Source organism: Pseudomonas kermanshahensis, assembly GCF_014269205.2.
Taxonomy (GTDB): Bacteria; Pseudomonadota; Gammaproteobacteria; order Pseudomonadales; family Pseudomonadaceae; genus Aquipseudomonas; species Aquipseudomonas kermanshahensis.
This window is the reverse complement of record NZ_JABWRY020000001.1, coordinates 1,549,090-1,606,760: the sequence shown is the minus strand read 5'-3', so window position 1 is coordinate 1,606,760 and position 57,671 is coordinate 1,549,090. Positions and strand designations below refer to the sequence as shown.

The window sequence follows — 57,671 nt, the reverse complement described above, 5'->3', positions numbered from 1 at the left end:
AGCGACTTCACCCTCGACCACGCGGTGCCGCTGGTGCCGTATTTCGCCCAGTTAGGCATCAGCCACCTGTATGCCTCGCCGATCCTCAAAGCCCGCGCCGGCTCACGCCACGGCTACGACGTGGTCGACCCGACCCAGGTCAACCCGGAGCTCGGCGGCGAGGCGGCGCTGCAGCGCCTGGTCGCTGCCCTGCGCCAGCACGGCATGGGGCTGATCCTCGACACCGTGTCCAACCACATGGCCGTGGGCGGTGCCGACAACCCCTGGTGGCAAAGCCTGCTGGCCTGGGGCCGGCGCAGCCCGTATGCGGAGTTTTTCGACATTCAGTGGCACTCCAGCGACCCCCTGCTGGCCGGCCAGTTATTGCTGCCCTTCCTCGGCAGCGACTACGGCGCAGCCTTGAAGCAAGGCGAGATCCCGCTGACCTTCGACAAGCAGCACGGCGTGCTGGAAGTTGCCCATTACGACCATCGCTTCCCGATCTGCCCAATCGACTATGGCTGGATCCTCGCGCAAAGCCCTGAGCCCGCCTTGCAGGCGTTGGCCGCGCACTTCACCGCGCTGAGCGACAGTGCCAAACCGCTGAACGATGCCCTGCCCTTGCAGGCTGAGCTGGCGCGCCTGGTAAACGACGGCGCCGACCTCGAATCGGCCCTCATCGCGTTCGATAGCCGCAGCGAGGCCGGCCTCAAACGCCTGCACCTGCTGCTTGAACGCCAGACCTATCGCCTGGCCAGCTGGCGCACCGCCGCCGACGACATCAACTGGCGGCGCTTCTTCGACATCAACGAGCTGGGCGGCCTGCGGGTCGAGCGTGCAGCGGTGTTCGAGGCCACCCACGCCAAGCTGTTCGAGCTGATCGAGCGCGGCCTGGTGGATGGCCTGCGCATCGACCATATCGACGGCCTGGCCGACCCCCGCGGCTATTGCCGCAAGCTGCGCCGCCGGGTCGACAGCCTGTTGGCGCGGCGGCCACTGAACGCGGCGCTGGAACACTTCCCTCTCTACGTGGAAAAAATCCTCGGCGCCGACGAGCACCTGCACCAAGACTGGCTTACCGACGGCACCACCGGCTACGAGTTCATGAACCAGGTCTCGCTGTTGCAACACGACCCGGCCGGCGAGGCGCCGTTAACCGAATTGTGGGCCAACGTCAGCGAGCGCCCAGACTTCCCCGAGGAAGTACGCTTGGCTCGCCACCTGGTGCTCAATGCCAGCCTGGCCGGTGACTGCGAATCGGTGGCCCAGGCCTTGCTGCAGGTGGCCCGCGACGACCTGATGACCCGCGACCTGACCCTAGGCGCAATCCGCCGGGCGTTGCAGGCGCTGGTCGCGCACTACCCGGTGTACCGCACCTACTTCAACGCCTGCGGGCGCCCTGCAGAAGATGAAGCCTTCTTCCAGCAAGCCCTGGCCAATGCCCGCCAAGACCTCAGCGAAGCGGACTGGCCGCTGCTCGACCAGCTCGAACAATGGCTCGGTGGCCAGCCCTGGCTCCGCCTGCCACCGGGCCGGCCACGCAAGCACTTGCGCCATGCCTGTGTGCGCTTCCAGCAACTGACCGCGCCCAGCGCCGCCAAGGCCGTGGAAGACACGGCGTTCTACCGCAGCGCCCGGTTGCTGTCGCGCAACGATGTGGGCTTCGAGGCCGAGCGTTTCAGCGCAGGCAGCGAAGTGTTCCATAACGAAGCCCAGCGGCGCCTGCGCGACTTCCCCGACAGCCTGCTGGCCACCGCCACCCATGACCACAAGCGCGGCGAAGACACCCGCGCCCGCCTGGCCGTGCTCAGCGAACGCGGCCCGTGGCTGGCCAGCCGGGTGGAGCATTGGCGCGAGTTGGCGGCGCCGCTGCGGGCGCAACTGGATGACGGCCTGGCCCCCAGCCCTGGCGATGAGCTGATGCTGCTGCAGACGTTGCTGGGCAGTTGGCCGCTAAACCTGGACCCGCACGATGACGGCGCCCTGCGCCAGTACGCCGAGCGCCTGCGGCAATGGCAACAGAAGGCCCTGCGTGAAGCCAAGTTGCGCAGCAGCTGGAATGCCCCGAACGAGGCCTACGAGGCCGCCTGCGCCAGCTACATCGACGGCCTGCTGCTGGATGACGAGAACCAGCAGCTGCGCAAGTCCGTGGCCGATGCCGCCCAGCTCATCGCCTGCCCTGGCGCACTCAATGGGTTGGTCCAGACGCTGTTGCGCATGACCATGCCCGGCGTGCCCGACCTGTACCAGGGTAACGAATACTGGGACTTCAGCCTGGTCGACCCGGACAACCGCCGCCCCGTCGATTACGCGCTCAGGCGCCGCACCCTGGACGACGCCACTACCCCCGCCGAGTTGCTGGCGCACTGGCGCGACGGCCGCATCAAGCAGGCCTTGATCGCGCGGGTGCTGGACTGCCGCCAGGCGCATGCCGAGCTGTTCCGGCGTGGTGCCTACCTGCCGCTGAACGTGCAGGGTCGGCATGCCGACAAGGTGCTGGCCTTTGCCCGCCTGGGTGACGACGAACGCGCCATTGTCATTGCGCCACGCCTGGCCAGCAGCCTGCTCGGCGGCGCCCCTACACCGTTGATCCCGGCCCATAACTGGGACGATACCCGGCTGATACTGCCGTTTGCCTTGTCGCCTGCCAACTCGACGGGACTTTTCTCCAGTGCTGCGGTCAGCCCTACAAAGGAGCTGCTGTTGAGCGCCGTACTGTCGGAATTTCCGGTCAATGTGTTGATACAACAATCTTGAGCATCAGGAGCGTCATGATGAGTGTCGATGAGAAACGTATCCGTGAATTTGCCTACCAGATCTGGGAATCGGAAGGTAAGCCTGTGGGTGAGGAGGAACGCCACTGGGAGATGGCGCGCAAGCTTGCCGAAGCTGAAGCACTTGCCCCCAAGGCAGCACCGCGCAAAAAGGCGGCGGCCAAGCCTAAGGCAGCGGCAGAACCGGTTGCAAAACCTGCAGCTGTGAAGAAGCCCCGGGCGGTGAAAAAGCCCGCCGCCGGTTAAACCTGACCGGGCCCCTTCGCGGGGCAAGCCCGCTCCCACAGGGCCCCACTGCCTCAAGCGTGGTGATGATCCTGTGGGAGCGGGCTTGCCCCGCGAAGGGGCCCGGTCAGGCCTACATATCCCCCTTCCACCACGGTCACTCGAGGACTGCCATGAGCCCCCGTACCCCGAAGAAAACCCGCTCGGTCGCCCCCTCGCGCATTCGCGAAGGCATGCCCTTCCCCCTTGGCGCCACCTGGGACGGGCTTGGGGTCAACTTCGCCCTGTTCTCGGCCAACGCCACCAAGGTCGAGCTGTGCCTGTTCGACTCCACCGGCGAGCAGGAAATCGAACGCATCGAGCTGCCGGAATACACCGACGAGATCTACCACGGCTACCTGCCCGACGCGCACCCGGGGCTGGTCTACGGCTACCGCGTCTACGGCCCTTACGAGCCCGAGAACGGCCACCGTTTCAACCCCAACAAGCTGCTGATCGACCCGTACGCCAAACAACTGGTCGGCAGCCTGAAATGGTCCGAGGCGCTGTTCGGCTACACCATCGGCCACCCCGACGGCGACCTGTCGTTCGATGAACGCGACAGCGCGCCCTTCGTGCCCAAATGCAAAGTCATCGACCCGGCCTTCACCTGGGGCCGCGATCAGCGCGTGCAGGTGCCGTGGGAGCGCACCATCCTCTACGAAGCCCACACCCGCGGCATCAGCATGCGCCACCCGGCGGTGCCGGAAGAACTGCGCGGCACCTTCGCTGGCCTGGCCAACGACGAGCTGCTCAAGCACATCAAAGAGCTGGGCGTTTCCAGTATCGAGCTGCTGCCGATCCATGCCTTCGTCAACGACCAGCACCTGCTGGACAAAGGCCTGAACAATTACTGGGGCTACAACAGCATCGCCTTCTTCGCACCACACCCCCGTTACCTCGCCAGCGGCAAGATCGCCGAGTTCAAGGAGATGGTCGCGCACCTGCATGACGCCGGGTTGGAGGTGATCCTGGATGTGGTCTACAACCACACCGCCGAGGGCAACGAGCGTGGCCCGACGCTGTCCATGCGCGGCATCGACAATGCCTCCTACTACCGGCTGATGCCCGACGACAAGCGTTACTACATCAACGACTCCGGCACCGGCAATACCCTCGACCTGAGCCACCCGTGCGTGCTGCAACTGGTCACCGACTCGCTGCGCTACTGGGCCGGCGAGATGCATGTGGATGGCTTCCGCTTCGACCTGGCCACCATCCTCGGCCGCTACCACGACGGCTACAGCGAACGCCACGGCTTCCTCGTGGCGTGCCGCCAGGACCCGATGCTGAGCCAGGTCAAACTGATTGCCGAACCTTGGGACTGCGGCCCTGGCGGCTATCAGGTGGGTAACTTCGCGCCGGGCTGGGCAGAGTGGAACGACCGCTTCCGCGACACCGTGCGGGCATTCTGGAAAGGTGACGAAGGCCAGTTGGCCGACTTCGCCTCGCGCATGACCGCGTCAGGGGACATGTTCAACAACCGTGGTCGGCGCCCCTATGCCTCGGTCAATTTCGTCACCGCCCACGATGGCTTCACCTTGCGCGACCTGGTGTCGTACAACGGCAAGCACAACGAGGACAACGACGAGAATAACCAGGACGGCACCGACAACAACCTGTCCTGGAACTGCGGCGCTGAAGGGCCTACCGAAGACCCTGAAATCAATGCCCTGCGCATGCGCCAGATGCGCAACTTCTTCGCCACCCTGCTGTTCGCCCAGGGCACGCCGATGATTGTCGCTGGCGACGAGTTCAGCCGCACCCAGCATGGCAACAACAACGCCTATTGCCAGGACAGCGAGATCGGCTGGGTCAACTGGGACCTGGACGAAGACGGCACCGCGCTGCTGGCCTTCGTCAAGCGCCTGACCCGGCTGCGCCTGGCCTACCCGGTGCTGCGCCGCTCACGCTTTTTGGTCGGCGACTACAACGAGGCAATCGGGGTCAAGGATGTCACCTGGCTGGCGCCGGATGGCAGCGAGATGAGCGTCGAGCAGTGGGAAGACCCTCATGGCCGCTGCCTGGGCATGCTGATCGACGGGCGCGCGCAGGTCAGCGGCATCGCCCGGCCCGGCGCCGAGGCGACGGTGCTGCTGATCGTCAATGCCCACCACGACACCGTGCCGTTCCAGCTGCCGGCGGTGCCCGACGGGGACTACTGGAGCTGCCTGGTCGACACGGATCGGCCAGAGCTGCGCAAGGGCCAGCACTTGCAGTTCGAGAGTACCTTCGAGGTGAAGGGGCGCTCGATGTTGTTGATGGTGTTGCAGCACGAGGACGAGTGAACCCACCTACCCCAGGCGGGTCCTAGCATTAAACCGCCCCGATGATGACCTTGTGGGAGCCCCTGTGAAGCTCGAAGCCAGCAGCCCCGGTTTCGCCACTGTTGACCAGGCCCCAGCCGTGCACCGGCTGCGGGTGCTGACGGTCAACACCCACAAGGGCTTCACCGCCTTCAACCGGCGCTTCATCCTGCCGGAACTGCGCGAAGCGGTGCGCAGTACCCAGGCCGATATCGTGTTCTTGCAGGAGGTGCTCGGCAGCCACGATCGCCACGCCGCGCGCTACCCCGGCTGGCCGCAGACGTCCCAGTACGAATTTCTCGCTGACAGCATGTGGAGCGACTTCGCCTACGGCCGCAATGCCGTATACCCCGACGGCCACCACGGCAACGCCCTGCTGTCGAAATACCCGATCATCGAACACCGCAACCTCGACGTGTCGATCACCGGCCCCGAGCGCCGCGGCTTGCTGCATTGCGTGCTCGATGTACCTGGCCCGCATCAGGTGCATGCCATCTGCGTGCACTTGTCGCTGCTGGAGAGCCATCGCCAACAGCAACTGCAGTTGCTGCGCAGGCTCCTCGAGTCTCTGCCCGAAGGTGCACCCGTTATCATCGCTGGCGACTTCAACGACTGGAAGCTGCGCGGCAATCGCACCCTGGGCCTGCGCAACGACCTGCACGAAGCGTTCGAACGGCACCACGGCCACCTCGCACGTACCTACCCGGCGCGTATGCCGCTGCTGCGCCTGGACCGCATCTACCTGCGCAATGCGCAAAGCCATGCGCCGCAGATTCTGGGGCATAAACCTTGGACGCACCTCTCCGACCATCTGCCGCTGTCGGTCGAGGTCAAGCTGTAGCAATCATTCTTCATAGCCAGGCATCCACAAATAGCGAACCTTGCTATACCCGACCATTTAACTCAACAAATCAGCCACTTGAACCAAATCATGTGCAATGAACACAACCTTCACGCTTTCTTGACGCAAGCCGCTCCCTCTCCTTAGCTGAACATTATCTAGTCGTAAAGATCTCGCGCCGGGCCTCTAGCTCGCGCCTTCGTGCGCGTTTGCAAAAGCAGGCGTGCTGGTTTGGGTCGCCCACTGTTTTTGCCGTACAGCTCGTGACAACAGGCCAGGTCCTTGGGCTGTACCACAAAAATAAACGGAGATCCGCCATGAAAAGAACCTCGAATCCCTTGTGCTTCGACAGCATTTTCTACGCGGTTTCCACGTCGCTGCTTCTGGCAACCCCAGTGGAAACTTTCGCGTTCGAACTGCAGGACGACCCGACCTCTCCCAGCTTCCTACAACAACCGGCGATGCCGCAGCTATCGCTCGACCCGGTCAGCGCCAGCGGCGTGAGCCTCGGCACATTGAACGCGTTTTCGGAGAAAATGACCGAACGCCACGGGCAGGCGGCACCGGACCTGGTCGCCAGCCAGTGGTCGCAGTTTTTCCCGGGTGCCACGCGCACCGGTGCACAACCGCCTGACCAGCTCGAAGCCCCCAGCCAGCAACTGCTGGTTGGCCCAGACCTGTTCCTGCGCGAGACCGGCGCAGGCAATGTGCACCGCGCGGGGATTTTTGTCGGCCACAACAACCTGCAAAGCAGCTTCAACGGTATTCGCCCCCTGCTGGGCGACAAGCAACGCAATGCGGTGAACCTGAGTGGCGAGAGCCTGGGGGTGTACTGGAGCATGACCCATGAACGGGGTTGGCACCTGGATGCCGTGGCCATGGGTTCGCGCATCGACATCAATGGCCGTGGCGAAAGTGGCCAGCGCCTGGACGACAGCGGCCATGCCATGACCTTCTCCCTGGAAGGCGGCTTCCCGATTGGCTTGGGCGGCGGTTGGGTGATCGAGCCACAGGCGCAGTTGATCAACCAACAGTTTTTCCCCGGCAGCCGCGTCCAGGAAGAGACGCTGCAGGCGTTCGACAGCCAGCCCAGCTGGAGCGGCCGGGTCGGTGCCAAATTGTCCGGGCGCTACGAAGTGCGCGGCATGCCCATCGAACCCTATGTACGCACCAACGTCTGGTATGACTTCAGCAATGCTGAAGAGGTGAAGCTGGACCAGGTCGACAAGATCTCCAGCTCGCGGTACTCGACCACTGTGGAATTAGGGTTGGGCCTGGTGGCCCGGGTGACGCCGAATGTGGCGCTGTTCGTGAGTGCGGATTACAGCAGCGATGTGGATGACAATGACCTCAATGGGCTGATCGGCAGCCTTGGGGTGCGGATGCGGTGGTAGCCGGCCTATAGCCCTTGTGCTGCGCATGCGATGGTATGCCTGCCTGTAGGAGCAGCCTTGTGCTGCGAAGAGGCCGGTGAAAGCAGCCTAGAGTCACTGTGCTTTCACCGGCCTCTTCGCAGCACAAGGCTGCTCCTACACGGGCAATGTTTGCCCCGCTCAGGCAGGCTTGAGGATCAACACGCCCAGCGGCGGCAGGTTGAGCGCCAGCGACAACGGCTGCCCGTGGCTGGTGACGGCTTCGCTTACCACCGCCCCCAGGTTACCCACGTTGGAGCCGGCATACAGTTCGGCATCGCTGTTGAGCAGCTCTTCCCAACGCTCGCCAAATGGCACGCCAATGCGGTAGCCCTCGCGCGGCACCGGGGTGAAGTTGGCCACCACCAATAACGGCTCGCCATTGCTGCTCCAGCGCAGCCAGGCATACACGCTGTTTTGCGCGTCATCACCGATCAGCCACTGGAAGCCCTGGGGCTGGCAGTCCTGCTCATGCAGCGCAGGCACCTCGCGGTACAGGCGGTTGAGGTCGCCGACCAGGCGCTGCACGCCCTTGTGCTCGGGGTACTGCAGCAGGTACCAGTCCAGCTCGCTGTCGTGGTTCCACTCGCGCCACTGGCCAAATTCACAGCCCATGAACAACAGCTTCTTGCCCGGGTGCGCCCACATGAACGTGAGGTAGGCACGCAGGTTGGCGAACTTCTGCCAGCGGTCGCCTGGCATCTTGTCGATCAGCGAGTGCTTGCCGTGCACCACCTCATCGTGGGAAATCGGCAGGATGAAGTGCTCGGAATAGGCATAGATCAGCCCGAAACTCATCTCGTTGTGATGATAAGTGCGGTGAATCGGGTCGTTCTGGATGTAGTGCAAGGTGTCGTGCATCCAGCCCATGTTCCACTTGTAGGCAAAACCCAGGCCGCCCTGCTGGATCGGCTGGCTGACGCCGGGCCAGGCGGTGGATTCTTCGGCGATGATCAACGCGCCAGGGGCTTCGTGTGCCGCCACGCCATTGAGGTGGCGGATGAAATCGATGGCCTCCAGGTTCTCGCGCCCACCATGGCGGTTGGGCACCCATTCGCCGGCCTTGCGTGAGTAGTCGCGGTACAGCATCGACGCCACGGCATCGACACGCAGGCCGTCGATGTGGAACTGCTTGAGCCAGAGCAATGCCGAGGCCAGCATGAAGCCACGCACCTCGTTGCGCCCAAGGTTGTAGATCAGCGTGTTCCAGTCCTGGTGGTAGCCCTCCAGGGGGTTTTCGTATTCGTACAGGGCCGTGCCGTCGAAGCGTGCCAGGCCGTGCTCGTCGGTAGGGAAATGCGCCGGCACCCAATCGAGGATCACACCGATGCCGCCTTGGTGGCAGGCATCGATGAAGGCGGCGAAGTCTTCGGCACTGCCGTAGCGTGAGGTGGGCGCGAACATCGACAGGGGCTGATAGCCCCAGGAGCCGCCGAACGGGTGCTCCATGATCGGCATCAGTTCGATGTGGGTGAAGCCCAGCGCCTGCACATAGGGCACCAGGCGTTCGGCCAGCTCGCGCCAGTTGTAGTAACGCGCCACCTCGCCCAGGTCATCCAGCTCGCACTGCCACGAGCCGACATGCAATTCGTAGATCGACAGGGGCGCGTTGTAGGCGTGACGTTGCGCACGCTGCGCCATCCAGTCGTGGTCTTGCCAAGGGTGGCTGAGCGCACCGGCGACCTTTGACGCGGTGCTCGGCGGCAGCTCGGTGGCGCGGGCCAGCGGGTCGGCTTTCAGCGGCAGCACGCCCTCTTTGCCCAACACTTCGAACTTGTAGGTTTCACCCACGCCAAGCCGCGGCACGAACAGCTCCCACACCCCAGCGCTGTGGCGCAGGCGCATCGGGTGGCGGCGGCCGTCCCAATTGTTGAAGTCACCCACCACCGACACCCGCCGCGCATTCGGCGCCCACACCGAGAAGCACACGCCGTCGATGCCATCGGCCTGCATCGGCTGGGCACCAAAGCGCCCGGACAGGTCACGGTGGTTGCCTTCGGCGAACAGGTAAAGGTCCATGTCACCCAACTGCGGGCCAAAGCTGTACGGGTCTTCGGTCACCTGCTCACCACCGGCCCAGCCGATTTGCAACAGGTAGGGCTGTGCGTCATCAAGGTGCGCGGTAAACAGCCCAGGCAAGCTGGCCTGCACCATTTCGGCGAGCACGCGGCCGTCGTGGCGCGACAGTACGCGCGCATTCAGGGCATTGGGCAGGAAGGCGCGGACCCACTGCCCGCCGGCGCCGTCGCCATGGGGGCCAAGTACCGCAAATGGATCGGCGTGCTCGGCGCGGGCCAGGGCGTCGAGGTCCCGTTGCCGAAGACCGCCGGTATCACGCGTGGTTGCATTCATCTATGACTCTCCCCAGGTACTGATCAGTCCATGCAAGCCATGCAAAGGCACGGCCAGCCAATTCGGTCGATTTTCAGCTTCGTATGTAATTTCGTACGCGGCCTTTTCCAGGCAGAACAATTCCAGCGCGGCGCGCTCGCCTTCGGCCTGTTGCCAGGCGTGGGGCATGGCAGCGGTAGCCAAGCCATAGGCCTCGACAAACGCATGACGGGATTGGTGCAGGTAGTGCCTGGCAACCCGTTGCCGAGCCTTGCGCGCCGGGTCGGAAAGGTCCACCGCAGAGGCGTTGCGCAGAATCATCGCAGCAGCATAGTCGAAGGATCGCAGCACGCCGCTGACATCTTTGTAGGGGCTGTGACGCGCCCGGCGTTCTTCCAGTGGGCGCGCCGGTTCGCCCTCGAAATCGATCAGGTAAGCATCACCCTGCACCACCAGTACCTGGCCCAGGTGCAGGTCGCCATGCACGCGCATCAACAGGCCGCCTTGGGCTTGCCGGGCGAGGTTGTCGATGTGCTGGGTCAGGCCGTCGCGCTGTTGCTGCAGGTCGTCGACCAACGCCTGGCTGTCGCTGTCCAGGCTGTCGCGGTGCTGGGCCAGCAGGTCGAGGGCGTGGGTCAGCTCGGCAGTGATCTGGGTGCCCCAGCGCTCGCTGTCCTGGGCATCGCTTATGCGCGGCTGAAAGGCCGCATCTTCGGTTGGCGCTGCCAACAACACGTGCATCTCGCCCAGACGCTGGCCCAACAAGGCAGCAAAGCCATCGAGTTCGGCCAAAGCATCGGTGTGGGCTTCGCTGGCAGAACTGGTCGGTTCCATCTCGTCGCGGATGGCCCGCTCCAGGGTGTTCTGGGTCCAGGCCCAGGCATCGCCCTGATTGCTCAGGTAGCCCTGGGCGATCATCAACAGGTGCGGGGTGGCGTGCTCGTCCACGCGGCTGACCCACCCCAGCAACGGTGAAATATTGGTAAAGCCCGCCGCAGTCAGGTAGGCGCTCATCTCAAGTTCTGGATGAATGCCTGGGTTGACCCGGCGGATCAGCTTGAGCACCACCCGATCGGCAACTACCACCGAGCTGTTGGACTGCTCGGCGCTGAGGTAGCGCACAGGGCTCTCTTCGGTGAGCCCCAGCTTGGCAAGCTGTTCGGTGCACTCGAAACGCAGCTCGCCCAGGCCATTGCCACAGGGCAGCCGGTGGCGTTCCTGGCAGGCCCGTAGTACAGCGCGGATGAATGGCTCAAGGACGAAGGCGTCGGTGATCAAACCAACCTGTCGGCCACGGCGCACGCGCGACAATGCCAACTGCTGGGGCAAGGCACTGTTGATCTGCTCTTCGGGCAACAGGCCGAACGGCAGTTGGTAGTGGTTGGCGACGCCATCGCTGAGCACTTCCAGTTCGCCGAGCAATACCGGCGTGGTGGCCGTGCCAAAACGCACGCCATAACGCAGGCGAACCTGGTCGATCGGCCCTTCCTTGCCGGCGAACCAGCGCCGTTTCGGCAGGTATTGCGGCAGGATCGAGCCTTCTAACATCTCGCTGGAAGGCGCCTCGAGCAGCTCTTCCAGGCGCTTGCGCAGCACCAGTGTGGTCAATTCGGGTAACCCCTCGGTGGCCTGGATATGCCAGCTGGGCATGCGGTCGTGCGACGCCAGCAGGAACCAGTAAAAAGCATAGGGCGGCAATGTCAGCAAAAACGGCAGCTGGCCGATCGGGGGAAAGGCGCTGCCGCCTAGCATCTCCACCGGTACTTTATCGGCGTATTGCGACAGCTCGAGTTCCGCGGCCTGGGCGGCGCGGGACACGTTGGCCACGCAAAGAATCACTTCGCTATTGCCCTCTTGGTCGGTGTACTCGCGGATGTACGCGAGGATGCGCCGGTTGCTCGGCGTGAGCATGCGGATGCTGCCACGGCCAAACGCCTTCTGCTGGTTGCGCACAGCCAGCAGGCGGCGGTTCCAGTTGAGCAACGAATGCGGGTCGTGGGACTGGGCCTCGACGTTGACCGTCTGGTAGCCGTACAGCGGGTCCATGATCGGTGGCAGCACCAGGCGCTGCGGGTCGGCGCGAGAGAACCCGCCATTGCGGTCCGGCGACCATTGCATGGGGGTGCGCACGCCGTCGCGGTCGCCCAGGTAGATGTTATCGCCCATGCCCAGTTCATCACCGTAGTACAAGGTCGGTGTGCCCGGCATCGACAGCAGCAGGCTGGTCAGCAGTTCGATGCGCCGTCGGTCACGTTGCAACAGCGGCGCCAGGCGGCGGCGGATGCCAAGGTTGATGCGGGCGCGGCGGTCTTCGGCGTAGTAGTTCCACAGGTAGTCGCGTTCGCGGTCGGTGACCATCTCCAGGGTCAGCTCATCGTGGTTGCGCAGGAAAATCGCCCACTGGCTGTTGGCGGGGATTTCCGGGGTTTGGCGCAGGATGTCGGTGATCGGGAAGCGGTCCTCCATGGCCAGGGCCACGTACATGCGCGGCATCAGCGGGAAGTGAAAGGCCATGTGGCATTCGTCGCCATCGCCCTCGCCAAAGTACGGGCGGGTGTCTTCGGGCCATTGATTGGCTTCGGCCAGCAGCATGCGGTCGGGGTAGTTGGCGTCGATCTCGGCACGGATCGCCTTGAGCACCCGGTGGGTCTCGGCGAGGTTTTCGTTGTTGGTGCCGTCGCGCTCGATCAGGTAGGGGATGGCGTCCAGGCGCAGGCCGTCGACGCCCAGGTCGAGCCAGAAGCGCATCACCCCGATCACCGCCTTGAGCACTTGCGGGTTATCAAAATTCAGGTCTGGCTGGTGCGAATAGAAGCGGTGCCAGAAATACTGGCCGGCGACTGGGTCCCAGGTCCAGTTGGACTTCTCGGTGTCGAGGAAGATGATGCGCGTGCCGTCGTATTTCTGGTCGTCATCCGACCACACGTAGAAGTCGCGTGCCTTGCTGCCCCGCTTGGCCAGGCGGGCGCGCTGGAACCACGGGTGCTGGTCGGAGGTGTGGTTGATGACCAGTTCGGTAATCACCCACAGGCCGCGCTTGTGCGCCTCGGCGATGAAGCGCCGGGCATCGGCCATGCTGCCGTAGTCGGGGTGCACAGCTTTGTACTCGGCGATGTCGTAGCCGTCATCGCGCCGTGGCGAGGGGTAGAACGGCAGCAGCCAGAGGGTGTTGACGCCCAGTTCGGCGATGTAGTCGAGCTTGCTGATCAACCCGGCGAAATCGCCGATGCCGTCGTTGTTGGCATCGAAGAACGACTTGATGTGCAGCTGATAAATCACCGCGTCCTTGTACCACAGCGGGTCATCGATAAAGGCTGCTGGTCGGGAACGCTTGGCCATGGGTGACTCCTTTCAATTCTGCGGATGCGCGCTACCTGGTTTTAGGGCTGCTGCGCAGCCCATCGCCGGCAAGCCAGCTCCCACAGGTTTTGTGCTGGTTTCACAGGCAGCACCGGGCCTGTCATTTGACTGCAAAGCTCGCAGCCGACGCCGGCCCCTGTGGGAGTCGGCTTGCCGGCGATGGGCCGCACAGCGGCCCCCGGCTTGAAGGCCTAACGGGCCTTTTCAATTCGCCAGATACCAAACGGCTGATGCCAGGGCTCGATGCGCATCCATTGGGTCTTGCCATGCCAGGTCCAGCGGTGGCCGTTCATCAGGTCTTCGCCAACAGTGTCGGCGTTATCGTCCAGGCCCAACTCCCACAGCGGCAGCTCGAAGCTGGCTTCCTGGGCGTTGTGCGGGTCGAGGCTGATCGCCACCAAAATGAAGTTGTCGCGCTCGGGCGTGCGCTTGGCGAAGTACAGGATGTTGTCGTTCCAGCAATTGAAAAACGCCACCCCAAGGTGAGTCTGCAAAGCGCGGTTCTGCCGGCGGATGCGGTTGAGCTGGGCGATTTCGGCAATGATGTTGCCGGGTTGGGTGAAATCACGCGGGCGGATTTCGTACTTCTCCGAGTCCAGGTATTCCTCTTTGCCGGGCAGCGGCGTGGCTTCGCACAGTTCGAAGCCCGAATACATACCCCACAACCCCGACCCCATGGTCGCCAAAGCCGCGCGAATAAGAAAACCCGCCCGCCCCGAGGTGTGCAGGAAAAACGGGTTGATGTCCGGCGTGTTGACGAAGAAGTTGGGCCGGTAGCACAGGCTCCACGGCGGCTGGTTGAGCTCTTCGTAAAACTCGCTCAGCTCCTGCTTGCTGTTGCGCCAAGTGAAATAGGTGTAGCTCTGGGTGTAGCCGACCTTACCCAAGCGCGCCATCATCGCCGGCTTGGTGAAGGCCTCGGCCAGAAAAATCACATCCGGGTGCTGGCTGCGCACATTGGCGATCAGCCATTGCCAGAACGGCAACGGTTTGGTGTGAGGGTTATCGACGCGGAAGGTCTTCACGCCCTCCTCGACCCAACCAACCACCACGTCACGCAGGGCCAACCACAGCGAAGGCACGGCCTCTGGGGCATAGAAGTCGACGTTGACAATGTCCTGGTACTTTTTCGGCGGGTTTTCCGCATAGCGGATGGTGCCGTCGGGGCGCCAACTGAACCAGCCGGGGTGCTCCTTGAGCCAAGGGTGGTCTTGCGAGCACTGTATGGCGAAGTCCAGGGCGATTTCCAGGCCATGCTCTGCAGCCGCGGCCACCAGGCGACGGAAGTCTTCACGGGTGCCCAGTTCCGGGTGAATGGCGTCGTGGCCGCCTTCGGGGCTGCCGATGGCGTAAGGGCTGCCTGGGTCATTGGGCGCTGCCTGCAAGGCATTGTTGCGGCCCTTGCGGTGTTTTTTGCCAATCGGGTGAATGGGCGGGAAGTACAGCACGTCAAAGCCCATGTCGCGGATCATCGGCAGGCGTTCGTGCACGTCGTTGAAGGTACCATGGCGCTCGGGGCTGTCGGTGATCGACCGCGGGAACAATTCATACCAGCTGGCGAACTGCGCCGCCGGGCGGTCGACGTCGACGGGGAATTCGCTGCTGCGCGTAAGGTAGCTGCGGTGCTCGGCTTCGGTCATCAGCCGTGTGGCTTCAGGGCCCAGCAACAGCGCCACCTGGTCATCCTCAGGCAGTGTCGGCAGCCGCGCCTGCAAGGCTACGATCTGTTCACGCAAGAAGCCCTCGCTGCGCTCTGCGCCTTTGCCCAGCAGAAGACGGCCTTCCTCAAGCTCCAGCTTGACCTCGACGCCAGCGTGGTACTTCTTCTCCAGGTCGTGGCAATAAGTGGCGAACGGGTCGATCCAGGCCTCGATACTAAACAGGTGCGGGCCCAGCTCCGTTGGGGTGAACTCGCCCAGCCACAGGTCATTGCCGGGCGAATGCATAGGCACGCAGTGCCAGCGCCGGCTGTGGGCCTGGCGCCAGTTGAGCATCACAGCGAGGCGGTCATGGCCGTCGCTGTACACCTTGCTGCTGACCGCGACCGCCTGGCCGCTGATGGCCTTGGTGGCGAACGTGCCGCCGTCGAGCGCAGGTTGCGTGCTTTCGATCACGATGCGCGGCGCCAGCAGCGCCTGGGCCAGGCTGATGGCCTGGTCCGGGTGATCGTTCGCCATGGGCACGCTTTCGAAGGGCTCGTTTCGTGACATCGGACCTTGCTCCCTTAGGCTGGTGGCGGTAAGGGTTCAGAGCCGGGCGCGGGCGTAGGGGTTCAAATAAATTGAGCGAACGGCAGCCCCTGACAGTCAGAGCCTGCAGCACCTCTTCATTCACCCACGCGAGGTCAGGCCATGAACATTCCCATTCCACCGGAAACCCCCGATCCAAACATCGACGACCCCAGCTTGCCGCCACCCGTGCCGGAAGAGGATCCGGACGAGCTGCCGATCAAGCCGACCGTGCCGCCAACGGTGGGCGACCCGCCGAGCCAGGAGCCACCGGTGAAGGCTTAAGGGTAGACCACCGCTACTGATATTTTTGCCAGTAGCGGTGTCTGCCGGTTGTGCTGAAGATGAGTTCTCCTTATTGCGGGCAGGAGAACTCATCATCGTGGACATCACACGGCATGTAATCGACTGCTTCCAGAATGCTGGTGTGGTCGATCCCGACACGGGCACTCGCCTTGCGCACCTGGACAAGGACAAGTGTGAGTTCGCGTTAATGTGGCTGGAGATATGCCACGGTATCCCTCTGGATCGCGATTACCGCACGCTAGGCGAACTGGCCGAGGCGCTTGGCGAGGCGATAAGGTTTCGCTGACACCGCCGGATTATCAATGATTCCCCCCTCTTACGACCCACCCTACACCTGTCATTTTTGCTAGGTGTGCACGTTCCACTCTCCCTATACGCTTCGATCACTGGCCCTAGCCTGGGCCGCCGACCGCAGCGCAAGGGAGCTGGGCATGAACGACCTCATCACCGCGAACAGTAACGACACGCCCGCGGAGCGCTCGGACGCTGCCACCTACATGAAGCTGTTCCCCGATACCCGGGAACGTTGCGCACCAGCCTCGCCATGGGCGGACAATGAGCGGCCAGCCTACTTGGTCCATCTCAAGGGCCTGATAGAAGAACTGCAGATACAGGCAAAGGTCGCCGAGCCGGTAACCCTGCAGACTCGCCGCCCGGACCTGCTGCAACTCAAGCTGAACAACAGGAACATCCGTAAAAGCCTGGCGAAGATCGACATCGTGCTCGAGGTGCTCGAGCGGCATGCGGGGGTGGCGCGTAAGGACTTGCCAAGGGCTGTGGCCGAGGGCGTGTACAAGGGTAATGTTCCCTTCCACAACGCCTGGGAAGCGATCAAGGCCACGCTGGCCATGAAGCAGCTGCCCCTGTGGGACTTGCTGTACAGCGTGAACATGGGCATGCCCGCCTTCAGCTTCGATGCTGCAACGCTTAACGCCCAGCACAACGCCGCGCTGCTGAGCAGCGGTATCTCGCCGCAATTGCGGACCCTGCTGCTGCACCCCGCCAGCGCGGCGAAAGACTTCTACAAGACGCAGTTCCACATCCTCGCCACGGGCCCGAAAGGCAACCTCGATACCACCTACCAACTGACCCGGGCACTGGGCCTGACACGCAGGGAGCTGCGCCGTCTGCTGGCCGTGAGCGCCCTCGGCAAACATAACACCTCTGTGACCCGCAGCCCTTACGTCACCAGCCAAACGGTGGCTGAGGCTTCGAGCAAAGCCTACGGCGCAGCGTTCATCAACGCTGGAGGCGCCCCTCTGTATCTGTTGGACGCCGCCGAGACCGAGAAGGCCGATGCGCCATCGAGCGGTGCAAATAAAACCGCCAAGAAGACCATCACGATCGCTGGGATCAGCACCCAGCATATCGATCGCCTGCAACGCATCCTGCGCCTGCAGCGTGCACTTGGCCTGGCCTCCGACGAGGCCGATGCCCTGGTCATGGCGGCCTTGCACGCCGAAGGCCAACGCCCCGCCCAGTACCAGCTGACTACCAGCACCCTGCGCGCCCTGGGCCTGTTCCGCCATCTGCAACAGAAGTACCAGGTACAGCCGCTGCAGTTTGCAGCACTGCTGCACGAAATCCCCTGCCATGGCACCGAGCGTCAGCTGTCGTTCTACGACAGCGTGTTCGCGCCCCGGCACGATAGCGAAGGGCAAAAACTGACGGATGTGCTGGTGCTCGATGACCAGCCGTTCGACCCCAATGCCACCACGGGTGAGGATGCCTTGACCGTCAAGCGCCTGGGGTTGGCGCTGCGAGTCGACCCCCTCGTGCTGCGCGCCATCCTCGACACCGTCACGACCGAACAAGCGCTGGCCAAACCACAGCGCTCGCTTGCGGTGGTGTCGGCCTGCTACCGCCTGGCCACGCTCACGCAACTGTTCGGCACCTCGCAGCTGGAAGGCTGGATCGTCCTGAAGCTGTTGATGAAGCAGTCCCCGCTTTACCAGCAGCAACTGGCCGGCCGCCCGAGCCTAGGGGCACAGCCGCAACCCTTGCAGGACGACAAGGCGAGCATCGCCGACGCCGCCGTTGCCACGCAACCGCAAGCAGACATTGTCGATACCATCGCCGGGGTGATGGCAACGATGGAGTGGGTTGCCCAACAGCGCGTCAACGCCCTGGACATGGCAGTGCTCCTCCACGACGGGCCACTGGAAGAGCCTGGGTTAAAAACCCTGTTCGAACTGTACGCGTCCAAGAAGAAAGCAGCCTCTGGCAAACTCGACCTGCGCCAGGAACTGAGCACCGCGCTGGGCCTGCCAAGCAAGGACCACCTGCTGCCACTGCTGCAATGGGTCGCAGTCGATGAAGACGTATTGGTAAACCGCATCGATGCCATTCACCAAGAAGTGCAGAAGTCAAAAGGCAAACGCCAACCGCTCGAGTGTTTTACCGCAGACGACCGGGCGCAGTGGTTGACGTTGCAGCGCTACAGCCGCGCGGTCAGCCTGTTCGGCATCGGGCATGCCGCCCTTGACCAGATCATGCCGCACCACTTCAACCTCGGCGCCATCCCTCGCCCGCTCGACCTCACCACCCTGCACCAGCTTGGTCGCTACACAACACTGCTGGGCGGGCTGGCCACCGACAAGCACGAGCCGGACTTGTTGCGTTACCTCGAGCAGGTGCGAACCCCGCTCGACGCCCCAGGCGAGGCCAAGGCCTGGGCCGACCTGGAAGCACTGCTAGGGCACGACCAGGGTGGCCTGGCCAAGCTCGGCATCCCTCTGCCCACCACGCTGCACGCCTTGGCCCGGGTACTGCAACTGACACAGCTGGCGAGCCGGCAAGGCCTGTCGGTGGATGGCTTGCTGGTCATCGGCGCACTCACCGAGTCGACAGATGACAACGCCTTCGAACAGGCGGCCATCGCGCTGCGCCAGAGCTGCTCCAGCCAGCAATGCCAGGCGTTGGATGCCCAGCTCAAGCTGGCCTGGCGCGATGCATTGATGCAATGGATGCTGGTGCACTGGGCCGCCCCGCACAAGGACCTCAAACGGATCAAAAGCCCTGAAGCCCTGGCCGATTACCTGCTGATCGACCTGCAGGTCTCTCACGAACCGCTTACCACCCGGGTGCTCTCGGCGATCGCCAGCCTGCAGCGCTACCTGCAGCAGATCCACTCACGCCTGGAGGACGGCTATGGCGACAAGGCAATCCCCCAAGCCATGCGCGACGAGTGGGATAATTTTTCTTGCAGCTTCGAGCGCTGGAAACTGCGCAAGGACGCCCAAAACGAACCGCAGAATTTCATCGACCCCTCGCGCCGCACGCGCACGAGCAGCGCCTTCGCCGAGCTTGAAACCCAGCTGGCCCAAGGCAAGTGCACACCGGACGAAATCCAGACCGCCCTGCTCGGCTACCTGAGTACCTTCGAGCACGTCAGCAATATCCAGCCGCTTTCGGCGTACGCCAGCGGTATTGATCCTCTGAGCGATACCTACCACTTCATCGGCAAGAGCAATGTCGAGCCACCCCAGTACTACTGGCGCACGCTGGACATGAAACAACGCGACGCCGACAACGCACCGAGCATGCTGGCCTGGGGGGAGTGGGAGGAGATCACGCTGGCAATGAATGGCGAGATGGTCAAGGGGCCATTGCCGGTGGTCGAGGGTGTCAAGAAAGAAATTACGACTAAGAAGAACGACCCAGCAACTAAAGACAAAACCGCTGAGACCCTTGCACAGGAACTCTTGGAGAAGCAAAAAAACGAAGATGACCAACGTACGGAAGTAGACCTGATCCGACCGGTCATCATCGCCGGGCGCCGGTATGTGGTGTGGGTCGAGCGGGACACCGCGGCAATTCCCATGGGACCGGACAAAAAACCGAGCGAGTACCATGCGCTGCGGGTGAGCTTCGCCTTCCAGCAGATCGACGGGAACTGGAGCCCGGCCAATGTGTTGATGCTGCTGGATGGGCATGATGCGGCAGGACATTTTGATGAAAGTAAAGATAGCAAAGGCACTCTGAACAAATTCTTGAAGACCAAGAAGTTCCAGGCGGGTTTGATGGTGATGGTGAATCAACTGGGGGGACGCGAAAATGACCCGTGGTTGATGGTGATGTTGTTCGATGTGGAGAAGGTCAAGGACTCGAAGGGCGACGTCAATACCAGCACCTGGAAGCGTGACAACGAGTACTTCCTGATTGCCAAGGATCTCCTACTGCTCGACACCAAGACATTGGATGAGGCCAGTTCGAAAGACAATACCATTGAGAAAAGACTGGTAAAAAACTGGATAGCCCTTTTCCGTGATCCGCGCACGGTGCAGCATCCCTATATTGGGCCTCGTCAGATTGTAGAAGACCAAAAAGACGAGCCAACATGGGTATCGCTTTACGCTCTCAATTCATTACCCCCTCCCATTGATTACAACGTGGTTAAACCTAACAAAGATAACCTTATAGACAAAAAAGAGCACACAATTAGAACACCAATAACCTCTAAACCTTGTAGAGCCCATCAATTCCCAGAGACCACCCTATTCAATGGTAGCCTCGAGAGTATTGGCACACTGAAAGCTCCAGAACTTGTACTAGCAGCTGTTTTCCCCAGCACGAATGTCGATTACCACCTGATGCACAAAACCGAAATACTCATAACGAACACGCACGTCAAGAGAATTTCGATCACCGAAATTTACCCGGGACCATATCTTATCCGTCCCAACCAAATTGCCATCACTCTATTCGACAGCGCCTCTAACCCCTACAATAAGCCCGTAGCGAAAATCCACACTAACGCCTTTCTCAGAATCCACGACGAAGAAAACTTCAAACTAACATTCTTCGTAGAATACGAATCCAAAACACCTGAATACCTCCAAGTCGAATTTCAATCAAAGAACCTAACCCCAGCAGTTCCAACGCTTACAGCCACAGTATCACCAACAACTAAAACCCTAGCCACCCTCCAACAACCTTTATCTATCTCAGACTCAAACACTCTCAAAGAATACAGTCTAACAGACCTAGAATCTGCCTTAACCAGCCCCACTCACTTGCACAATCTAGGCAAAATAAAGCGCTCCATTTTGAGCGTCCGCTACACTTCAAACCCGGATTCAGAGGACCCGCCCAAAGATATTACGAAGCGCTCTACTGGCAGGACTTCGGTCCATGCGGCCATCACTCGCGCGCAGCACGCAGGCCAGCTCGATGCCGTTAGCACGTACATCGCAATGGAAAAGTCCGCCATCCTGGCTGAAGTAAACGCGCCCCTTGACCAGGCCCTGGTGCAGCTTCTGGACTCGCTCATTCGCCTTCGGCACTTTGAACCTGAGGCCTGTGTTCGCATCCTGCTCCGTTTCGGCCCCGAGCATCCACCCGTCTTCACCGATGAAGTCCCCCTCGATGGCCAGAGCACGATTGCTTTTCAGCTCCCCATCAGCCGTGATCGGGCCATCAAAAGCTATTCATTTGACTTTGAGCTCTACTATCTTGCTAGCCGTTGGAAAACGACCCTGATCTACAATCTGGTGGACGACGCCGACGATGCCGTGGACAGCGTACACATCAGGCGCAATGCCGAGCAGGCCCTCTACCTGGATTTGTCCGAAGTCAATCAAGCGGACCCCACAAACGCCCTATCGGTCAATTACCTGCGCCTGAACACCCTGTTCGGCAAGCGCCTGGTCGCTGAGGCCACGCAGTCGGTCATGCAGGTGTTGTCCTGGCCGACCCAGCACCTGCCCGAACCGCGCCTGGAACCTGGCGGCACCAGCAGTACCGTCGACTTCCGCGGTGCCAACGGCATGTATTTCTGGGAATTGTTCTTCCATGCCCCGCTGCTGATTGCCTGGCTGCTGCGGCAAAACCGCGACTACCGGGGTGCCTGGCAGTGGTGCACCGGCCACTTGTTCGACCCCTACCGTACCTGGAGAACAGACCAGGACACCCCGCAGTACTGGTTGAGCAAGCCGATCCGAGATGACCATGGCGCCTATCGAAAAATAGCGGAAACCGACGATCCCGACCTGATCGCCTATGCCGAGCCCGAGCGCTACCGCAAAGCGCTTCACCTGTTCGTGGTGGAAAACTGGCAACGCGAGGGTGACGAACTGTACCGCCAGCTCACCCTGGCCACGCTGGAGGCCGCCGCGCAATGCTACGACAAGGCCCTGCGACTGATCGGCCTGTTGCCCGAGCACCTGTCGAGCGCCCCGGCCGATGCGCCGACGCTGGCACAAGCCACCCCGGACCAGTTCACCCCGCCGCTGAACAACAAACTGGTCGAGCTGCGCAACCTGCTGCGCAACCGCCTGTTCAACCTGCGCCACGGCCTGAGCCTGGACGGCAAGCCCGTGCCGATCATGCTCGACCCCGACTTCCTGGAGCGCCTCGCCCAGGGGCACACCAGCGCCAGCGAGAGTCCGGTAGCCAGGCTCACGCCCCCGCAGGTGCCACCTTGCCGTTATGACGAGGCGCGCACATTCGCCCGGGAGGCCGTGGAACAGCTGATCGGCATGGGGCATACGCTGCTGGGCTATTACCAGGCCGAAGCCAACCAGCAGCTTGAATTGCTCAGCAAGTGCAACCTGATCAAACTGCTGGACTTCCCTTACCAGCTTCAGCAACAGGCGCTGGAGTTGGCCAAGCGCGAGCGTGAGACGTTACTCACCAGCAAAGCGATGGTGCAGCAACGTCTGGATTACTACCAGGAACTGAACGACGTCGGGGTTAAAAGCCTGGAGGAGTCTGCGCTCTCGTATTGGACCGCTTCATATGGCACCCGCATAGCCGCATCTCCGTTCTATGCCCTTACTTCCGCTATGTCTTTTCTACCCACTATCGGTGGAGCTGCAATAGGTGGTTGGTCACCTGAAGAGGCACCCGAGGCGGTCGCCAACCTCATCGAATCAGTCTCAGAACTACTGGAAACACAGGGTAACGTCTTCGACAAGAGTGCTGAATTCCAACTCCGTGCCAAACAATGGCAGTACGAAGCCAAGCAAGCCACCCTCGAACTCGCCGTCCTCGACAAACAACTGCGCGAAAGGGACGTGCAGCTCAAGGCCGCCAACATCGCCCTGCAAGAAGCCCACGCCACCCGCGCAGCCCACCAGGCCGAGTATGAGGTGATGACCTCGGTGTTCCCCAGCCGCACCACCTACCTGTGGCTGATCGGCCGGCTCTCGCAAATCTACGCCGCCGCCTATGATGCCACGCTGTCACTGTGCCTGATGGCCGAGTCTTGCCTGCAGTATGAGCTGGGTAATTTCAAGAGCACTTGGATCAAACCCGGCGCCTGGCTGGATAACTGGCGCGGTATGCTAGCCGGCGAAGCCCTGGCACGGGACCTGATGCTGATGGACTTGGCCGCCATTAGTGAGAACCATCGGCCACTGGATATTCACGCTGAGCTCTCCCTGGTGACGGACCTCGGCTTCAGCGGAAAGACACTTGAAGAAGCGCTGAAAAAAGATGAAATTCTTTTCGATCTGGCCCCCCGCCATTTCGACAAGCACTTCCCCGGCCATTATCTGCGCAGGATCGAGCGCATCTTTCTCACGTTCACATACAGGGGTAGCACTAAACCCTCTTCGCCCTCGGGCATGCTCTACCAGACCGCCAACAGGGTGTTGCTAAAGGATGATTCCGACGGCGCGACGTTCCTTTACGGTGTCGACGGTGGCGACCCCAATAACATAATGCTAAATCTGAACCCCGGCCAAAAGATTGCCATCTGGTCACCTAAACAAGAATTCACCAACTACGACCTGCAACCCTCAATTCCCGATAAGTCTCGCTACCAGCCATTCGAAGGGACCGGATTGCTTTCCAGCTGGAGGCTCGAATTTCCGCGTGGCGCAAAAAATAATTCCAGTTTGTTTGAGGGTGACACTTGTAAGCTCGATGATATTAAAGTGCATGTCATCTACTCAGCGCTGGACGGCTCGGCCGACTTTCGTAAGCATGTAAAAAAATTACTGCAGATAACCGGTGTTAACGTCGTCGACCCCCCCGCCCCGACTAAGAATCCATCTGGAGCGACTGGCAAGGCCGACAAGGCAGTTGCCCGCGCCAAGAAGGCCGAACAGGCGGCTATCGCAGCCCAGCTCGCCGCCGAAGCCGCTGCCGCTACCCCGGCGTTGAATGCCTCAGTGGCAGCGGGCGAGAAGCTCAAAGCGACGCAGGCAGTCACTGATGCGAAGAACGCTGCTAACGCAGCCACAATAGCCAGAGAAAGAACCGAGGAAGCGGCTGCCTCTGGCAAGGTGAACGAAGCCAATACCGAAGCCACCAAAGCAGAAACGGCGAGAGACGACGCACTCAAAGCAGCCGCTGACGCAGTCGCTGCAAGCCTGGCTGCGCAGGGTCTTGAAATCCAGCGCCGAGCTAGCGCCTTGGCCAAGGCCAGGATGGCCGATCAGGAGGCTGCTGCGTCGAGTCAGGCCGCGCAGGACGACGCCAACGCCGATGCACTCAAAGCCACCGAAGCTGCAGATCAACTGGCGACGGCCAATACAGCGGCAACCGAAGCCAAAACTGCAGCCAGCAAAGCCAAGGCTGCCAGAGAAAAAGCCGACAACGCAACAACAGCGGATGACGCAGAAAAAGCGGCGGAGGAAGCCAAAAGCGCGGCCGACGAGGCGAAAGCCGCAGCGAAAAAAGCCGCCGACGCCCGCAAGGAAGCCGAAGACGCTTACAGGCTTAAAAAAGATCAAGAGGCTGAACTGATCACTAAGAAAATTGCGTACCTGGAAAAAAACATGAACAAGGAAATCAAAATCACCCGATGGACAGGGAACGGCAACGAATATTACGACCGTGGCATTCTGATCAGTATCGACAAAAAAAATAATACGTTCACATTAAAAAGCGAGGTCTATCAAACAAGCTACACATTCCCCATAACAGACGCGCCCCTTGACTGAGAACCTGTAATGCTTACAGCCCCCGGACCGTAAACAGGTTATGCATTTCAACCCACACAAGGACACCACAATGAGCACAACAGAAAACACAACGCCTGAGACATTCCAAGCGTTCTTGGAAGAGTATCTAGACTATAAATACGCCATCGACGAGACAACATCGCTCTTTGACATTAATGGAGATGGAAGTAAATGGGCCAAGGCCCTGGCGAGAGGGTTCAACGGGCTCAACATTTCCCATAGCGAACTGTCCGAACTTGAGACCGTTGGTAAATTGCTGAATAAGATAAACGGGACTGAATAGCCCCCGTGCACCAGGCTGCGTACACACTGAGTGGTTTCTCAGTGTGTACGCAGCCTGGTGCACGGAGGGTCAACGTCGACTCATGCTCGCATTAGCTGTTATGAACAAGAACGGTGCTTTGAATCAACAGGTCCTGTTGATTTCCGAAACGCTGATCTCTCGCATCCTGAACTTCTGCACCTTCCCGGTAACGGTCATCGGAAACTCGTCAACAAAGCGGATATGCCGCGGCACCTTGTAGTGCGCGATGCGTGCCTTGCACCAGCCCTGCAGCTCATCGACCGTGACGCTGTGCCCGGGGTGCAGTTTGATCCAGGCCACGATTTCTTCGCCATAACGGTTGCACGGGATGCCGATCACCTGGGCATCCGCGATTGCCGGGTGGGTATAGAAAAACTCCTCCAGCTCGCGCGGATAGATGTTCTCGCCGCCGCGGATGATCATGTCCTTGTTGCGCCCGACAATGCGCACATACCCCTGTTCGTCCATGACCGCCAAGTCGCCCGAATGCATCCAGCCGGCTGGGTCGATGGCATCCGTCGTGGCCTGTGGGTTGTCCCAATACCCGAGCATCACGCTGTAGCCCCGCGTGCACAGTTCGCCGATTTCGCCCCTGGCAACCATGCAGCCGTCGGCGTCCACCAGCTTGTTTTCCAGCTGCGGCTGGGTGCGCCCGACCGTGGTCACGCGCAGCTCAAGCTCGTCGTCCGGGCCGGTTTGCAAGGACACCGGGCTGGTTTCGGTCATGCCATAGGCAATTTGCACTTCGGCCATGTGCATCTGATCGATAACCCGGCGCATCACTTCGATCGGGCAGGTAGCGCCGGCCATGATGCCGCTGCGCAGGCTCGAGAGGTCCATGGCCTGGCGGACCGGATGGTCGAGCATGGCGATGAACATGGTGGGCACGCCATACAGGATGCTGGCGCGTTCTTCGGCCACGGCGCGCAGGGTGAGCTCGGCGTCGAAGGCGTCGTTGGGGTAGATCATAGTGCTGCCGTGGGTGATGCAGCCGAGGTTGGCCATGACCATGCCGAAGCAGTGGTACAGCGGCACCGGGATCACCATGCGGTCGGCCGAGGTCAGGCCCAGGCTTTCGCCGACCATCAAGCCATTGTTGAGGATGTTGTAGTGGCTGAGCGTGGCGCCCTTGGGCGCGCCGGTGGTGCCGGAGGTGTACTGGATGTTCACCGGTTGGTCGAACTGCAGGCTTTGCTGGCGGGCCGTGAAGGCCTCGATCGTGGTCTGCCCTGCCCGCTCGGCCAGCGCCTGCCACGGCAAGAAGCCCTGCGGCGGCTGGGCAGCCAGGCTGATCACCCCGCGCAGCTCGGGCAGGCCTTCACTGGCCAATTCACCGGGGGCAACGCTGGCCAGCTCCGGCACCAGGCCCTGGACCATGGCGTGGTAATCCGACGTCTTGAAGGCATCGGCGCACACCAGCCAGCGGCAGCCGGACTGGCGCAGCACGTATTCCAGCTCGCCGACGCGATACGCCGGGTTGATGTTGACCAGGATCGCGCCAACCTTGGCGCTGGCCAGTTGCAGGATGCACCACTGGGCGCAGTTGGGCGACCAGATGCCCACGCGGTCGCCGGTGTTCACGCCCAGGGCCATCAAGGCGCGGGCGTGCACATCGACCTGTTCGGCCAACTGCCGCCAGCTGTAGCGCAGGCCCTGGTGGCGCGCCACCAACGCTTCGCCATCGGCGCAGCGGGCCACGGTGGCATCGAAGGCCTGGCCGATGGTCTGGGTCAACAAGGGCCGGTCCTGGCGACCGCGGGTATAGCTCGGTTGACTCATGGGTGTCCCTTCTTGTGGTTGTTCTGGGCACGACTGAAGCAAGCGGGAGATACTCTGGCGCAGATTTACGTTTACGTAAAGGTGATGAGGCGATTGACAGTAATGGCATGCAGGTTTACGTTAACGTAAAGGTTATAGCGACATCGCATCTATCGACCTAAGCCCGCTCCCACAGGGGACGATGAAAAGTCCATGAGCTACGGTGTTACCCAAATTCAAGAACAAGAAGGTGCCCCCGCATGCATTACCCCTCCCTGAACTTCGCCCTGGGCGAAACCATCGACATGCTCCGCGACCAGGTCAGCACCTTCGTCGCCGCCGAACTGGCGCCGCGCGCCGCGCAGATCGACCACGACAACCTGTTCCCCGCCGATATGTGGCGCAAGTTCGGTGACATGGGCCTGCTGGGCATCACCGTATCGGAAGAGTACGGCGGCGCCGGCCTGGGCTACCTGGCCCACGTGGTGTCGATGGAAGAAATCAGCCGCGCCTCGGCCTCGGTCGCCCTGTCCTACGGCGCCCACTCCAACCTATGCGTCAACCAGATCAACCGCAACGGCACCCATGAGCAAAAGCTCAAGTACCTGCCCAAGCTGATCAGCGGCGAGCACATCGGCGCCCTGGCCATGAGCGAACCTAACGCCGGCTCCGACGTGGTGTCGATGAAGCTGCGCGCCGAAAAACGCGGCGACCGCTACGTGCTCAACGGCAGCAAGACCTGGATCACCAACGGCCCCGACGCCAACACCTATGTAATCTATGCCAAGACCGACCTGGACAAGGGCGCGCACGGCATCACCGCGTTCATCGTTGAACGCGACTGGAAAGGCTTCAGCCGCAGCAACAAGTTCGACAAGCTGGGCATGCGTGGCTCCAACACCTGCGAGCTGTTCTTCGATGACGTCGAAGTACCGGAAGAAAACATCCTCGGCCAACTCAACGGCGGCGTGCGCGTGCTGATGAGCGGCCTGGACTACGAACGCGTGGTGCTGTCCGGCGGCCCGACCGGCATCATGCAAAGCTGCATGGACCTGGTGGTGCCCTACATCCATGACCGCAAGCAGTTTGGCCAAAGCATCGGCGAGTTCCAGCTGATCCAAGGCAAGATCGCCGACATGTACACCCAGCTCAACGCCAGCCGCGCCTACCTGTACGCCGTGGCCCAGGCCTGCGACCGCGGCGAGACCACCCGCAAGGACGCCGCCGGGGTCATCCTGTACACCGCCGAACGCGCCACGCAAATGGCCCTGGAAGCGATCCAGATTCTGGGCGGCAACGGCTACATCAACGAGTTCCCGGCGGGCCGCCTGCTGCGCGACGCCAAACTGTACGAAATCGGCGCTGGCACCAGCGAAATCCGCCGGATGTTGATCGGCCGCGAATTGTTCAACGAAACCCGCTGAGCACAAGGGACGGGCGCACATGGCTACCTTGCATACCCAGATCAACCCGCGATCGGCGGAATTCGCCGGCAACAGCGCGGCCATGCTCGAACAGGTTCAGGCCCTGCGTGGCTTGCTCGCGCACATCGCGCAGGGCGGCGGCCCCAAGGCCCAGGATAGGCACACCTCACGCGGCAAACTGCTGCCACGTGAACGCATCGACCGCCTGCTGGACGCAGGCTCCCCCTTCCTCGAAATCGGCCAGCTGGCGGCCCACGAGGTGTATGGCGAAGACGTGCCGGCCGCCGGCGTGATTGCTGGCATTGGCCGGGTAGAAGGCGTGGAGTGCATGATCGTGGCCAACGACGCCACGGTCAAAGGCGGCTCGTACTACCCGCTGACCGTCAAAAAGCACCTGCGCGCGCAGACCATCGCCTTGCAGAACCGCCTGCCGTGCATCTACCTGGTGGACTCCGGCGGCGCCAACCTTCCCCGCCAGGATGAAGTGTTCCCCGACCGCGAGCACTTCGGGCGCATTTTCTTCAACCAGGCCAACATGAGCGCGCTGGGTATCCCGCAGCTCGCCGTGGTCATGGGCTCGTGCACCGCCGGTGGCGCCTATGTGCCCGCCATGGCCGACGAAGCGATCATGGTGCGCCAGCAGGCCACCATCTTCCTGGCTGGCCCGCCGCTGGTGAAGGCCGCGACCGGTGAAGTGGTGAGTGCCGAAGATCTCGGCGGCGCTGACGTGCACTGCCGCATCAGCGGCGTGGCCGACCACTACGCCGACAATGACGAACACGCCCTGGCCCTGGCCCGGCGCAGCGTGGCCAACCTCAACTGGCACAAACTGGGCAAACTGCAGTGCCAGGCGCCCATCGCCCCGCTGTACGCCGCCGATGAGCTGTACGGCGTGGTGCCGGCCGACGCCAAGCAACCGTTCGATGTGCGCGAGGTCATCGCCCGCCTGGTCGATGGCTCGGTGTTCGACGAGTTCAAGGCACTGTTCGGCACCACCTTGGTGTGCGGCTTCGCCCACCTGCACGGCTACCCGATCGCGATCCTGGCCAACAACGGCATCCTGTTTGCCGAAGCCGCGCAAAAAGGCGCGCACTTCATCGAACTGGCCTGCCAGCGCGGCATCCCGCTGCTGTTCCTGCAGAACATCACCGGCTTCATGGTCGGCAAAAAGTACGAAGAAGGCGGCATCGCCAAGCACGGCGCCAAATTGGTAACCGCAGTGGCCTGTGCCCAGGTGCCAAAGTTCACCGTGATCATCGGCGGCAGCTTCGGTGCCGGCAACTATGGCATGTGCGGCCGCGCTTACGACCCCCGCTTCCTGTGGATGTGGCCCAACGCACGCATTGGCGTGATGGGTGCCGAACAAGCCGCTGGCGTGCTGGCCCAGGTCAAGCGCGAACAAAGCGAGCGCAGCGGCCAGCCGTTCAGCGCCGAAGACGAAGCCAAGCTCAAGCAGCCGATCCTCGACCAGTACGAACACCAGGGCCACCCTTACTACTCCAGCGCCCGGCTGTGGGACGACGGCGTTATTGACCCGGCGCAAACCCGCGACGTGCTCGGCCTGGCGTTGTCTGCCGCGCTGAACGCCCCGATCGAACAGAGCCGCTTCGGCATTTTCCGGATGTGACCCATGAGCGATTTCAGCACCCTAGAAGTGGTCAAGGACCCTCGCGGCTTCGCCACCCTGTGGCTCAGCCGCGAAGACAAGAACAACGCTTTCAACGCACAGATGATCCGCGAACTGATCGTCGCCCTCGGCCAGATCGCCGAAGACAGCAGCCTGCGTTTTCTGCTGCTGCGTGGCCGTGGCCGGCACTTCAGCGCCGGCGCCGACCTGGCCTGGATGCAGCAGTCTGCGCAATTGGACTTCAACACCAACCTCGATGACGCCCACGAGCTCGGCGAGCTGATGTACGCCCTGCACCGGCTCAAGGCGCCGACCCTGGCCGTGGTGCAAGGCGCGGCCTTTGGCGGCGCCCTGGGCCTGATCAGTTGCTGCGACATGGCCATCGGCGCCGAAGACGCCCAACTGTGCCTGTCGGAAGTGCGCATCGGCCTGGCCCCGGCCGTGATCAGCCCATTCGTGGTCAAGGCCATCGGTGAACGCGCTACCCGCCGCTACGCCCTCACCGCCGAGCGCTTCAGCGGCGTGCGTGCCCGTGAACTGGGCCTGCTGGCCGAGGTGTACCCCGCCCACGAGCTGGATGCCCACGTCGAGGCCTGGGTCGCCAACCTGCTGCTAAACAGCCCGCAAGCCCTGCGCGCCAGCAAAGACCTGCTGCGCGAGGTCGACGATGGCGAGCTGAGCCCTGCCCTGCGCCGCTACTGCGAAAACACCATCGCCCGCATCCGCGTCAGCGCCGAAGGCCAGGAGGGCCTGCGCGCCTTCCTCGAAAAGCGCCGCCCTGCCTGGCAAACCGACGACAACAAGGAGCCGCGCCCATGAGCCGCACCCCGTTGACCACCCTGCTGGTCGCCAACCGCGGTGAAATCGCCTGCCGGGTGATGCGCACCGCCAAGGCCATGGGCCTGACCACCGTCGCCGTGCACAGCGCCACCGACCGTGACGCCCGGCACAGCCGCGAAGCCGATATCCGCGTCGACCTCGGCGGCACCAAGGCCGCCGAAAGCTACCTGCAGGTCGACAAACTGCTGGCCGCCGCCAAAGCCAGCGGCGCGCAGGCCATCCACCCGGGCTATGGCTTTCTTTCAGAAAACGCAGGCTTTGCCCGCGCCATCGAACACGCCGGGCTGATCTTCCTCGGCCCACCGGCCAGCGCCATCGACGCGATGGGCAGTAAGTCAGCGGCCAAAGCACTGATGGAAGCTGCCGGCGTGCCCCTGGTACCGGGCTACCATGGCGAAGCTCAAGACCTGGAAACCTTCCGCGCCGCCGCCGAGCGCATCGGCTACCCGGTACTGCTGAAGGCCAGCGCCGGGGGCGGTGGCAAGGGCATGAAAGTGGTCGAGGACGAAAGCCAACTGGCCGACGCCCTGGCCTCGGCGCAGCGCGAGGCGCAATCGTCGTTCGGCGATGCCCGCATGCTGGTTGAAAAGTACGTACTCAAGCCCCGTCACGTAGAAATCCAGGTGTTCGCCGACCAGCACGGCAACTGCCTGTACCTCAACGAACGTGACTGCTCGATCCAGCGCCGCCACCAGAAGGTGGTTGAAGAAGCCCCCGCACCCGGCCTGTCGCCCGAGCTACGCCGGGCCATGGGCGAGGCCGCGGTGCGCGCCGCCCAGGCCATCGGCTATGTGGGTGCAGGTACGGTGGAATTCCTGCTCGATGCCCGTGGCGAGTTCTTCTTCATGGAGATGAACACCCGCCTGCAGGTCGAGCACCCGGTCACCGAAGCCATCACCGGCCTCGACCTGGTGGCCTGGCAGATCCGCGTCGCCTGTGGCGAGGCGTTGCCAATCACGCAGGACCAGGTACCGCTGATTGGCCACGCCATCGAGGTGCGCCTGTATGCCGAGGACCCGGCCAACGAATTTCTGCCGGCCACTGGCACGCTGACGCTGTACCGCGAGTCGGCGCCGGGCGAAGGGCGCCGGGTCGACAGCGGAGTAAGCGAGGGGGACGTGGTGTCGCCGTTCTACGACCCCATGCTGGGCAAGCTGATTGCCTGGGGTGAAGACCGTGAGCAGGCACGCCTGCGCCTGCTGGCGATGCTCGATGAGTTTGCCATCGGCGGGCTGAAGACCAACATCGCCTTCCTGCGGCGCATCCTCGCGCACCCAGCGTTTGCCGACGCCGAGCTCGACACCGGGTTTATCCCACGTCACCAGGACGTTCTGCTGCCCGCCCCCCAAGCGCTGCCAGCGCCCTTCTGGGAAGCCGCCGCAGAAGCCTGGCTGCAAGGCCAGGCCGGCCAGCAACGGGACGACGACAACCGCTCGCCGTGGGCTGAACGCAATGGCCTGCGCCTGGGCTTGCCCGCGCGCAGCAGCCTGCACCTGACCAGCGCCGGGCAAGACCAGGCGGTGGCACTGGAACGTAGCGCGGCATCCACCTGGCAACTCAACGGCGAGCAACTGGTGCACGACCAGGCGGGCGTGCGCCGCCAGCACCTGGCGATACGCCGCGGAGGCACGTTGTACCTGCGCTGGGACGGTGAAATGCATGCCATCGAAGCCTTCGACCCCATTGCCGAGGCCGAGGCCAGCCACAGCCACCAAGGCGGCCTGGGCGCGCCCATGAACGGCAGCATCGTGCGGGTATTGGTCGAGCCAGGCCAAGTGGTAGAAGCCGGCACAGCGCTGGTGGTACTGGAGGCCATGAAGATGGAGCACAGCATTCGTGCGCCGCATGCCGGCACGGTGAAGGCGCTGTTCTGCCAGGAAGGGGATATGGTGAGCGAAGGGACCGTGCTGGTCGAACTGGTGGAGTAAGTTAACCGGAGCCGGCAAGCCGGCCCCCACAGGGATGACGCGGGCTTTCAGAGCAACGCCAAACTTGTGGGAGCTGGCTTGCCGGCGATTGGCACGCGCAGGCTGGGTTCTCTCTAGAAAGTGCCATGCACCCGCACAACCACCCCCAAAAACTCACAGCCGTCTTCGCACAACAGCGTTGGATAATTGCTGTTCAATGCCTTCAGATACCGCTGCCCACCCTCCTCAGCCAGCTCACGGAAAATCGCCGGTTTGCCCGGCTGTCGAGCGATAACCAAACGCCCCGGCTCCACCTCCACCCCAGGGTCCACCAGCATCCGCATCCCCTGCGGCACACTGCGGCCACTGGCGGCGCTCATCGCTTCATTCTCAACGGTCAGCCAGAACGCCTTGCCCTTGGCCAGGTAGTCCGTCTGCTCGAATACGCTCGCCTCTGCCCCCTCTAGCTCATCCCAGCCCAGCACCGGGTAGCGGAAGCACACGATGTATTGCATGAGGTCCAGGTCATCGTCGGTGTCATCCATGTCATAGCTGCCGCGGTCCTCGCCTACCTGGCCCACAATGCGCAGTTGCAAGCTGACGTTGTAGTGGGGCATGCCAATCTCGACGAACGTGCGGTTCATCGACTCGATCTTCGGCTGGCGCCGTTTGTTCACCCAATGCCCCACGCTGCCTTGAGACACGCCAACGCGTTCGGCTAGCTGTTCTTGGGTGAGCCCAAGCTCCTCCATCCGGTCACGGACGAGGGCAATCCATTTATCCATATTCATCGCTGGCACGATACGGACTGCCTTCAAGCGCTCAATAAACATCCTGTATTATTTATCAGAAAGCATGAAAATACTTAAGGTATTAGTATCGACCTGAACCTTTTCCCTATTGGCATTTGCAGGTATCAGGATGAAACCACCGAAAAACGAAGAAACAGATCTCGACAGCGAAGCGGCCCGCCGCGCCCTCGACTACTACCTCAACCCCAACCCGCCACGCCCCACCATCGAGAACAAAATCTGGACCCTGCACGAAGGCGTAACCGGTGACCAAGCCCAGGAGCACGCCATTGCCCTGCTCCGCTGCGCCGCCGCCACCGCACAAGAAACCGCCGTGCACCAGCACGGCACGCAGCGCGAACTGACCTTCGCCTTGATGCACATGATGGACATGGCACGCGCACTGCTGGAGCACAAACGCACCGTGCAGACGGGTCTGTAGGTAAAAAGGAAGGGAGAGACGTGATGGCCGTGTAACGGCAATGGCCCCGATTGCCGGGACAAGGAAGCGCATCGGTAAAACTTTTTTACCGAATTAGCGAAATATCATTTGACTGGCAAATGATAACGATTATTATTGCACTCAGCTGATCGCGAGATCTGCTGGATAACCTGGAGCTTAGGTCGCTCTCAGATTATCTCCTCATCAGGCTAATCACGGTTTTTGACCCGGCTTTTTGCCGGGTCTTTTTTTTGGCTCTTCAGGCTAATGAAGATCGTGAATGGCCGGCATGATAGCAAAAGTGTGTCAGACCGTGAACGCTCATTACAAAACTTTGCGGAATCAGCACTTGAGAATCAATCTCGTTTCCACTACGCTGATTACGCATCAAGGAAGATGCCCCCATCCCTCCCCCTTTGAGCAAGGAGCTGTCCATGACCCGTCTGCTGCTGCCCCTTGAGCACGAATCCCCTACTACAGAGCACGATGCCGACAATGAACTGTTGCACGGCTTGAAACGGCTGCCTCGGCGTGTTCAGCAAGTGTTCCTGCTCAACCGCCTCGACCAACTGGACTTTGCCAGCATTGCTGCCCGGCTCGATTTGCCCTTGGCGAGCATCGAGCGGCATATGGACCAGGCATTGCAAGCAGGCCGCTCCCGCCGCGATGTGTTGGCGAGTGTTGCCGGGCAATGGTATGTGCGGTTGCAGAGCCCCCAGGTGACCGCCTGCGAGCGAATCGACTTTCGCCGTTGGCTGGATGCGGACCAGGCTAACTTGCAGGCGTTTCACGATACAGAGCTGCGCTGGCGCAGCCTGCTGGCCCCAGCACGGCAGCTGGGCCATGACGGTTGGTACCGACAAGGCCGGGCGGCGCTGTCGCTGGGTGGGTGTTCGATTGCGGTTGGGCTGGGTGTGGCGGCGTTGGTGCTGTTTGGCTTTTGGGCCTGATGACGCTAAGACATTCGCATACATTGGCTCGTGCTAACTCAGGCTACGAAGCAGCACGACACTGAGTAAAATCAGGCCCAGCAATTGCCCGAGGAATACCGAGCGCTGGACACCAAATAGCCTTGCGTTCAGGCCGACCAGAAAGTCTGTAGCGCCCCAGCACAGGGCCGCTACTACACCCATCAATATATCCAAGATCAATTCCTTTTTAGTTCTTATTGTCGAATTGCCTCTCGCTCCGTAAAGCGTGGGCTAGCACTACAGGACCGGAGGTACTTCGGCCACTCCCCCCCTTGACGCTGACTGCTCAAGCAAACCTCGCGGTAACGTGAAACCTTTGAAGGGCTGCTGGGTAATGGGGTTGAATGCTTTTTCGGCGTTCAGGCGATAACGCATAACGCCGTCTCCCGTTCTAAAGCTCAAGTCCACACTGGTGGCTGTACGGCCATTTAGCGAACCTCGGCTGAGCAGGCGGAACATCGACCAAGGGCCGCGATACTCCAAACTACTGCTATTGCCGTTCTGCCGGAGCAAGGTGAGGTTGCTGCGCACTTGCTGCCCCAATGTATTGGGCCAGACGACGCCAACAATCTGGGTGGGCCCATGCGTGTAGGAAATCAGCTGGCCATCCAGATCCAGCAAGCTGGTGCGCTGGTTCGCACTCAGTCCCAAGGGTTCGATACTGAACTGCACGCTCAGGTTGCCGCGCTGATCGAAGAAGGTTTCGCGAATGCGATCCGCCAGTTCCAACTGCTCGATCACATCGCTGCGGATTAAGGACTGGCCCTGCCGACTGGCCTGCAAGGCTTCGAGATTGTCCTTGAGGAAGACTTTGAGGTATTGGTCATGAAACTGCTGCAGGCGCCCTTTCGGCCCGAAGAACGCCTCAAAGTCATCCAAAGAAGCATCGGGCGCTCGCACCACGAAGGGGTAACGCCCTGCCAAGCGCTGCTGGAAGAAGCTGTATACCTCGGCATCCCAACGTCGTTCCAGCTCACGGAGCGCTTCGACGTTCAGCACTCGCGCTGTCTGGTCCGCAACTTTCTTGACCTGTAGATTGATCGGTTCCGGCAAACCGGTAGCGACCCGCTGCAGCGTGCCAATCGGGTCGTGCCCGGTCATGGAGAAACGTTGAAGCACGGCGTGCAACGCGGCCTTGCCGCGCTCAGGGCTGTCCTGCACGGCCTTGGCGTAATCATGAACAGCGGCAATGGCAGCGACCGTTTCATCGTAGTAGCTCGGCTTTTCTCCCGTTGCCTGCAGCATGGCATTCAGGCCAGCGAACGCACGCTGGATGGCCACGGCTTGTAGCTGCTCGGGCTTGCTGTTGGTAGGCCGCAGGCCAGTTGTCTCGTCGGGCACCTCGATAGCCACCGAAGAAGACAGCGAAGTATTGTCTTTCACTGTTTCCAGCAATCTGTGCAGCGGCGCCGCAGGACCGGTCAGTTGCTCCAGAATGTCGACACCATGGTCTAGATCACTGAAGTCAGCGACTGAAAAGGCATTCAAGGCACGTCGCCAGCTGTCGATGTAATCCGCGCTGTAGAGGTTACGTACGCGCTCGCTCAATGCCTTGCGGTCGGCGTCTGAATAGTCGAGTTGAGCGCGCTCACCCAATGCCCACTGATCGATCATCGCCATCTCGGCGAAGCGCTGGCTACGGGGCTCAAAATAGTCCCTATACCCTTTGGCCGTCAGCATGGGAGCAAGCCGGACGCCATCATCTCCCAGCTTCGACCCGGAAGAAGATGTGTAAACGATATCGAAGGCTGGCCCTACCTGGTGACGCAAGTCCAAGCCGGCGTGCAACTGTTCTTGGGCCTGCTGCTTGAGGCTTGCGTACACGCGCTGTGGCATAGGCACTTTACGTAATATCTGCTGCACTTCGCTGACGCGCTGCTTGTATTGCGGCAGGTCGGTATCGGCATAGGCCAAGGCGTACTTCAGATGCTGCATGAGGTCGCGCTGCAATTGTCCCTGCCCTGGGAAGGCCTGTTGCCACTGCTGGGCCATCCAGTCTTCCACCCACTCGGGTCGGCGACTCTGGCGGTCCTCGATCATGCGGTAAACCCTAAGCGAAGCCATCTGCTGTTCACTGCCGGGCGGTGCCGCATTCATGGCTTCAATCACGCCGCTGGCCAACGCCGGCAAGAAACGCCTGGAGAGCAGGCTCAAGTAAGCTTCGTCGACCCGAGGCCCGATGGCGCGCCCTTGATACAGGCCGAAATCAGCCACACCCGGCCAGGCGGCGCGATAGTCACCGAATACCGATACTGCATCACGGATTTGATCCAGTGGTTGCAGCAGGTTACGCCCTGTCGGGTCCAGGCGCTGGTCCACTTCGTGGTTGCTGAATTCTCGACTTTTTGCAAGCACGCTGGCTGCTTTGGCACCATTGACATCGAAGTAGCGCTGCCAACTGGCAATGGCAATACACAAAGCAAGCACACCTACACCAGAGCCCACCCAGAGCAATCGCCGCTTGCTACGCGCCACTCTGACGTTATCCCCAGCAAGCCCGGCTTCCTGGTAGATGACACGACCGAAAGCCTGTTGGATGAAGTAGACCAACGCTTTGCCGTGCGGCTTGCCTTCGCGCAGTGGGGGCTTGGTTTTGAATGGCTGCGCCGCCTCACGCACGAATGCATTGAGCATGTCGCCTTGCTGCTCGACCGACGACCAATACACCCCACGCACCAGGGTAGGCGTGGTGAAACGATCACTTGCCAAGGTCTCACGCAAGAAGCCCAGTAAAATCGGGCGCAATCCCACCAACTGGGCATGCAGCGAAAACAAGCGCGATCGATGCGGTGCGCTGCCCAGCCCATCAATCTGGTCCACGACCTGCTCGAACAACAGCCTGATCAAGCGATCATAGAAGTGGCTGTACTCCTCCAACCAAGCGTCGTAAGAGTCGACTGCATCCAGCTTGAACGTAAAGCCCAGCAGGTTCTCTCGCTTAGCCGCTGAGAGCTTGCTGTAAAGCGCGTCAAAGCCATCGAGCAGATCGAACTTGGATAACACCACATACAAGGGCAGGCGCGAACCCAGCTGACTGCTGACTTCATACAGCCGTGTACGCAATACATGAGCCAGTGCGACACGTTGCTCGGGCGTACCCTGCAACAGCGCAGGCAGATCAATAACCAGCAACAGGCCATTGAGTGCCCGCTGGCTGCGATTGCGCAGCAACCAACTCAGCAGGTGGTGCCACAACCTGGCCGGGGTTCCGGGAGGTATGGAAGGTTCAGACTCATTGGCGTTCCCGGGCACCGTGCCAGCCGAAGACGCTTGGCTGATGAAAGCACCGGGCGGGTCGATGATTACCGCGTCATTACTAACCCACCAGCCGACCGGGTATGCGAGAGGTTGCGCTTGTCGGCCACGTGCCTGGGCCTTGTCGATGCGGGTCAAGGAAAAACTTTGGTCAGTGCGATCAATGAAGCTGGTTTTGCCAGCCTGTTCGTCACCCAGCACCAGATACCATGGCAATCGGTACAACGCCCTTCGCCCACCCGCGTTGTCGAGGTAACGCGAAAGCGCCTGGTTCAACGCCTTCTCTTGTGTGCGAACCAACGGCAACACACGATCCAGTTCGGCGGCCACTGCATCCTTGTGCTCCGCTTGCAGGCGCTGAAAGCGCGTGCGCAACACAATAAGCCAGCACAGCAATGGCATCAGTACGAGCACCAGACTGGCCACACTGCGGTGCGCCACGCTGGCGAGGGGTTGGTGCTCTCGCCACGTCCATTGCGGGCCGAGCCACCAAATGGCGATCAGCATCAGTACAGCACCGAGCCCAAGCAACAGCGGCATCGCCAAGCCGATGCGCGAAATCAACGGTATGCCCCATCGTTTGAGTTGTTTCCATAGTGGGTTCATGAGGGCTCCTAAACCTTGTTCTGATCAGCTAACGCTGGAGAGGTGGCGTACTGCAGGAGCCGCTGGAATACCTCAGGCTCCCAGGCATCGGCGGTCGTTCGCTGCATCGTCTGGGCAACACCGGCGCATAGGTCCTGGGCTAACCAGGACACGCCGCGTGCGGCCAACAAGTCGGCGGCAATTATTGTGGTGTGGCAGCGCTCACGCGGCGTACGGAGCTCCGCTTGCAGGCTTTGCAAGCGGAGGAGGACTGGCTCTACACCTGCCGTGTCCAGCTGACTCACCAGTTCTTCGCGCAGGCTGCTGAACTCAGCGGTGCATGCTCCATGGTCGCCCTGCCCTTGCGCCCCCTTGAGCCAGGCCAGGCAGGCGTCATCGACGAACACTGTGCCGTCGCTGAAGCACAACTGCTGCAGTGCTGGCATGCGCTGCACAAAACGCGCAGTCGCGCAGCGAATAGCCTCCGCGACCTCGCCCATCGCCAGCCGCGTGGCGACGGTTGCGGCTAAAAAACTGCCTCGAATCCAGTAAGGGCAGGCTGCGACACTTTTTTCGATACGCTGGAGTAACGCGGGGTCAATTGCCGTTCCGGCGATGGCATCGTCATAGCTTCCGGAAATATCCACCGGCACCGCCATCAACTCCGTGCGGTTACCTTGCCTCGCTTGAGGCGCCGCTTGAATGTGCGCCCACAAGCCAAAGCGACGTAGTTGGTAGCCGGTAGGGTCATAGGGATCCTGTTGGTTGATGAACTCGGCCATGCTCAACACGGCTCGCCGTGTCTCGCGCTCATTGCCAATGGATACACGGGGGATGGGTGCGGCCATGACATCGGCCAAAGGCACAGGCTTGATGTTTGCGGCAGGCGCCTGGGGCGCTGCGACTTCGCTGACACCCGCGCCAAGTTCTGCATGCTTGCGCAGAAGGCGCTCAAGTTCATGGATGACGGCCGTGTCCAGTTGCGCAACGGCCTGCTGCTGTTGCAAGCGTGTTAAAGCATGCTGTGCTGCAGTTGCATGAGTCGGGGTATAGGTGAAGCGGTCAAGGCGCGGCAACGCATCAGTCAAGCGATTGAGGACCAGGCCAACCAGCTTACGCTTGCCAAGGAAACCCTTGGGCCCTGGCTTGGGATGTGAAGATTCCCAATAGGATTCGACCATGCCGGCTAACAACGCCAGGGTGAACCCCCAACGCTCCCAGCAGCCGCTGCGCAGCCACGCGACACTCAAGTGCGCGACGATCCGCAGGTGCTTGCACTGCTGGCCCAAATACTGCCGGGATGCCTCTTCGATGTAGGTCCAGTCGATTGAAGACGCCTGCAAACCACCCAGTTTGACCATCTCCTGGTCAATGGCCTGGTAGGTTTCATCCTCGATGTCGAACAGCCCGGCCGGAACCGCTGGCTCAATCGGCATGAGCAGCCGAGTGACTTCATCCCCTGATACCCGCACTACCACCGGCATGTGCTCCGCGCCTGACGGATCAGCGGGTCTAGACCTTGGGCATCGAAGGTCAGCCCATCGACCTCGCTGTGGTTGCTCGTCACTTCTATTCGATGGGCCCCAATCAACTTTTTGATCTGCTCGATGGCAGGGAGGCCTCGTCCCGCATCGAGCACTTGCCCGTTTTCCATCACCTTCCAGGGGGTCTCATTCGTAGAACCGCCGTCCCCTCTCAGACGCACCGTGACCCAGCCCGTATTGATGTGTTTATGGGTGATCAACTGGAGCCGGGAGATGTTCTGGATGCAGCTGATGACCAGGTAAGAACGTTGGTCACCTGATGCAATAGCGGGTGCGGAAATGACCAGTTCAGTAACGTCACTGCCCTCGCTTCGTTCCCCGCTGCGAAACGTCAGGTCATCCGCCCTGCGTGCGGCCTCGTTGGCCATCACGCGCAACACACTGGGCGCCTCGTGCTCAGGGGCGGACCATGGCTTTTGGGTTGTATGCGCGGGTGTTCCAGCCGCCTGATCGAAACACGCCAGACGCTCGATGTTAGACACGATCCCAGGACAGTTCTGGGCATGACTGGCCAACGCTGGCTGCAAACAAAACAGTAGCCAAACACCAGCGCCATATGCGCTGCGAATAATCATTAAATACTCACTCTTTGCCAAACAACACGAACACCCATATGCGTCAATGAGTAAATTTTCCTACAACACTACTCCATTAACTCCTCGCCACCCCACATCACCAAGAAGTGCTCCGCCACGAGCCTAGTACACACAATCAATTGCACACAAATAAATATTTACTTACATTTTTCAACTCGACCAAAAGTCCTTGTCACATGCATGGTTTTTATAGCGAAGGGAAACTAACCACCTCAATCAGCGACATGTAGGAAATTTCCCAAAACTCATAAAGAAGAATAACCACCACGTTTAAAATTCAATAAAAAACCTACCACGCAACACCAAAATCCACACCATGGAGTTATGGATTGATGTCTAAGAACATTGGCTCCGTTGCGCCAAAAGAGCGCATCAACATCAAGTACGTCCCTGCCACCGGCGATGAGCAGGCCGAAATAGAGCTGCCACACAAGATGTTGGTACTGGGAGATTTCGGTTTGGAGGACAGCCGCGCACTGGAAGACCGCCCGGTCATGCGCATCGATAAACACAGTTTCAACAACGTGTTGCATGACGCTGATGTGAGCTTGGCCATGTCCGTGCCTTCCATGCTCAGCGCAACTCCAGACGCCGAGCTCGCTGTAAACCTGCAGTTCAAGTCCATCAACGATTTCGGGCCAGACCAGATCGCCCAGCAGGTACCGGAGCTGAACAAGCTTCTGGAGCTGCGTGAAGCGCTGGTCGCCCTTAAAGGCCCACTCGGCAACGTGCCGACATTTCGCAAGCAGCTGCAACACCTGTTGAACAACGAGCAGGCCCGCAAGCAGCTCGCCGAAGAACTGGACCTGGTGCTTGAGGCGCCAAAAGAAGATTGAGACCACGGAGCGTCCCCATGCCAAAGCAGAACAGCACCCCTGTCGCCGTCGACACAACTACCGAGACATTGAGCAATGCCACGCTGCTGGATCAGATCATGGCAGAAACCAAACTGGTGCCGGCTCAAGAGGGCTATCAAGTCGCCAGGCAAGGTGTATCAGCCTTTATTGCCGAGATCCTCAAGAGTAATGATCCAGATCAACTCATCAACAAGCACCGTGTCGATCAAATGATTGCGGAACTGGATCGGGTGCTCGGCAAGCAGATGGATGCCATTCTGCACCAACCTGAGTTCCAGCAACTTGAGTCGGCCTGGCGTAGCCTCAAACTTCTCGTCGATCGAACGGACTTCCGCGAGAACATCAAGCTTGAAGTGTTGCATGTCAGCAAGGAAGAATTGCTCGATGATTTCGAGAACGCCGCCGACATCACCTGCAGCGGACTGTACAAACATGTTTATACCGCAGGTTATGGACAGTTCGGGGGGGAGCCGGTTGCTGCCATGGTTGGCAACTATAACTTCGGGCCTTCTTCCCCCGATATCAAGCTCTTGAGTTACATGGCCTCTGTCGGTGCCATGTCCCACGCGCCCTTCCTGGCTGCACCGGCCCCTGAATTCTTCAACCTGAGCACCTTCGAAGACTTGCCCAACCTCAAGGAGATCAAGGACATCTTTGCTGGCCCCCGCCATGCCAAATGGCGAGCTTTCCGTGAAAGCGAAGATGCTCGCCACACCGCCCTGACCGGACCACGCTTCATGCTTCGCTCCGCTTACCATCATCAAGACCAGCCGTGCAGAAGCTTCAACTACGACGAGAACATCAACGGTCGGCATGATAACTACCTGTGGGGCAACTCTGCCTTCCTGTTGGCCAGTTGCATCAACGAAAGCTTTGCCCGCTACCGCTGGTGCCCGAACATCATCGGCCCACAATCGGGGGGAGCCGTCGAAGACCTGCCGGTTCATCTGTACGAATCGCTGGGCCAACTGCAGGCCAAGATCCCTACCGAAGTGCTGATCTCAGACCGCAAGGAGTTCGAGTTGGCTGAAGAGGGCTTCATCACCCTGACCATGCGCAAGGACAGCGACAACGCGGCGTTCTTCTCCGCCAATTCGGTGCAGAAACCTAAGAACTTCCCCAAGACCCCCGAAGGCTTGCAGGCTCAGACCAACTACAAGCTCGGCACCCAGTTGCCCTATCTGTTCATCGTCAATCGCCTGGCTCACTACATCAAAGTGCTACAGCGCGAACAGATCGGCAGCTGGAAGGAACGGCGCGACCTTGAATCCGAGCTCAACAAATGGATCAAGCAATACGTCGCCGACCAGGAAAACCCCTCGGCCGATGTTCGCAGTCGTCGCCCGCTGCGTGCTGCCAGGGTTGAAGTCTCCGACGTTCCCGGCGATCCGGGCTGGTACCAAGTCTCGCTCTCCGTTCGCCCGCATTTCAAATACATGGGCGCGAACTTCGAGATCTCACTGGTTGGGCGGCTCGACACGCAATGACCGGTTTCTTTGATCGCTTGATGGCGGATCAGTCCATCTGCCGGCAAACATCCCGGCAGGAGAGTACTTCGCAAAAATTCGCCGCCATCAAACGCCACCTCGAAACCCTGCTCAACGCTCGTCAGGGGTGCTCCCAGAGCAGCCCTGAACTGGGCCTGCGCGACTTCAACGGGCATGACGTAAGCAGCGGCGACTTGCTCGCACAGGTGAGTGCGGATATCCGCCGCACCCTCCAGCGCTTTGAGCCACGCATCAAGGTACGTGCACTTAAGGCAGTGCCCGATTGTCACGCTCCGCTCGAGCTGCATTTCAGGCTGGACTGCCATGTGCAGGTCAACAACCAGACGGAACAGTTGCAATTGGAGTTGTTGGTCAACGGGCACAACCGACACACCCGAGTAAGGTGAACCATGTCATTGAAGGACCGATTCAGCGAAGAGCTTCGCTACTTGCGTGAGCTGGGAAATGACTTCGCCAAGGATAATCCACAGCTTGCCCGGTTTCTTGGAAGCAGTGGTAGCGACCCCGATGTCGAGCGGCTGATGGAAGCCTTTGCCTTCCTGACGGCCAAGCTGCGGCTCAAGCTGGAAGATGACCTGCCGGAACTGACGCACCCCATGCTGCAGTTACTGTGGCCGAACTACCTGCGGCCGCTGCCAAGCGCAACGATTATCCAGTTCACGCCACGCAAGCAGTCGCTGAGTCAATCGCAGAGTATCCCAAAGGGCTCGCGTCTCTTTTCCAAGCTTGTAGACGGTATCGCCTGCGAGTACCGCACTTGCACGGAAGTGAAGGTGCACCCTTTTGCGATATGCAGTGTGGGCTCCACACAGACACTGGACAACTCGATTGTACGCATCGACCTCGAAACGCTGGTCGAACGCCCACTGAATACCCTGGGCTGTACACGACTGGACTTTCACCTGGGTGGGGACGATCTCGCTGCACGCACGTTGTACCTGTGGCTCTCGCAATACCTCAAGCATGTCAGCGTGACCATCAATGATGAGGTTCGCCGACTACCCGCCAGCTGTATCGCATTTCCCGGATTTAGCCCTCAAGAGGCCTTGCTGCCCTATCCGCAGAATGTCTTCGATGGCTATCGGATCCTGCAGGAATACTTCGTCTTCCCTCAACGGTTCCATTTCTTCAGCATCACCGATCTGCAAAAACTATGGCCGGCACAACACAGCCCGCAGGTAATCATCGAATTCCAGTTCTCACGTCCGTTGCCGGAAACGCTGCGTCTTGGAAAGAACGACTTCAACCTGTTCTGTACCCCCGCGGTCAACTTGTTCAAGCACAGTGCCGAGCCCATTGACCTGTCCTGTAATGCCGCCCACGTGCAGCTGAAACCTAAAGGCGCAGAACAATACGCTTACGAGATTTTCAGTGTCGATCAGGTCATCAGCACCCGAACGACGTCCGATGGCAGTACCCCTGAACACTTACGGACTTTTCGTCCTTTCGACTCATTTGCACATGAAATCGAACATGTTCAAGGGCGCACGGCCCTGTACTACCGCTACCAGCTCGAAGACTCCCTGCGTGGCGATGGCGTCACCCACAGCATCGCTTTCGTCCGCGCCGATGCCAGCCACTACATCGGCGAGCTGGAAACGGCGTCCATTGACCTGACCTGCACCAACAGAGATTTGCCACAGGCGCTGGGTGTCGATGACATCAACGTTGTAACCGAGTTTACGCCGCCGTTGGCGACCTACTCCAACATCCGTCCCCCCACCCGTGCCTATCGGCCGGTGCTGGACGGCGAATTGCAGTGGGCCTTGATCTCAAACATGTCGCTCAACTACCTGTCGCTGCTCTCGGCCGACCCGCTAAAAGAGATCATCCGCGCCTACGACTTCGCGGCCCTGCACGACATCCAGCAAACACGCACCACCCGCAAGCGCCTCGACGGCATCCGCGAGATCTACACAGAACCCATGGATTGGCTGATCAAAGGGCAACCCATTCGCGGCCTGCGCAGCCGCCTAAAGCTGGACCAGGCCGCCTTTCTTTGCGAGGGCGACTTGTACCTCTTCAGCTGTGTGCTGGCGCACTTCTTTGCCCTGTACGCCAGCATCAATTCCTTCCATCAACTGGAAGTGATCAATATCACCAACAACGAGCACTACACATGGCCAATCCAGACCGGCAAACAACCGCTGATCTAGCCGACAAGCTGCTCGCCGACGCGCACCGCTACAACTACTTCCAGTTGCTGGAGCGCTTGCATGGCTTGCACGGAGATGACCTGGAGCCCCGTTGGCCAAACGAGGCCACCCGGTTGCGCGTGCGGCTGGCCTGCGACCCGCGGCTGACCTTTCCGGTCTCGGATGTCTACAAAGCCGAGCGTATGCCCGATGAGGAGCAACGCTACCGTGTCTGCACCACCTTCATGGGCTTGCACGGCACAGATTCGCCTTTACCCACCTATTACCTGGAACAGGTGGCCTATGAGCATGCGCAGGGTATCGGCGTGCGTCCAGCCTTTTTCGACTTCTTCAACCACTACTTGTTGAGCCTGTTGCATCGCGGTTGGCGCAAGTACCGCTACTACATCCGTTTTCAGCCAGGCGCCAAAGATGGATTCTCACAGTACGTCTTTGCCCTGCTCGGGCTGAATGACAAGCAGCTGCGAGGTGACACGGCACTGCCCTGGAGCCGGCTGCTCAGCTTTGCTGGGGTAATCGCCAGTCGCAGCCGCGCGCCCGGTACCGTCGCGGGCATCATTGGCCATTGCTTCGACCTGAAGCATGTGCAAATCCGCGAGTTCGAAACCCGCTCGGTCCCCACCACGACCAGGCAACTGGTCAGCCTTGGCTGCAGCAATGGCGAGCTGGGCAGCTCCTTCATGGTCGGCAGCCGCACACGCACCCGCAGCAGTAAGTTCACCATCGTGATCAGCGAGCTCGATAAGGAACAGTTACGTGACCTGTTGCCCAGCGGCATCAATTTCAATCGCTTGCGTGCACTGATCGACTTTCTCTTGCGTGACGGCCTGGCCTACGACCTGGAGCTGCGCCTGAAGCAGAACGCACTGTCCCCCTTCTGCCTGCACCGTAGCCAAGGCGCCTACCTGGGCTGGACCAGCTTTGTCGATGACCGCCACGGTCAGATCAGCCCTGTCGTGCGGTTCCGGGGGCGCTCATGAGCACATTGACCTTGAGCATCACCAACCTTGATCAGCTGCAGCACAACGTCACTGCCCGACATCAGTTCGATTGCACAGGCGGCACCCTCGGCAGCGCCGGGGCCACCTGGCTGATCAACGATCGTGAGCAGACCATTGCACCGGTCCATTGCGAGATTCGCTGGATTGAGGGCAGCTTCTGCGTCATTGACCGTTGTCAGCGTACCTACCTGAACGACAGCCTAGACAGCGTGGGGGCGGGCACCGCCAGGCGTCTGCTTGAAGGTGACCAACTGCGCATTGGCGCCTATCGGCTGCAGGTTCAGTTTTCACAGGCCGATGCACGCTCACTGGAAGACCTGTTCAGTCCTGAACAGAGCACCCTTGATCACTGGCTACTGGATATTCCAGCCAACGCTTGGCAACCCACTTCAGGCGCCAAGCACGCCGTCGCTGACATCTGCTCAGCCTTCGCGCCAAGTATCGGCAACGATCCCCTGGCAGCACTGGACACCTCGACAGGGCGAGCGCAAGAGAGCCCGCTGGAACACCTGATTGCAGGAGAACGCCCATGAAGTGTCCGTCATTGGTGGCTGGTCTGCTGATTGCGCTTCTCGGACTTTCCGGTTGCACCTCCCTGAGCAAAATCGGCCAAGTGGTCATGGACCCCTCGGTACCCGTCGGCCCGCCCAAGGACCACCCCACCCAAGTCGCGTTCAGCATCAATGCCAGCCCAACACTCAATAGCAATCCGAACAGCCTTGAGCTGGCGTCCGAGTTGGAACCTGTCATCGAGCCCAGCCCCTATGCCGTTAGCCTGAGCGCAGGTGACCCCTACGTGCTGACGGAAAAAGTTGGAGCGCTGTTCGAGTACCTCCAGGAACACTTCCCAGCCATGTCGCCCGTCGATATGCCCGTTGACAATGGCGAGGATCCGGCGCGCTCCCCCCTGGAGGAAAGCTCCCCAGGTAGCTACGACGACCCGACCGTAGTGCTGACCTTACCGCGCACCACCACTGTGGCTGCCGAGCCCGTCGCTACACCCATGGCCATCAAGATCCTGCAACTGCGCGACGACTCGTTCCTGCGCAACAGTGTTTACGAGCTGTTGGACAAAGACCCTGCCAAGGCGCTGCGAAACACGTACATCCGCGATGACGATTACCTGCTACGGCCTGGCCAGTTCAAGTTCATCCCGTTTGCGCCCATCGAGCCCGAGACGCGCTTCGTGGCGGTGATCGCCGACTACCGGAACCAGGAAAACGCCACCTGGAGCCAAGTGCTACGCATTCCGCCCCGCGGCCACCAGATCATCCTGTCGGTGTTGCTCAACGACACGCAGGTACTGCTCAAGGAGGAAGACTGATGCCGCCTGTAGCCCTGCTCTTCTCGCTTACTCACGCTGACACGGAGCGCTCATGAGTTCACGTAACCCCGTCCTGTGGCCTGAAGGCCTGTTCGTCAAACCGCAGCATTTCCAACAAGCTGCCCGTGCCGCCGAAGCGGCCCTGCATCAACGTCTTGGCAGCCTGAACGCAGCCTTCTATGGCTTCAGCGAGCTGCAGTTGAACGACGAATACCTGAGCCTGGGCAAGATTGCCATCACCCGTGCACGGGGCATCATGCCGGACGGCACGGTGTTCGATATACCAGCAGACCTGCCGCCCCCTCCACCGCTGGAAATCGAAGACGACGGCGCCAAAGACAGCGAGATCTACCTGTGCTTACCGCTGCGTAACGAGGGTGGCCGCGAGGTGAGCTGGCCCGACAATGCCGCCAACTTCCGTTACAGCGCCCAGACCGAGGAGATCAAGGACACCCACAGCGCCGACGGCGATCTGGTTCAGGTAGACCTGGCAGTGCCGAACCTGCAGCTCAAACGCAAGGCCGACGACAGCAGCGCCTACACGCGGTTGGCCTTGGCACGCATCCTAGAACGGCGCCCCGATGGTAGCCTGCAGCTGGATGAAGGGTTCTATCCCACCAGCGTTTCGGTGCGCGCCGTACCAGCGCTGCAACGCTTCCTTGAAGAAATCACCAACTCCCTGCGCGAACGCGCACGTAACCTCGCCGCCCGCATTGGCGCCTCGGGGCAGTCCGGTATCGCCGACATTCGCGACTTCAATCTGCTTCAGGCCATGAACCGCTGGTGGCCGTGCTTCCAGCATCTGGCTCGCCAGGGGCAGACCCATCCCGAGCAGCTCTACCTGTGCATGAGCCAGGCGTGTGGCGAGTTCGTGACCTTTACCGACGAAAGCAGATTGCCGCAGGAACACCCGGCGTATCACCACACCGCGCTGCGCACCTCCTTCAAACCGCTGGAGGACACACTACGCCGGGCACTGAGCACGGTCCTGCAACCACGCGCCGTTTCGCTGCCGCTGGAGACGCTGGAGTACGGCGTCATGACAGCCGCGTTGGAGGACCGCCGGTTGATCGATGAGGCCACCTTCATCCTGGCAGTGCGCGCCGATCTGCCACCCCAGGCGTTGCGCCAGATGTTCATTCAGAAGGCCAAGATCACCTCACTCGAAGCACTGGAGGACCTGGTGCCGCTGCAATTGCCCGGCATTCCCTTGAACGCCTTGCCGGTGGCACCTCGCGACCTGCCCTTCCACGCAGGCTTCAGCTATTTCGAGCTGGACCGGCGTGACCCGGCGTGGGCGTGCATGAAAACAGCCAATGGCTTTGGGATTCATGTTGCAGGGGACTTCCCTGGGCTGGAGCTGCAGTTCTGGGCGATCAGGAGTGAACAACGTGAAAGATGAAAACAGCCGCACTATTGATGCCGCGCAGATTGAAAGTGGACAACTTCACGCGATGCTTGAGGAGTCACTGTCCAACGGCTCACGCGCACCGGCTGCGGCTGAGATCACTGAACGAACGCCGAAGGCTGAGCCAGTCTACGAAGGATACCCGGCAGATCCAGACTTCCAGCTACGTGGCGGCTACGCCAACCTGATGCTGGATGCCGCAGCGCCGCTGTTCGGCCTGGTGATACGCCTGCGCACACTGGATGCGCTGCCCAACATCAAGGATGTGCACCAGCAGGTGCGCAACCAGATCGACAATATTCGCGAGGAAATACGCCAGCACGGCTACGAACCCGCTCAGTTGCTGGCGTACTCCTACGGTCTTTGCCTGTTCATCGATGAAGCTGTCATGGAAAGACCTTGGGGTAAGACCAGCTGCTGGAGCCATGAGCCCCTGCTCAGCATCTTCCACGACGAAACCTGGGGTGGAGAGAAGTTCTTCACGGTGCTCTCCCGCCTCATGCAGGAACCCACGCGCTACCAGGACGTATTGGAGTTCATGTACTTCGCGCTGTGTCTCGGTTTGAAGGGCAAGTACGCCATCGCGCCGAAAGGCGAAGAATCCCTCAATGCATTGATACATCAACTCCACGGGATTATTCGCGAGCTGCGCGGCCCCACACCGGAGACCGTCTGCGATCCGTACACCAACGTCGCCCCGCGCAACTTCCGCATGAATCGGCAATGGCCGTGGTGGAGCCCGCTGGCACTCTCCGCCCTCGCAATGGCGGTGGCCTACGGCATCTACAGCTACCGACTGCACCTGATTACCACAGAGGTGCTGGAGTCGCTAAACGGCATTTTGCAGCAGTAGCAAGCCGGCATACGGCGCAACTGATTTCAACGAATTAGCGAGGCGTTTGCTTCGTTGACAAGCCCATCGTTCCCGATGGCCACGCCACCCTGAGTGCGCGTGTTTATCCACATGGACGCAGGAGAGACTGCCATGCCAACACCCGCTTACATCAAGATCGAAGGCCAAACCCAAGGTAACATCACCGCGGGCGCCTTCACCTCCGACTCGGTGGGCAACGTGTTCGTCGAAGGCCATGAGGACGAGATCCTGGTGCAGGAAATCAAGCACCAAGTGACCGTGCCCACAGACCCGCAAAGCGGCCAGCCCGCCGGCCAGCGCGTACACAAGCCGTTCATCTTCACCAGCTCGCTGAATAAGGCGACACCACTTATGTACCAGGCGTTGGCCAGCGGTGAAATGCTGCCGACCGTGGAAGTCAACTGGTACCGCACATCGGTGGAAGGCAAGCAAGAGCACTTCTTTACCACCAAGCTGGTGGACGCCACCATCGTTGACATCAACACCGTGCTGCCTCATGCCCAAAACGCCAAGAACGCGAACTACACGCAACTGATCGAAGTGGCGATGTCGTATCGCAAAATTGCCTGGACCCATGTCACCGCAGGCACCGAAGGCTCCGACGACTGGCGCAAACCGACCGTCTGACCCGGCTGAACATCCCTGGCAGGCAAGCCCTGCCAGGGGTTTTCAAACTCTCAGTCGGCGGAAGGATTTCTCATGCCTAGCCAATCTGACTTGCGTTACAGCTTCCAACCCTTGGTTGGCAACGCTGAATTCGAAGTGGTGTCGTTCGAACTCAGGGAAGGGATCAGCACACCCTTCGAGCTGGAGCTGAAACTGATCAGCTTCGACAACGATGTCGACTTCGGCCACCTGCTCGACAAACCGGTACTCTTCACCATCTGGGAAGGGAATCGCCCGGTACGTTACGTGCACGGCCTTGTCAGCCGTTTCAGCCAAGCTGAAAGCGGCTTCTACCGCACCTACTACCACGCGCTGGTCGAGCCCCAACTGGCCCGTGCCGATCTTCGCTCGAACTGGCGCATCTTCCAGCAAAAGACGGTCCCGCAGATTCTTGAGCTGATGCTCCAGCGCCAGGGCATCAACCAGTACGAACTGCGCGCCGGCATGGACCATCAGGTACGCGAATTCTGCGTTCAGGCCGGTGAGACGGACCTTGCGTTCATCGCCCGTCTTGCTGCCGAAGAAGGCTTTGTCTACCGCTTCGCGCACAGTGAAAAGCTGCACAAGCTGATCATCACCGATCGGCTGCAGTCCCTCGGCCTGATCAGCCATGGCGCCATCAAAACCGAGGATGAAGACGAGGGCTTCTTCGACGACCAGCCTGTAGACCCCAACACCGTCTTGTACCAAGCCAACAGCGGTGGCGATCAAGCCAAACCCTGCCTTCGTCGATTGCGCTACAGCGAGCAGGTGCGCACCGCTCGCCAGGTTCAGCGCGATTACACCTTTACCCACCCGGCCTACCGCCAGGAACACAGAGCCGCCGGGCCCTTCTTGGAGCATCAGTCCAAGGAGTACGAGTACTTTGATTACCCAGGCCGCTACAAATGCGATGCCGTGGGCAAGCCGTTCACCGAAAACCGCATCACCGCGCTTCGCCATGATGTACGCACTGCCGAAGTCCAAGGTGACGATGTTCGCCTGCAACCGGGCCTGAGCTTCACCCTGACTGGGCACCCACGTGACGATCTCAATGAGCATTGGCGGGTGAACACCGTTACCCATAAAGGCAGCCAGTTCACCAGCCTGCAGGAAGAGGCCGCCAGCGCCGATGTCAGCACGCGCTACGAGCAGACGGCCGTGCTGGTTCCCGGTCGGACCGAATGGCGCCCTGCCCCATTGGAAAAGCCGCGAATCGACGGCCCGCACATGGCTACCGTGGTCGGCCCGAAGGGAGAAGAGATCCATTGCGATAAGTGGGGCCGGGTAAAGGTCAGCTTTCCGTGGGACCGCGAAAGCCAGAACAATGAGTTCAGCTCCTGCTGGGTACGCGTGTCACAAGGCTGGGCCGGTGGCAGCTGGGGCTCAATGGCCATCCCACGGATCGGCCAGGACGTGATCATCCAGTACGTCAACGGCGACCCCGATCAGCCGATGATCACCGGGCGCACTTACTGCGGCGATCAGTTACCGCCCTACGATCTGCCCGACCACAAGACCCGCATGACCATCAAGAGCCAGTCCCACAAAGGTGATGGCTATAACGAACTGCGCTTCGAAGACGAGCTGGGCAAAGAAGAAGTATTCATCCATGCCCAGAAGGACCAAAAAACGCAGGTCAACAACAATCAATCCCTCACTGTAAGTGTTGATCGTACTCAGAGCATCGGCCAGGACGAGGCAGTTGCCATCGGCCGCAATCGTCTGCGCGTCGTGAAAGCCAACGACACCTTGAAAGTCGGCGGCGGAAAAAACGACCTCATTGCCGGCGACTACGAGATCGAAGCAGGCAACTCCCTGCGCCTCAAGTGCGGCAAGACGCTGATCGAGATGCAGTCCAACGGCACGCTCAATATCACCTGCGAGACCTTCAACCTCACCGGGCAACAAACCGGACAGATCAACACGCCTGCAGCGAAGCTCGATCTTAACCCTACAGGTGGGACGGCGGGTGCCGCCGCAGATGGACGCGACAGTGGTGCTTTGAAGACTGAAGTAGATGGGCATTTCAAGCACCTGCTTGCACTTACCCGTACGTAATCAAATCCCGAAAGGACTCTTGCAATGACGGAATACCTGACTCACGACCTGATCCTCTATCTAGGCGAAGAAGTACCTGAAGACCTGACGCTCAACATGCTGCGTTTCCGTGCCCGAGACACCACGCTGGTAATGGCCCGCAGCCCTGTCGCCGATGACAAGACGTTAGACGAGGCTATCGAAGACCAGCTGCAAATGCTGCGTGAAAAGTCCAAGGCAATGACCATCACGCCCACAAAGATCGCGCGTTTGGGGGTGGATGACCAGCCAGTGGAAGCCCGCGAGATGGGCATTGAATTCATGGTGGGTAACAAGTCCCACTTCCAGCTCCAGGCGGCCTGTCTCATTCCAGGCCAGCACCGGCTGCTGGTACTGAACTACAGCAAGCCAAGCCCGTTGAACACCGACGACATCGAGCACTGGCGCGCAATCAAGCAGAAGCTCCGATTCAACTAAAGCCCACGCCGGCGAAAAACAACACCTACTCAATAGCTTGGAGCTAACAACTCATGGCGCAGATCGTTCACGCCGCCCGGATGGGCGACGAAATACTGCATCCCTCCCTCTTGGCCGAAATGGTCAGCGCGGTCGCCGAGGTCGCTATTTATGCCGCAGCCACAGCAGCCGTAGCTGCCGCCGTAAGCCTGGCGGTTGTGGGCACCGTGGCGACCGGTGGCGCAGCAGGCATCGTCATCGGAATCGTCGCAGGGGCGGCAGTCGGTGCAGTGAGCACCCTCTCGGTTGGTGATAACCAGACCATCGGCGATGCGATATCCAGCTTTTGCGACAACTTTGGCAACAGCGTCGCCGCTCCCGAGCCTTTCGGAAAGATCGAAAGCGGGTCAGGCAATGTGTTTATCAACAGCAAGCCGGCCGCACGGGCAGCTGGAATCACTGGGCCACCAGGCGGGGGAGCGGCCGATGCCGAGCAAGCGGAACCCTCGATTCTGGAGAACGTGGGTTCGATGGCCATGGCGGCGACGTCCTTGCTGATGCCTGTGGTGGGTTTGGCCATGGCGATCCGCGATGTCTTCAACCCGCCCGTCACCACACCAAAGGACCCCGGCGCGCAAGACAAGAGCAAGGATGAGATCTCATGTAGCCGCCATCCCCCGATGCCCGAAACCTATATTGCGCAAGGGTCGGACAAGGTCTTCATCAACGACCAGCCTGCAGCGCGATCGGGTGACAAGACCACCTGCGACGCCACGATCGATGTGAATGAAAACGTCTCACCGAATGTACGCATTGGTGGCGGAACGGCGACGGTACGCGATATTCGCAATGGCAAGAGCAAGATTGCGATGTTCACCGGGATCATCGCGGGCATACTGCTGTCAAGACGCATCAGAGTACCGCGGCGGCGCGCTGCGAACATCGCGGTACCGAAACCTAAATCGCAAACCTGCTCGTACAAGGGCAGTCCCGTACTTGTATCTGCTGGCAGCAAGGTACTCTTTGGCCCTGAAGATGTTGACTTCAACCTGCCAGGCTTGATCGGCATTGATTGGGCGAGAGGGTACGATAGCAATGACAAACGTTCCAATGGCCTCTTTGGAATGGGCTGGAGTGTTCCTTATGAGGTGGAACTTGTCCGTGTTCCTCATCCTGAAGGCGGCGAGTTGTCAATCTATGTCGATGAGGAAAGCAATCGACTGGAACTAGGACGCCTGAACGCCGGCGATGCATTCGTCAGTGTCGTTGACGGCTTGGCGTTCTTCCAGTTAGAGGATGGCCAAACGGTTGTCGAAGATACGCACGAGGGCCGCTACAAAGTTTTTGATGTCGACCCGCTCGACCCTACTCGTTCAAGACTGGTTCGCCTGGGTGACCGCAATCTCAATGTCATCGACTTGATGTACGACGACCGCGGCAGGCTGCAGGTAATATACGACAAATATGGCAAAACGGTGGTGCAGCTGCACTATGCAGCCAGGCACCCTCAGCGCGTCTGCAAAATTTCGCAAGTATTCCTGAAGGGCGGCGAAACACCGGCCATCGAACGCAACGAGTTACTGATCAGCTACCAATACACGGGAAGCGGACAGTTATACGAAGTGCTAGACGCGACAGGCCAGCTGGTGCGCCGCTTCACCTACACCGCTGAGGGCTATCTGAATAGCCATCAACTTGCCAGCGGCGCAGTTCGTCAATACGAGTGGGCAAAATTCCTCGTTCCCGCCAAGCGTCCCATCCCTCAGCGTGCTGACGGCACGCCTTACAGGTTGCCGCCGCTGCTGGAGCCACAGCCCGATCACGAATGGAGAGTGGTCCGCCACTGGGGGAGCGACGGAGAGGAATACCGATTCGAGTACAACCTCGAAGACGGCGAAACCGTGGTTACAGACAGCCTTGGACGCAAAGATCACTACTATTGGGGCCCGCTCTACGAGGTATACAAACACGTCGATCCCCTCGGGCAGTGCTGGCAGGAGGAGATCATCGCTGGCCAACTGATCAGGAGCATTGACCCACAAGGCGGTGAGTGGCGTTATAGCTACGACGACATTGGCCGTTTGATTGAAACATGTGACCCTCTGGGTCGCGGCGAACAAATCCAGTATCTGCGTCACTGGGCCTTGCCGGTCCAGATCACAAGCACGGCTGGGCGCACCCAACGCTACGGCTACGATACTCATGGCAATATGCTGTGGGAACAGGACCCACTGGGACGCAGCACCCAGTATCAATACAATCCGGAAGGTCGCGTTACCCGCATTACCGATGCCCTAGAAAAAACCAAACATCTGGTGTGGAACACCCGTGGCCAGTTGCTCAGCTACCGCGACTGCAGCAACAACCAGACGCTGTACCACTACAACCTGGGTGGCCGTCTTAGCGAAAGCATCAATGCCCGCGGAGAAATGACCCACTTCAGGTACGACGCTCGCGGCTACCTCGTAGAAAGCCAACGACCCGATGGTCGACTCGACCGCTATGAAGTTGATATCGCCGGCCAACTGACACGTTACCTAGATCCTGCGCAAAAAAAACTGCAATTTCGCTACGACCTCAGTGGGCGCTTGGTCGAGCGCACCGATGCCATGGGCTACAGCGTGAAGTTCAGCTACGACGCCTATGGCCGGCTGCTGCAACTAACCAATGAGAACAACGAGTCCTACAGATTTGGCTGGGACAAACTGGACCGACTGGTCGCGCAACAGGATTTGGATGGCAGTGGCCGGCTCTATGAATACAGCGTCCTGGATGAAGTCACCAGCCTCACCCATGTGCCCTCTTCCTACGCACAACCACCGCTGTCCGATAACGCCCCACCGACACGAACAACCCCGATCCGACATGACTTCGAGCGTGATGCGGTTGGCCGCCTCACACGCAAACACACCGAGGATGGCAACACGGACTATAGCTACGACGCTGCCGACAATCTGCTGTCCATTGCCTTCACGGACAACCAAGGCGCGAAACAACAGCTTGATTACACCTACGATACGACCGGACAGTTGCTCAGCGAAACCAACAGCGCCGGTTTGTTGCAGTACCGTTATGACGAACTCGGCAACCTGCAGACGTTGACCCTGCCTGATCAGCGAACGCTGAACTACCTGTACTACGGCAGCGGGCACCTTCACCAGATCAACTTGAATGGCCGCGTCATCAGCGACTTCGAACGTGACGCGCTACATGACGAAGTGCTGCGTACCCAAGGAAGCTTGGTCACACGCACACGCTATGACCAGAGCGGTCGGCTGGGCAGCAAGGCCATTCACTATCGCGATGTCCCTGCAGAAGTGCTGCCGTTGCTGGAGAAGTGCTATCGCTACGACGCCAGTGACAACCTGGTTGCTGGGGTGTTAACCCAGACTCAGCGTCGTGGCATTGGTAGCACTGCTACTGATGGCACCGCCCAGCTAGAACAGATCATTGGCCACTTTCATCATTCGCCCCACTCCGGCAAGAGCTACACCGGGAGCAACCGTTACGGCTATGACGCAAGCGAACAACTGCAGACCACCCACCAATCACGCCCCAACTGGCAGGCAACACAGGTCGAGGATTTCAAGTATGACAAGGCCGGTAACCTGTTCGACGGGCCCAAGCTCAACGGCCTGATCAAACACAACCGTGTGCTGGTCTATCAGGACAAACGCTACCGTTACGACAGCTTCGGTCGCCTGTGCGAAAAGCGCATTGGCAGCCATTGGGTGCAGTACTTCGAGTATGACGCCGAGCACCGGTTGATCTGCGTCGACCAGTGCAAGAGCTTGCTGCGCGAGCGCGTGGTGTTCGGCTACGACCCGCTAGGCAGGCGCATCAGCAAGGAGATTTATCAGGAAGAACACCCCGAGCCAACCCGACGCACGTTGTTTCACTGGCAAGGGCTACGGCTATTGCAGGAAGTGCAGCGAGGCCTGTCGAGCGTCTATGTCTACGCCAGTCCGGACAACTACGAACCCCTGGCAAGGATCGACGGGAAGCCGGGGCAAGAGGACCTCCAGTACTTCCACACCAACCTTGCCGGGCTGCCCGAGCAACTGACGGATGCGGACGGAGAGACGCTCTGGCGCAGTGATTATCGGGGATGGGGTACATCGCGGGACGAGTGGCACAGCCAGCGGCAGACGCGGGAGCAGAATCTGCGGCATCAGGGACAGTACCTTGACCGGGAAACTTGCCTGCACTACAACACATTCAGATATCTTGATCCGCAGATCGGACGATTTACACAGTGCGATCCGATTAGCCTAAAAGGCGGGATTAATCTTTACCTATACGCACCAAACCCCCTATTGTGGATTGATCCTTTCGGATGGTCACCTTGCAACTTACTACCGAATGGAACTCAAGTACTCGAATTTGAAAGAGCCCTTTCTAAACTCCCTGCGAATGAGCGAGTAGCACTGATTAGGGAGATGGCCAGCAGTGTTGCTAGCACGCGCAACTGGAAGAGAGCAACCAAGATTGAGAGATTCAACCGAGGCAGAACGATTTACACGGATGGAAAACACTACTACTCCGTAGATACTCAGCATGGACGATTCGAGCAGTCTAGCTTAAAAAATGGCAAGCATGTGGGTGAAGTTGACATGAGTCTAAAGCCCATATTAAATTCCCTTGA

37 protein-coding genes (2 of these 37 only partly in view) are annotated in these 57,671 nt (G+C 60.4%); 28 read left to right on the top strand and 9 right to left on the bottom strand.

Translation table 11 applies throughout. The features are described 5' to 3' along the window. The 5 genes from HU764_RS07325 to HU764_RS07305 all read left to right on the top strand — a co-directional run. Positions 1 to 2,736 carry the 3' portion of a malto-oligosyltrehalose synthase gene (locus HU764_RS07325; RefSeq protein ID WP_186703733.1) on the top strand. Its footprint begins 39 nt before the window's first position, so 2,736 of the gene's 2,775 nt are visible here — the last part of the coding sequence; the start codon falls outside the window, past its left edge; its stop codon occupies positions 2,734 to 2,736. A gap of 14 nt (positions 2,737 to 2,750) precedes the next feature. Further along, positions 2,751 to 2,999 carry a DUF2934 domain-containing protein gene (locus HU764_RS07320; RefSeq protein WP_186680867.1) on the top strand — a complete coding sequence of 83 codons (249 nt, stop codon included), beginning with the start codon at positions 2,751 to 2,753 and terminating at the stop codon, positions 2,997 to 2,999. Between the two features lie 152 nt (positions 3,000 to 3,151). Further along, the gene (gene glgX, locus HU764_RS07315; RefSeq protein WP_186680864.1) at positions 3,152 to 5,305 is read left to right on the top strand and encodes a glycogen debranching protein GlgX; all 2,154 of its coding nucleotides are present in this window, start codon (positions 3,152 to 3,154) and stop codon (positions 5,303 to 5,305) included. Between the two features lie 64 nt (positions 5,306 to 5,369). Beyond that, positions 5,370 to 6,164 (top strand): endonuclease/exonuclease/phosphatase family protein, encoded by a 795-nt coding sequence (locus HU764_RS07310; protein WP_085272611.1) that lies wholly within the window; start codon positions 5,370 to 5,372, stop codon positions 6,162 to 6,164. A 317-nt stretch (positions 6,165 to 6,481) separates the two neighbouring features. Continuing rightward, positions 6,482 to 7,558 carry an autotransporter domain-containing protein gene (locus tag HU764_RS07305; RefSeq protein WP_186703732.1) on the top strand — a complete coding sequence of 359 codons (1,077 nt, stop codon included), beginning with the start codon at positions 6,482 to 6,484 and terminating at the stop codon, positions 7,556 to 7,558. Positions 7,559 to 7,717: 159 nt separating this feature from the next. On the opposite strand, the gene glgB is transcribed toward HU764_RS07305, so the two are convergent. The 3 genes from glgB to HU764_RS07290 all read right to left on the bottom strand — a co-directional run bounded on the left by glgB (position 7,718) and on the right by HU764_RS07290 (position 15,477). Next, positions 7,718 to 9,928, bottom strand: a complete 2,211-nt coding sequence (gene glgB, locus HU764_RS07300; RefSeq protein ID WP_099454766.1) for a 1,4-alpha-glucan branching protein GlgB — start codon at positions 9,926 to 9,928, stop codon at positions 7,718 to 7,720. Then, complete coding sequence (gene treS, locus HU764_RS07295) at positions 9,929 to 13,246, bottom strand: maltose alpha-D-glucosyltransferase (RefSeq protein ID WP_186703731.1); 3,318 nt, start codon at positions 13,244 to 13,246, stop codon at positions 9,929 to 9,931. A gap of 212 nt (positions 13,247 to 13,458) precedes the next feature. After that, positions 13,459 to 15,477 carry an alpha-1,4-glucan--maltose-1-phosphate maltosyltransferase gene (locus HU764_RS07290; RefSeq protein ID WP_186703730.1) on the bottom strand — a complete coding sequence of 673 codons (2,019 nt, stop codon included), beginning with the start codon at positions 15,475 to 15,477 and terminating at the stop codon, positions 13,459 to 13,461. A gap of 141 nt (positions 15,478 to 15,618) precedes the next feature. Here HU764_RS07290 and HU764_RS07285 point away from each other — a divergent pair, with 141 nt between their 5' ends. From HU764_RS07285 to HU764_RS07270, 4 genes are all read left to right on the top strand, one after another. After that, on the top strand, positions 15,619 to 15,780 hold the full coding sequence (locus HU764_RS07285; RefSeq protein WP_003251307.1) for a hypothetical protein: 162 nt from the start codon (positions 15,619 to 15,621) through the stop codon (positions 15,778 to 15,780). A gap of 97 nt (positions 15,781 to 15,877) precedes the next feature. Next, positions 15,878 to 16,087 (top strand): hypothetical protein, encoded by a 210-nt coding sequence (locus tag HU764_RS07280; protein ID WP_225935621.1) that lies wholly within the window; start codon positions 15,878 to 15,880, stop codon positions 16,085 to 16,087. A gap of 145 nt (positions 16,088 to 16,232) precedes the next feature. Further along, entirely contained in the window at positions 16,233 to 24,692 is an 8,460-nt protein-coding gene (locus tag HU764_RS07275) for a Tc toxin subunit A-related protein (RefSeq protein ID WP_186703729.1), read from the top strand. A gap of 70 nt (positions 24,693 to 24,762) precedes the next feature. Next, complete coding sequence (locus HU764_RS07270) at positions 24,763 to 24,996, top strand: hypothetical protein (RefSeq protein ID WP_186703728.1); 234 nt, start codon at positions 24,763 to 24,765, stop codon at positions 24,994 to 24,996. Positions 24,997 to 25,119: 123 nt separating this feature from the next. Here HU764_RS07270 and HU764_RS07265 read toward each other — a convergent pair whose 3' ends face one another. Then, entirely contained in the window at positions 25,120 to 26,796 is a 1,677-nt protein-coding gene (locus tag HU764_RS07265) for an AMP-binding protein (RefSeq protein ID WP_186703727.1), read from the bottom strand. 239 nt (positions 26,797 to 27,035) lie between these two features. Between HU764_RS07265 and HU764_RS07260 the strand changes: the two genes are divergently transcribed. The 4 genes from HU764_RS07260 to HU764_RS07245 are packed head-to-tail and all read left to right on the top strand — an operon-like array spanning position 27,036 to position 32,594. After that, positions 27,036 to 28,199, top strand: a complete 1,164-nt coding sequence (locus HU764_RS07260; RefSeq protein ID WP_027592784.1) for an isovaleryl-CoA dehydrogenase — start codon at positions 27,036 to 27,038, stop codon at positions 28,197 to 28,199. 19 nt (positions 28,200 to 28,218) lie between these two features. Further along, complete coding sequence (locus HU764_RS07255; RefSeq protein WP_186703726.1) at positions 28,219 to 29,826, top strand: carboxyl transferase domain-containing protein; 1,608 nt, start codon at positions 28,219 to 28,221, stop codon at positions 29,824 to 29,826. 3 nt (positions 29,827 to 29,829) lie between these two features. Then, entirely contained in the window at positions 29,830 to 30,645 is an 816-nt protein-coding gene (locus tag HU764_RS07250) for a gamma-carboxygeranoyl-CoA hydratase (protein WP_099454772.1), read from the top strand. Continuing rightward, positions 30,642 to 32,594: an acetyl/propionyl/methylcrotonyl-CoA carboxylase subunit alpha gene (locus tag HU764_RS07245; RefSeq protein WP_186703725.1), complete on the top strand. Its 1,953-nt coding sequence runs from the start codon at positions 30,642 to 30,644 to the stop codon at positions 32,592 to 32,594. The genes HU764_RS07250 and HU764_RS07245 overlap by 4 nt, the downstream gene beginning before the upstream one ends. 113 nt (positions 32,595 to 32,707) lie before the next feature. On the opposite strand, the gene HU764_RS07240 is transcribed toward HU764_RS07245, so the two are convergent. Then, positions 32,708 to 33,406 (bottom strand): LexA family transcriptional regulator, encoded by a 699-nt coding sequence (locus HU764_RS07240; RefSeq protein WP_186680845.1) that lies wholly within the window; start codon positions 33,404 to 33,406, stop codon positions 32,708 to 32,710. An 88-nt stretch (positions 33,407 to 33,494) separates the two neighbouring features. Between HU764_RS07240 and HU764_RS07235 the strand changes: the two genes are divergently transcribed. Further along, complete coding sequence (locus tag HU764_RS07235) at positions 33,495 to 33,806, top strand: DUF6124 family protein (RefSeq protein ID WP_027592789.1); 312 nt, start codon at positions 33,495 to 33,497, stop codon at positions 33,804 to 33,806. Between the two features lie 434 nt (positions 33,807 to 34,240). Next, a complete protein-coding gene (locus HU764_RS07230) occupies positions 34,241 to 34,756 on the top strand; it encodes a DUF4880 domain-containing protein (RefSeq protein WP_186680843.1) in 516 nt (171 codons plus the stop codon). Between the two features lie 33 nt (positions 34,757 to 34,789). Here HU764_RS07230 and HU764_RS07225 read toward each other — a convergent pair whose 3' ends face one another. The 4 genes from HU764_RS07225 to vasI form a co-directional block, all read right to left on the bottom strand. Beyond that, positions 34,790 to 34,951, bottom strand: a complete 162-nt coding sequence (locus tag HU764_RS07225) for a hypothetical protein (RefSeq protein ID WP_186703724.1) — start codon at positions 34,949 to 34,951, stop codon at positions 34,790 to 34,792. Between the two features lie 63 nt (positions 34,952 to 35,014). Then, positions 35,015 to 38,638 carry a type VI secretion system membrane subunit TssM gene (gene tssM / locus HU764_RS07220; RefSeq protein WP_186703723.1) on the bottom strand — a complete coding sequence of 1,208 codons (3,624 nt, stop codon included), beginning with the start codon at positions 38,636 to 38,638 and terminating at the stop codon, positions 35,015 to 35,017. A gap of 8 nt (positions 38,639 to 38,646) precedes the next feature. Continuing rightward, positions 38,647 to 40,101 carry a type VI secretion system protein TssA gene (tssA, locus tag HU764_RS07215; RefSeq protein WP_186703722.1) on the bottom strand — a complete coding sequence of 485 codons (1,455 nt, stop codon included), beginning with the start codon at positions 40,099 to 40,101 and terminating at the stop codon, positions 38,647 to 38,649. After that, on the bottom strand, positions 40,089 to 40,736 hold the full coding sequence (vasI, locus tag HU764_RS07210; RefSeq protein ID WP_186680836.1) for a type VI secretion system-associated protein VasI: 648 nt from the start codon (positions 40,734 to 40,736) through the stop codon (positions 40,089 to 40,091). The genes tssA and vasI overlap by 13 nt, the downstream gene beginning before the upstream one ends. Positions 40,737 to 41,089: 353 nt before the next feature. Between vasI and tssB the strand changes: the two genes are divergently transcribed. The 13 genes from tssB to HU764_RS07145 form a co-directional block, all read left to right on the top strand. Continuing rightward, a complete protein-coding gene (gene tssB, locus HU764_RS07205; protein ID WP_186680833.1) occupies positions 41,090 to 41,593 on the top strand; it encodes a type VI secretion system contractile sheath small subunit in 504 nt (167 codons plus the stop codon). Positions 41,594 to 41,610: 17 nt separating this feature from the next. After that, positions 41,611 to 43,101 carry a type VI secretion system contractile sheath large subunit gene (tssC, locus tag HU764_RS07200; protein WP_186703721.1) on the top strand — a complete coding sequence of 497 codons (1,491 nt, stop codon included), beginning with the start codon at positions 41,611 to 41,613 and terminating at the stop codon, positions 43,099 to 43,101. Next, positions 43,098 to 43,508: a type VI secretion system baseplate subunit TssE gene (gene tssE, locus HU764_RS07195; RefSeq protein WP_099454781.1), complete on the top strand. Its 411-nt coding sequence runs from the start codon at positions 43,098 to 43,100 to the stop codon at positions 43,506 to 43,508. Before tssC ends, tssE begins: the two co-directional genes overlap by 4 nt. Positions 43,509 to 43,511: 3 nt before the next feature. Continuing rightward, complete coding sequence (tssF, locus tag HU764_RS07190; RefSeq protein ID WP_186703720.1) at positions 43,512 to 45,278, top strand: type VI secretion system baseplate subunit TssF; 1,767 nt, start codon at positions 43,512 to 43,514, stop codon at positions 45,276 to 45,278. Further along, complete coding sequence (gene tssG / locus HU764_RS07185; RefSeq protein ID WP_186680825.1) at positions 45,242 to 46,258, top strand: type VI secretion system baseplate subunit TssG; 1,017 nt, start codon at positions 45,242 to 45,244, stop codon at positions 46,256 to 46,258. The genes tssF and tssG overlap by 37 nt, the downstream gene beginning before the upstream one ends. Next, a complete protein-coding gene (locus HU764_RS07180) occupies positions 46,255 to 46,812 on the top strand; it encodes an FHA domain-containing protein (protein ID WP_186703719.1) in 558 nt (185 codons plus the stop codon). Before tssG ends, HU764_RS07180 begins: the two co-directional genes overlap by 4 nt. Then, complete coding sequence (gene tssJ / locus HU764_RS07175; protein WP_186680821.1) at positions 46,809 to 47,603, top strand: type VI secretion system lipoprotein TssJ; 795 nt, start codon at positions 46,809 to 46,811, stop codon at positions 47,601 to 47,603. Before HU764_RS07180 ends, tssJ begins: the two co-directional genes overlap by 4 nt. Before the next feature lie 52 nt (positions 47,604 to 47,655). Beyond that, on the top strand, positions 47,656 to 49,005 hold the full coding sequence (gene tssK / locus HU764_RS07170; RefSeq protein WP_186703718.1) for a type VI secretion system baseplate subunit TssK: 1,350 nt from the start codon (positions 47,656 to 47,658) through the stop codon (positions 49,003 to 49,005). 52 nt (positions 49,006 to 49,057) lie between these two features. Further along, positions 49,058 to 49,864, top strand: a complete 807-nt coding sequence (icmH, locus tag HU764_RS07165) for a type IVB secretion system protein IcmH/DotU (RefSeq protein ID WP_225935701.1) — start codon at positions 49,058 to 49,060, stop codon at positions 49,862 to 49,864. A 132-nt stretch (positions 49,865 to 49,996) separates the two neighbouring features. Next, complete coding sequence (locus tag HU764_RS07160; RefSeq protein ID WP_186680817.1) at positions 49,997 to 50,512, top strand: Hcp family type VI secretion system effector; 516 nt, start codon at positions 49,997 to 49,999, stop codon at positions 50,510 to 50,512. 72 nt (positions 50,513 to 50,584) lie between these two features. Further along, a complete protein-coding gene (locus HU764_RS07155; protein ID WP_186703717.1) occupies positions 50,585 to 52,591 on the top strand; it encodes a type VI secretion system Vgr family protein in 2,007 nt (668 codons plus the stop codon). Between the two features lie 24 nt (positions 52,592 to 52,615). Next, complete coding sequence (locus HU764_RS07150) at positions 52,616 to 53,047, top strand: DcrB-related protein (protein ID WP_186680813.1); 432 nt, start codon at positions 52,616 to 52,618, stop codon at positions 53,045 to 53,047. A 53-nt stretch (positions 53,048 to 53,100) separates the two neighbouring features. Further along, positions 53,101 to 57,671 carry the 5' portion of an RHS repeat-associated core domain-containing protein gene (locus HU764_RS07145; protein ID WP_186703716.1) on the top strand. It continues 34 nt past the right edge of the window, so 4,571 of the gene's 4,605 nt are visible here — the first part of the coding sequence; it begins with the start codon at positions 53,101 to 53,103; its stop codon lies beyond the right edge, outside the window.

What these genes read in the sequence shown, in the direction of transcription:
- HU764_RS07320 (WP_186680867.1), top strand. Translation starts at nt 2,751, where the DNA reads ATGATGAGTGTCGATGAGAAACGTATCCGTGAATTTGCCTACCAGATC.
- glgX (WP_186680864.1), top strand. Translation starts at nt 3,152, where the DNA reads ATGAGCCCCCGTACCCCGAAGAAAACCCGCTCGGTCGCCCCCTCGCGC.
- HU764_RS07305 (WP_186703732.1), top strand. Translation starts at nt 6,482, where the DNA reads ATGAAAAGAACCTCGAATCCCTTGTGCTTCGACAGCATTTTCTACGCG.
- glgB (WP_099454766.1), bottom strand. Translation starts at nt 9,928, where the DNA reads ATGAATGCAACCACGCGTGATACCGGCGGTCTTCGGCAACGGGACCTC.
- treS (WP_186703731.1), bottom strand. Translation starts at nt 13,246, where the DNA reads ATGGCCAAGCGTTCCCGACCAGCAGCCTTTATCGATGACCCGCTGTGG.
- HU764_RS07290 (WP_186703730.1), bottom strand. Translation starts at nt 15,477, where the DNA reads ATGTCACGAAACGAGCCCTTCGAAAGCGTGCCCATGGCGAACGATCAC.
- HU764_RS07285 (WP_003251307.1), top strand. Translation starts at nt 15,619, where the DNA reads ATGAACATTCCCATTCCACCGGAAACCCCCGATCCAAACATCGACGAC.
- HU764_RS07275 (WP_186703729.1), top strand. Translation starts at nt 16,233, where the DNA reads ATGAACGACCTCATCACCGCGAACAGTAACGACACGCCCGCGGAGCGC.
- HU764_RS07270 (WP_186703728.1), top strand. Translation starts at nt 24,763, where the DNA reads ATGAGCACAACAGAAAACACAACGCCTGAGACATTCCAAGCGTTCTTG.
- HU764_RS07265 (WP_186703727.1), bottom strand. Translation starts at nt 26,796, where the DNA reads ATGAGTCAACCGAGCTATACCCGCGGTCGCCAGGACCGGCCCTTGTTG.
- HU764_RS07260 (WP_027592784.1), top strand. Translation starts at nt 27,036, where the DNA reads ATGCATTACCCCTCCCTGAACTTCGCCCTGGGCGAAACCATCGACATG.
- HU764_RS07255 (WP_186703726.1), top strand. Translation starts at nt 28,219, where the DNA reads ATGGCTACCTTGCATACCCAGATCAACCCGCGATCGGCGGAATTCGCC.
- HU764_RS07250 (WP_099454772.1), top strand. Translation starts at nt 29,830, where the DNA reads ATGAGCGATTTCAGCACCCTAGAAGTGGTCAAGGACCCTCGCGGCTTC.
- HU764_RS07245 (WP_186703725.1), top strand. Translation starts at nt 30,642, where the DNA reads ATGAGCCGCACCCCGTTGACCACCCTGCTGGTCGCCAACCGCGGTGAA.
- HU764_RS07240 (WP_186680845.1), bottom strand. Translation starts at nt 33,406, where the DNA reads ATGTTTATTGAGCGCTTGAAGGCAGTCCGTATCGTGCCAGCGATGAAT.
- HU764_RS07235 (WP_027592789.1), top strand. Translation starts at nt 33,495, where the DNA reads ATGAAACCACCGAAAAACGAAGAAACAGATCTCGACAGCGAAGCGGCC.
- HU764_RS07230 (WP_186680843.1), top strand. Translation starts at nt 34,241, where the DNA reads ATGACCCGTCTGCTGCTGCCCCTTGAGCACGAATCCCCTACTACAGAG.
- tssM (WP_186703723.1), bottom strand. Translation starts at nt 38,638, where the DNA reads ATGAACCCACTATGGAAACAACTCAAACGATGGGGCATACCGTTGATT.
- tssA (WP_186703722.1), bottom strand. Translation starts at nt 40,101, where the DNA reads ATGCCGGTGGTAGTGCGGGTATCAGGGGATGAAGTCACTCGGCTGCTC.
- vasI (WP_186680836.1), bottom strand. Translation starts at nt 40,736, where the DNA reads ATGATTATTCGCAGCGCATATGGCGCTGGTGTTTGGCTACTGTTTTGT.
- tssB (WP_186680833.1), top strand. Translation starts at nt 41,090, where the DNA reads ATGTCTAAGAACATTGGCTCCGTTGCGCCAAAAGAGCGCATCAACATC.
- tssC (WP_186703721.1), top strand. Translation starts at nt 41,611, where the DNA reads ATGCCAAAGCAGAACAGCACCCCTGTCGCCGTCGACACAACTACCGAG.
- tssE (WP_099454781.1), top strand. Translation starts at nt 43,098, where the DNA reads ATGACCGGTTTCTTTGATCGCTTGATGGCGGATCAGTCCATCTGCCGG.
- tssF (WP_186703720.1), top strand. Translation starts at nt 43,512, where the DNA reads ATGTCATTGAAGGACCGATTCAGCGAAGAGCTTCGCTACTTGCGTGAG.
- tssG (WP_186680825.1), top strand. Translation starts at nt 45,242, where the DNA reads ATGGCCAATCCAGACCGGCAAACAACCGCTGATCTAGCCGACAAGCTG.
- HU764_RS07180 (WP_186703719.1), top strand. Translation starts at nt 46,255, where the DNA reads ATGAGCACATTGACCTTGAGCATCACCAACCTTGATCAGCTGCAGCAC.
- tssJ (WP_186680821.1), top strand. Translation starts at nt 46,809, where the DNA reads ATGAAGTGTCCGTCATTGGTGGCTGGTCTGCTGATTGCGCTTCTCGGA.
- tssK (WP_186703718.1), top strand. Translation starts at nt 47,656, where the DNA reads ATGAGTTCACGTAACCCCGTCCTGTGGCCTGAAGGCCTGTTCGTCAAA.
- icmH (WP_225935701.1), top strand. Translation starts at nt 49,058, where the DNA reads ATGCTTGAGGAGTCACTGTCCAACGGCTCACGCGCACCGGCTGCGGCT.
- HU764_RS07160 (WP_186680817.1), top strand. Translation starts at nt 49,997, where the DNA reads ATGCCAACACCCGCTTACATCAAGATCGAAGGCCAAACCCAAGGTAAC.
- HU764_RS07155 (WP_186703717.1), top strand. Translation starts at nt 50,585, where the DNA reads ATGCCTAGCCAATCTGACTTGCGTTACAGCTTCCAACCCTTGGTTGGC.
- HU764_RS07150 (WP_186680813.1), top strand. Translation starts at nt 52,616, where the DNA reads ATGACGGAATACCTGACTCACGACCTGATCCTCTATCTAGGCGAAGAA.